At 51.7% G+C, this 56196-nt stretch carries 59 protein-coding genes, 4 pseudogenes and 1 CRISPR repeat array (2 of these 64 cut by a window edge); of the genes and pseudogenes, 50 read left to right on the forward strand and 13 right to left on the reverse strand.

Annotated features, from left to right (window positions below; all coding sequences use genetic code 11):
- The 7 genes in view from casA to cas2e are tightly spaced (at most 13 nt apart) and all read left to right on the forward strand, a layout consistent with a single transcriptional unit that may run on beyond the window.
- On the forward strand, window positions 1–634 hold the 3' portion of the coding sequence (gene casA / locus NA986_RS08775; RefSeq protein WP_023216096.1) for a type I-E CRISPR-associated protein Cse1/CasA. Its footprint begins 923 nt before the window's first position; only the last 634 of its 1557 coding nucleotides appear in the window; its start codon lies off the left edge, out of view; it ends in the stop codon at window positions 632–634.
- Window positions 631–1191, forward strand: a complete 561-nt coding sequence (gene casB, locus NA986_RS08780; RefSeq protein WP_000029568.1) for a type I-E CRISPR-associated protein Cse2/CasB — start codon at window positions 631–633, stop codon at window positions 1189–1191. The genes casA and casB overlap by 4 nt, the downstream gene beginning before the upstream one ends.
- A gap of 13 nt (window positions 1192–1204) precedes the next feature.
- Complete coding sequence (cas7e, locus tag NA986_RS08785; protein WP_023137836.1) at window positions 1205–2263, forward strand: type I-E CRISPR-associated protein Cas7/Cse4/CasC; 1059 nt, start codon at window positions 1205–1207, stop codon at window positions 2261–2263.
- 10 nt (window positions 2264–2273) lie between these two features.
- Entirely contained in the window at window positions 2274–3020 is a 747-nt protein-coding gene (gene cas5e / locus NA986_RS08790) for a type I-E CRISPR-associated protein Cas5/CasD (protein ID WP_023137837.1), read from the forward strand.
- Window positions 3002–3652: a type I-E CRISPR-associated protein Cas6/Cse3/CasE gene (gene cas6e / locus NA986_RS08795; protein ID WP_000281478.1), complete on the forward strand. Its 651-nt coding sequence runs from the start codon at window positions 3002–3004 to the stop codon at window positions 3650–3652. The genes cas5e and cas6e overlap by 19 nt, the downstream gene beginning before the upstream one ends.
- Complete coding sequence (gene cas1e / locus NA986_RS08800; RefSeq protein ID WP_023216097.1) at window positions 3649–4569, forward strand: type I-E CRISPR-associated endonuclease Cas1e; 921 nt, start codon at window positions 3649–3651, stop codon at window positions 4567–4569. The genes cas6e and cas1e overlap by 4 nt, the downstream gene beginning before the upstream one ends.
- Window positions 4569–4862 (forward strand): type I-E CRISPR-associated endoribonuclease Cas2e, encoded by a 294-nt coding sequence (cas2e, locus tag NA986_RS08805; protein ID WP_001518648.1) that lies wholly within the window; start codon window positions 4569–4571, stop codon window positions 4860–4862. The genes cas1e and cas2e overlap by 1 nt, the downstream gene beginning before the upstream one ends.
- Window positions 4863–4958: 96 nt before the next feature.
- A CRISPR array of direct repeats spans window positions 4959–6453; the repeat unit is 29 nt; unit sequence GTGTTCCCCGCGCCAGCGGGGATAAACCG.
- A gap of 14 nt (window positions 6454–6467) precedes the next feature.
- On the opposite strand, the gene NA986_RS08810 is transcribed toward cas2e, so the two are convergent.
- Window positions 6468–7514 (reverse strand): aminopeptidase, encoded by a 1047-nt coding sequence (locus NA986_RS08810; protein WP_000490481.1) that lies wholly within the window; start codon window positions 7512–7514, stop codon window positions 6468–6470.
- Window positions 7515–7764: 250 nt separating this feature from the next.
- On the opposite strand from NA986_RS08810, the gene cysD reads away from it, so the two are divergent.
- From cysD to NA986_RS08860, 10 genes are all read left to right on the forward strand, one after another.
- Window positions 7765–8673, forward strand: a complete 909-nt coding sequence (gene cysD / locus NA986_RS08815) for a sulfate adenylyltransferase subunit CysD (protein ID WP_000372384.1) — start codon at window positions 7765–7767, stop codon at window positions 8671–8673.
- Between the two features lie 9 nt (window positions 8674–8682).
- Window positions 8683–10122, forward strand: a complete 1440-nt coding sequence (gene cysN, locus NA986_RS08820; RefSeq protein ID WP_023216099.1) for a sulfate adenylyltransferase subunit CysN — start codon at window positions 8683–8685, stop codon at window positions 10120–10122.
- Window positions 10109–10714, forward strand: coding sequence for an adenylyl-sulfate kinase (cysC, locus tag NA986_RS08825; protein WP_001173663.1), 606 nt, complete (start codon window positions 10109–10111; stop codon window positions 10712–10714). The genes cysN and cysC overlap by 14 nt, the downstream gene beginning before the upstream one ends.
- 50 nt (window positions 10715–10764) lie before the next feature.
- Window positions 10765–11088 (forward strand): DUF3561 family protein, encoded by a 324-nt coding sequence (locus NA986_RS08830; protein ID WP_001537530.1) that lies wholly within the window; start codon window positions 10765–10767, stop codon window positions 11086–11088.
- Window positions 11089–11278: 190 nt separating this feature from the next.
- Window positions 11279–11590, forward strand: coding sequence for a cell division protein FtsB (gene ftsB, locus NA986_RS08835; protein ID WP_000517480.1), 312 nt, complete (start codon window positions 11279–11281; stop codon window positions 11588–11590).
- Window positions 11591–11608: 18 nt separating this feature from the next.
- Window positions 11609–12319 carry a 2-C-methyl-D-erythritol 4-phosphate cytidylyltransferase gene (gene ispD, locus NA986_RS08840; RefSeq protein ID WP_000741653.1) on the forward strand — a complete coding sequence of 237 codons (711 nt, stop codon included), beginning with the start codon at window positions 11609–11611 and terminating at the stop codon, window positions 12317–12319.
- A complete protein-coding gene (ispF, locus tag NA986_RS08845) occupies window positions 12319–12798 on the forward strand; it encodes a 2-C-methyl-D-erythritol 2,4-cyclodiphosphate synthase (protein ID WP_001219245.1) in 480 nt (159 codons plus the stop codon). Before ispD ends, ispF begins: the two co-directional genes overlap by 1 nt.
- The gene (gene truD, locus NA986_RS08850) at window positions 12795–13844 is read left to right on the forward strand and encodes a tRNA pseudouridine(13) synthase TruD (protein WP_020899156.1); all 1050 of its coding nucleotides are present in this window, start codon (window positions 12795–12797) and stop codon (window positions 13842–13844) included. The genes ispF and truD overlap by 4 nt, the downstream gene beginning before the upstream one ends.
- A complete protein-coding gene (gene surE, locus NA986_RS08855) occupies window positions 13825–14586 on the forward strand; it encodes a 5'/3'-nucleotidase SurE (protein ID WP_001221538.1) in 762 nt (253 codons plus the stop codon). Before truD ends, surE begins: the two co-directional genes overlap by 20 nt.
- The gene (locus NA986_RS08860; RefSeq protein WP_000253545.1) at window positions 14580–15206 is read left to right on the forward strand and encodes a protein-L-isoaspartate(D-aspartate) O-methyltransferase; all 627 of its coding nucleotides are present in this window, start codon (window positions 14580–14582) and stop codon (window positions 15204–15206) included. The genes surE and NA986_RS08860 overlap by 7 nt, the downstream gene beginning before the upstream one ends.
- Window positions 15207–15344: 138 nt before the next feature.
- On the opposite strand, the gene NA986_RS08865 is transcribed toward NA986_RS08860, so the two are convergent.
- Entirely contained in the window at window positions 15345–15503 is a 159-nt protein-coding gene (locus tag NA986_RS08865) for a peptidase (RefSeq protein WP_223148970.1), read from the reverse strand.
- On the opposite strand from NA986_RS08865, the gene nlpD reads away from it, so the two are divergent.
- Together nlpD and rpoS are read left to right on the forward strand one after the other, a co-directional pair.
- Window positions 15433–16515 carry a murein hydrolase activator NlpD gene (gene nlpD, locus NA986_RS08870; protein ID WP_226985738.1) on the forward strand — a complete coding sequence of 361 codons (1083 nt, stop codon included), beginning with the start codon at window positions 15433–15435 and terminating at the stop codon, window positions 16513–16515. The two genes, NA986_RS08865 and nlpD, sit on opposite strands and share 71 nt — an antisense overlap.
- A 62-nt stretch (window positions 16516–16577) precedes the next feature.
- A complete protein-coding gene (gene rpoS, locus NA986_RS08875; RefSeq protein ID WP_000081498.1) occupies window positions 16578–17570 on the forward strand; it encodes an RNA polymerase sigma factor RpoS in 993 nt (330 codons plus the stop codon).
- A gap of 45 nt (window positions 17571–17615) precedes the next feature.
- Here rpoS and NA986_RS08880 read toward each other — a convergent pair whose 3' ends face one another.
- The 3 genes from NA986_RS08880 to NA986_RS08890 are packed head-to-tail and all read right to left on the reverse strand — an operon-like array spanning window position 17616 to window position 19883.
- On the reverse strand, window positions 17616–17852 hold the full coding sequence (locus NA986_RS08880) for a non-oxidative hydroxyarylic acid decarboxylases subunit D (protein ID WP_000562964.1): 237 nt from the start codon (window positions 17850–17852) through the stop codon (window positions 17616–17618).
- Window positions 17853–17862: 10 nt separating this feature from the next.
- Window positions 17863–19290 carry a non-oxidative hydroxyarylic acid decarboxylases subunit C gene (locus NA986_RS08885; RefSeq protein WP_000863168.1) on the reverse strand — a complete coding sequence of 476 codons (1428 nt, stop codon included), beginning with the start codon at window positions 19288–19290 and terminating at the stop codon, window positions 17863–17865.
- Window positions 19290–19883: a non-oxidative hydroxyarylic acid decarboxylases subunit B gene (locus NA986_RS08890; RefSeq protein WP_001237180.1), complete on the reverse strand. Its 594-nt coding sequence runs from the start codon at window positions 19881–19883 to the stop codon at window positions 19290–19292. The genes NA986_RS08885 and NA986_RS08890 overlap by 1 nt, the downstream gene beginning before the upstream one ends.
- A gap of 170 nt (window positions 19884–20053) precedes the next feature.
- On the opposite strand from NA986_RS08890, the gene NA986_RS08895 reads away from it, so the two are divergent.
- Window positions 20054–20458: a MarR family winged helix-turn-helix transcriptional regulator gene (locus tag NA986_RS08895; RefSeq protein ID WP_000423343.1), complete on the forward strand. Its 405-nt coding sequence runs from the start codon at window positions 20054–20056 to the stop codon at window positions 20456–20458.
- A gap of 18 nt (window positions 20459–20476) precedes the next feature.
- Here NA986_RS08895 and ygbI read toward each other — a convergent pair whose 3' ends face one another.
- Window positions 20477–21241 carry a DNA-binding transcriptional repressor YgbI gene (gene ygbI / locus NA986_RS08900; protein WP_000613178.1) on the reverse strand — a complete coding sequence of 255 codons (765 nt, stop codon included), beginning with the start codon at window positions 21239–21241 and terminating at the stop codon, window positions 20477–20479.
- Between the two features lie 196 nt (window positions 21242–21437).
- Here ygbI and ltnD point away from each other — a divergent pair, with 196 nt between their 5' ends.
- Genes ltnD through NA986_RS08930 form a run of 6 tightly spaced genes read left to right on the forward strand, consistent with a single transcriptional unit; the run spans window position 21438 to window position 27516 of the window.
- Entirely contained in the window at window positions 21438–22361 is a 924-nt protein-coding gene (gene ltnD, locus NA986_RS08905; RefSeq protein ID WP_000206958.1) for an L-threonate dehydrogenase, read from the forward strand.
- Entirely contained in the window at window positions 22355–23617 is a 1263-nt protein-coding gene (gene otnK, locus NA986_RS08910; RefSeq protein WP_000912488.1) for a 3-oxo-tetronate kinase, read from the forward strand. The genes ltnD and otnK overlap by 7 nt, the downstream gene beginning before the upstream one ends.
- Window positions 23614–24252: a 3-oxo-tetronate 4-phosphate decarboxylase gene (gene otnC, locus NA986_RS08915; RefSeq protein ID WP_000153636.1), complete on the forward strand. Its 639-nt coding sequence runs from the start codon at window positions 23614–23616 to the stop codon at window positions 24250–24252. Before otnK ends, otnC begins: the two co-directional genes overlap by 4 nt.
- Before the next feature lie 4 nt (window positions 24253–24256).
- Window positions 24257–25033 carry an HPr family phosphocarrier protein gene (locus tag NA986_RS08920; protein ID WP_001136942.1) on the forward strand — a complete coding sequence of 259 codons (777 nt, stop codon included), beginning with the start codon at window positions 24257–24259 and terminating at the stop codon, window positions 25031–25033.
- A 39-nt stretch (window positions 25034–25072) separates the two neighbouring features.
- On the forward strand, window positions 25073–26023 hold the full coding sequence (denD, locus tag NA986_RS08925; protein ID WP_001165731.1) for a D-erythronate dehydrogenase: 951 nt from the start codon (window positions 25073–25075) through the stop codon (window positions 26021–26023).
- Window positions 26020–27516 (forward strand): GntP family permease, encoded by a 1497-nt coding sequence (locus tag NA986_RS08930; protein WP_000202725.1) that lies wholly within the window; start codon window positions 26020–26022, stop codon window positions 27514–27516. The genes denD and NA986_RS08930 overlap by 4 nt, the downstream gene beginning before the upstream one ends.
- 41 nt (window positions 27517–27557) lie before the next feature.
- On the opposite strand, the gene NA986_RS08935 is transcribed toward NA986_RS08930, so the two are convergent.
- Window positions 27558–28490: a LysR family transcriptional regulator gene (locus NA986_RS08935; protein ID WP_077957179.1), complete on the reverse strand. Its 933-nt coding sequence runs from the start codon at window positions 28488–28490 to the stop codon at window positions 27558–27560.
- Between the two features lie 87 nt (window positions 28491–28577).
- Between NA986_RS08935 and NA986_RS08940 the strand changes: the two genes are divergently transcribed.
- Both NA986_RS08940 and NA986_RS08945 read left to right on the forward strand, forming a co-directional pair.
- Window positions 28578–29786, forward strand: a complete 1209-nt coding sequence (locus tag NA986_RS08940) for an MFS transporter (RefSeq protein ID WP_023216101.1) — start codon at window positions 28578–28580, stop codon at window positions 29784–29786.
- Window positions 29783–30163 carry a DUF4440 domain-containing protein gene (locus tag NA986_RS08945; RefSeq protein ID WP_023216102.1) on the forward strand — a complete coding sequence of 127 codons (381 nt, stop codon included), beginning with the start codon at window positions 29783–29785 and terminating at the stop codon, window positions 30161–30163. The genes NA986_RS08940 and NA986_RS08945 overlap by 4 nt, the downstream gene beginning before the upstream one ends.
- Before the next feature lie 55 nt (window positions 30164–30218).
- Here NA986_RS08945 and mutS read toward each other — a convergent pair whose 3' ends face one another.
- Window positions 30219–32786 (reverse strand): DNA mismatch repair protein MutS, encoded by a 2568-nt coding sequence (gene mutS / locus NA986_RS08950; protein ID WP_001005807.1) that lies wholly within the window; start codon window positions 32784–32786, stop codon window positions 30219–30221.
- Window positions 32787–32944: 158 nt separating this feature from the next.
- Here mutS and NA986_RS08955 point away from each other — a divergent pair.
- From NA986_RS08955 to NA986_RS08970, 4 genes and pseudogenes are all read left to right on the forward strand, one after another.
- Window positions 32945–33343, forward strand: a pseudogene (locus tag NA986_RS08955) (cytoplasmic protein); the annotation flags it as partial.
- A 199-nt stretch (window positions 33344–33542) separates the two neighbouring features.
- Window positions 33543–33773 (forward strand): annotated as a pseudogene (locus NA986_RS08960) (hypothetical protein); the annotation flags it as partial.
- Between the two features lie 156 nt (window positions 33774–33929).
- Window positions 33930–34598, forward strand: a complete 669-nt coding sequence (locus NA986_RS08965; protein WP_023216104.1) for a hypothetical protein — start codon at window positions 33930–33932, stop codon at window positions 34596–34598.
- Between the two features lie 26 nt (window positions 34599–34624).
- On the forward strand, window positions 34625–35119 hold the full coding sequence (locus tag NA986_RS08970; protein ID WP_000424946.1) for a hypothetical protein: 495 nt from the start codon (window positions 34625–34627) through the stop codon (window positions 35117–35119).
- Between the two features lie 244 nt (window positions 35120–35363).
- On the opposite strand, the gene pphB is transcribed toward NA986_RS08970, so the two are convergent.
- Entirely contained in the window at window positions 35364–36020 is a 657-nt protein-coding gene (gene pphB, locus NA986_RS08975; protein WP_017441135.1) for a protein-serine/threonine phosphatase, read from the reverse strand.
- Between the two features lie 226 nt (window positions 36021–36246).
- On the opposite strand from pphB, the pseudogene NA986_RS08980 reads away from it, so the two are divergent.
- Window positions 36247–36671 (forward strand): annotated as a pseudogene (locus tag NA986_RS08980) (transposase); the annotation flags it as partial.
- Window positions 36672–36743: 72 nt separating this feature from the next.
- Here the strand turns inward: NA986_RS08980 and NA986_RS08985 are convergent.
- The 4 genes and pseudogenes from NA986_RS08985 to invH all read right to left on the reverse strand — a co-directional run bounded on the left by NA986_RS08985 (window position 36744) and on the right by invH (window position 38875).
- A complete protein-coding gene (locus NA986_RS08985) occupies window positions 36744–37271 on the reverse strand; it encodes a GNAT family N-acetyltransferase (protein WP_023216105.1) in 528 nt (175 codons plus the stop codon).
- Window positions 37268–37558, reverse strand: a complete 291-nt coding sequence (locus NA986_RS08990) for a DUF1778 domain-containing protein (protein ID WP_000855694.1) — start codon at window positions 37556–37558, stop codon at window positions 37268–37270. Before NA986_RS08990 ends, NA986_RS08985 begins: the two co-directional genes overlap by 4 nt.
- A 269-nt stretch (window positions 37559–37827) precedes the next feature.
- Window positions 37828–38028 (reverse strand): annotated as a pseudogene (locus tag NA986_RS08995) (transposase); the annotation flags it as partial.
- Between the two features lie 403 nt (window positions 38029–38431).
- Window positions 38432–38875 (reverse strand): SPI-1 type III secretion system invasion lipoprotein InvH, encoded by a 444-nt coding sequence (gene invH, locus NA986_RS09000; RefSeq protein ID WP_000715096.1) that lies wholly within the window; start codon window positions 38873–38875, stop codon window positions 38432–38434.
- 455 nt (window positions 38876–39330) lie between these two features.
- Between invH and invF the strand changes: the two genes are divergently transcribed.
- From invF to sipD, 17 genes are all read left to right on the forward strand, one after another.
- A complete protein-coding gene (invF, locus tag NA986_RS09005; RefSeq protein WP_023166786.1) occupies window positions 39331–39981 on the forward strand; it encodes a type III secretion system transcriptional activator InvF in 651 nt (216 codons plus the stop codon).
- Window positions 39978–41666 (forward strand): type III secretion system outer membrane ring protein InvG, encoded by a 1689-nt coding sequence (gene invG / locus NA986_RS09010; RefSeq protein ID WP_000848101.1) that lies wholly within the window; start codon window positions 39978–39980, stop codon window positions 41664–41666. The genes invF and invG overlap by 4 nt, the downstream gene beginning before the upstream one ends.
- On the forward strand, window positions 41663–42781 hold the full coding sequence (gene invE / locus NA986_RS09015) for a type III secretion system gatekeeper InvE (protein WP_000612171.1): 1119 nt from the start codon (window positions 41663–41665) through the stop codon (window positions 42779–42781). The genes invG and invE overlap by 4 nt, the downstream gene beginning before the upstream one ends.
- A 24-nt stretch (window positions 42782–42805) precedes the next feature.
- Window positions 42806–44863 (forward strand): type III secretion system export apparatus protein InvA, encoded by a 2058-nt coding sequence (invA, locus tag NA986_RS09020; RefSeq protein ID WP_000927219.1) that lies wholly within the window; start codon window positions 42806–42808, stop codon window positions 44861–44863.
- A 23-nt stretch (window positions 44864–44886) separates the two neighbouring features.
- Window positions 44887–45294 carry an SPI-1 type III secretion system chaperone SpaK gene (gene spaK / locus NA986_RS09025; RefSeq protein WP_001164066.1) on the forward strand — a complete coding sequence of 136 codons (408 nt, stop codon included), beginning with the start codon at window positions 44887–44889 and terminating at the stop codon, window positions 45292–45294.
- Window positions 45291–46586, forward strand: coding sequence for a SctN family type III secretion system ATPase InvC (invC, locus tag NA986_RS09030; RefSeq protein WP_000856766.1), 1296 nt, complete (start codon window positions 45291–45293; stop codon window positions 46584–46586). The genes spaK and invC overlap by 4 nt, the downstream gene beginning before the upstream one ends.
- Window positions 46564–47007: an SPI-1 type III secretion system protein SpaM gene (gene spaM, locus NA986_RS09035; protein WP_000555884.1), complete on the forward strand. Its 444-nt coding sequence runs from the start codon at window positions 46564–46566 to the stop codon at window positions 47005–47007. Before invC ends, spaM begins: the two co-directional genes overlap by 23 nt.
- Entirely contained in the window at window positions 47007–48017 is a 1011-nt protein-coding gene (spaN, locus tag NA986_RS09040; protein WP_023216106.1) for an SPI-1 type III secretion system protein SpaN, read from the forward strand. Before spaM ends, spaN begins: the two co-directional genes overlap by 1 nt.
- Window positions 48017–48928 carry an SPI-1 type III secretion system protein SpaO gene (spaO, locus tag NA986_RS09045; protein ID WP_000058734.1) on the forward strand — a complete coding sequence of 304 codons (912 nt, stop codon included), beginning with the start codon at window positions 48017–48019 and terminating at the stop codon, window positions 48926–48928. Before spaN ends, spaO begins: the two co-directional genes overlap by 1 nt.
- Window positions 48918–49592, forward strand: a complete 675-nt coding sequence (spaP, locus tag NA986_RS09050) for an SPI-1 type III secretion system export apparatus protein SpaP (RefSeq protein ID WP_000526016.1) — start codon at window positions 48918–48920, stop codon at window positions 49590–49592. Before spaO ends, spaP begins: the two co-directional genes overlap by 11 nt.
- A 25-nt stretch (window positions 49593–49617) precedes the next feature.
- On the forward strand, window positions 49618–49878 hold the full coding sequence (gene spaQ / locus NA986_RS09055) for an SPI-1 type III secretion system export apparatus protein SpaQ (RefSeq protein ID WP_000342503.1): 261 nt from the start codon (window positions 49618–49620) through the stop codon (window positions 49876–49878).
- Window positions 49879–49881: 3 nt separating this feature from the next.
- Window positions 49882–50673, forward strand: coding sequence for an SPI-1 type III secretion system export apparatus protein SpaR (spaR, locus tag NA986_RS09060; RefSeq protein ID WP_023216107.1), 792 nt, complete (start codon window positions 49882–49884; stop codon window positions 50671–50673).
- Window positions 50660–51730, forward strand: coding sequence for an SPI-1 type III secretion system export apparatus protein SpaS (gene spaS / locus NA986_RS09065; RefSeq protein WP_000097721.1), 1071 nt, complete (start codon window positions 50660–50662; stop codon window positions 51728–51730). The genes spaR and spaS overlap by 14 nt, the downstream gene beginning before the upstream one ends.
- Window positions 51731–51867: 137 nt before the next feature.
- Window positions 51868–52365, forward strand: coding sequence for a SycD/LcrH family type III secretion system chaperone SicA (sicA, locus tag NA986_RS09070; RefSeq protein ID WP_000386309.1), 498 nt, complete (start codon window positions 51868–51870; stop codon window positions 52363–52365).
- A gap of 2 nt (window positions 52366–52367) precedes the next feature.
- Window positions 52368–54149 carry an SPI-1 type III secretion system needle tip complex protein SipB gene (sipB, locus tag NA986_RS09075; protein ID WP_000245782.1) on the forward strand — a complete coding sequence of 594 codons (1782 nt, stop codon included), beginning with the start codon at window positions 52368–52370 and terminating at the stop codon, window positions 54147–54149.
- Window positions 54150–54176: 27 nt separating this feature from the next.
- On the forward strand, window positions 54177–55406 hold the full coding sequence (gene sipC / locus NA986_RS09080) for an SPI-1 type III secretion system needle tip complex protein SipC (RefSeq protein WP_000909028.1): 1230 nt from the start codon (window positions 54177–54179) through the stop codon (window positions 55404–55406).
- A 70-nt stretch (window positions 55407–55476) separates the two neighbouring features.
- Window positions 55477–56196: the 5' portion of an SPI-1 type III secretion system needle tip complex protein SipD gene (sipD, locus tag NA986_RS09085; protein WP_000932241.1), read on the forward strand. 312 nt of this gene lie beyond the right edge of the window; the window shows 720 of its 1032 coding nt (coding positions 1–720); its start codon is at window positions 55477–55479; its stop codon lies off the right edge, out of view.

Below are 56196 nucleotides of genomic sequence, written 5' to 3' on the forward strand. Positions count from 1 at the left end.
CGCCTTCTTTTCCGTTAAACCGCAGCCCGGCGGTCTTATCTGGCGCGACTGGCTGGGATTAAGTCAGAACAACCAGACGGAAGCGAATTACGAATCTCCCGCGCAGGTAGTCAAGGTGTTTAACGCCCGCTCGCTGACTGACGTTAAAGCGGGGATCTGGGGCTTTGGCGCGGATTTCGACAATATGAAAATTCGCTGCTGGTATGAGCATCACTTTCCGTTGCTGATGACGGAAGGTCTGATCCCTGATTTACGTAAGGCCGTGCAAACTGCGGCCCGCCTGTTGAGCCTGCTTCGCAGTGCGCTAAAAGAAGCGTGGTTCGCCAATGCGAAGGATGCCCGCGGTGATTTCAGTTTTATCGACATTGATTTCTGGAACCTGACGCAGGGGCGCTTTCTCAATCTGATCCACGATCTGGAAAACGGACACAAGCCGGACGAAAGGCTGAATAAATGGCAAAGAGAACTTTGGCTATTTACCCGGCGCTACTTCGACGACCGCGTCTTTACCAACCCCTACGAGAGCAGCGATCTGGAGCGCATCATGAAGGCGCGCAAAAAATATTTTACTTCATCGGCGGAAAAGCAAAGCGCGAAAGCCGCCAAAGCAAAGAAGCAGGAGGCTGCTGAATGAGTATTGTGACGAAAGATGATAAAGCCACTTTGCTTCAGTGGCATGAGGAACTACAAGAAAAACGTGGATTACGTGCCAGCTTACGACGTAGTAAAACGGTGAATGATGCCTGTTTGGCTGAGGGGCTTCATTCATTGTTAATGCAAACACATTCTTTATGGAAAAACAAAGCACCCTGGAATGTTACTGCATTGGCAATCACAGCGGCACTGGCTGCACATATCAAATTTATTGATGAGCAAAAGAGTTTTGCTGCGCAGCTTGGACAGAAGAAAGGTGGCGACACTCCGGTGATGTCAAAATTACGCTTCTCCCACCTATTAGCGGTAAAAACGCCGGATGAACTGCTGCGCCAGTTACGGCGTGCGGTGAAGCTGTTAGATGGTTCGGTCAACCTGTTTTCTCTTGCAGACGATATTTTCTGCTGGTGCCAGGAGCAGAATGACTTGCTGAACCACCATCGCCGCCAGCAGCGGCCAACCGAATTTCTTCGTATCCGCTGGGCGCTGGAATACTACCAGGCCGGCGATGGCGATACCGATAACGAACAAGATTAACAGGGATATCTTTATGACAACGTTTATTCAGCTCCATTTACTGACCGCTTACCCCGCCGCTAACCTGAACCGTGATGATACCGGTGCGCCAAAAACCGTGGTGCTTGGCGGAGCAACACGTCTGCGTATCTCCTCTCAGAGCCTGAAACGCGCCTGGCGTACATCTGAGTTATTTGAACAGGCATTAGCTGGCCATATTGGTATTCGTACTGGTCGCATTGCTCGTGAGGCGGCGCAAATCCTCGTTGATAGCGGCATTGACGCCAAAAAAGCGGTTGAGTACGTCAAGAACATCGCCAACTGCTTTGGCAAGGTAAAAGAGGATAAGAAACCCAAAGAAGATTTGACGAATGCTGAAACCGAGCAACTGGTGCATATCAGCCCTGCTGAGTTTGAGGCCGTGAAAGCGCTGGCGCGCCGTCTGGCAGAAGAAAAACGTCCGGCAACAGAAGAGGAAGCGGAACTGTTACGTCACGATCGCATGGCCGTCGATATTGCCATGTTTGGCCGGATGTTAGCGAAGAAAACTGATTTTAACGTGGAAGCCGCCTGCCAGGTCGCCCACGCCTTCGGCGTCAGCGAAACGATCATCGAAGACGATTTCTTTACCGCTGTGGATGACCTACGCCAGGCATCGGCAGAAGATGCAGGCGCAGGCCATCTCGGCGAAGCCGGCTTTGGCTCCGCGCTGTTTTACACCTATATCTGCATCGACAAAGATCTGCTGGTGAAAAACCTGAACGGCAATGAAGAACTGGCAAACAAAACGCTGCGCGCCTTTACTGAAGCGGCGCTGAAAGTGTCGCCGACCGGCAAACAGAACAGCTTTGCCAGCCGTGCCTATGCCTCGTGGGCGCTGGCCGAAAAAGGCACCGACCAACCACGTTCACTGGCGGCCGCGTTTTATGAACCGATCAACGGTACAGACCAATTGAACGTTGCGGTTAAGCGTATTACCGCGCTGCGTGAAAATATGAATGCGGTCTATGTACAGGAGACGGCGTTCAAAGACTTTAACGTTATGAATCAGCAGGGAAGCATGAAAGACGTGCTTGACTTCATCTGCGCGTAAGGGGCGGCTTATGAGCCAATATCTGGTTTTTCAGCTTCATGGGCCGATGGCCTCTTGGGGCGTGGATGCGCCAGGCGAAGTGCGCCACAGCCATGAACTTCCTTCGCGTTCTGCGCTGTTGGGGTTATTAGCTGCGGCGCTGGGTATTCGCCGCGATGAGGAGGAACGGCTAAACGCCTTCAATCGTCATTACCAATTTTTGCTGTGCGCCAGCGGCAACCCGCGCTGGGCGCGGGATTATCACACGGTGCAGATGCCGAAAGAGGTACGTAAGGCACGTTACTTCAGCCGCCGTGAAGAGTTGCAGGCTCCTGAGTTACTGAGCGCGCTGATTTCCCGACGCGACTACTACACCGACGCCTGGTGGATGATCGCTGTCAGCGCGACGCCGGACGCGCCTTACACGTTGGCGCAGCTTCAGGCGGCGTTACAACATCCTGTGTTCCCGCTGTATCTGGGGCGCAAAAGTCACCCTCTGGCGTTGCCGCTTGCGCCGCAACTGCTGGAAGGGAGTGCGGCGGATGTCCTGCGTGAAGCATATCGTTGGTATCAGGATAAATTCAATACGCTGAAACTGACTCTCCCCGGATTACAGAATGAATGCTGGTGGGAAGGTGAACACGATGGCTTAACGGCGAACAAAATTTTACGTCGTCGCGACATGCCGTTGAGCCGCCAGCAATGGCTGTTCGGTGAACGTAGCGTGAATCAGGGGCCGTGGCTCCGCAAGGAGGACGCGTGTATCTCTCAAGAATAACGCTGCACACCAGCGAGCTTTCGCCGGCACAGCTCTTGCATCTGGTGGAGCGCGGCGAGTACGTGATGCACCAGTGGTTATGGGATCTCTTTCCCGGCGGCAAGGAACGGCAGTTTCTTTATCGCCGCGAAGAGTTACAGGGCGCGTTTCGCTTTTTTGTTCTCTCACAGGAACAGCCTGCCGCCAGCGCGATTTTTGACGTGCAGACTCGCCCATTTGCGCCAATGCTGAGCGCGGGACAGACGCTGCGGTTTAACTTGCGCGCCAATCCGACGGTTTGCAAAAACGGCAAGCGTCACGATTTGCTGATGGAGGCGAAACGCCAGCGTAAAACGCAGGGTGATAGCCAGGATATTTGGTCTTATCAGCAGCAGGCGGCGCTGACGTGGTTGGCGCGCCAGGGGGAGCAAAATGGCTTCACCCTGCGCGAAACGAGCGTTGATGCTTATCGGCAGCAGCAGATACGTCGAGAGAAATCCCGGCAGATGATTCAGTTTAGCAGCGTGGACTATACCGGCGTGCTGGTGCTTAACGATCCCGTGCTTTTCCTGCAACGTCTGGCGCAGGGGTACGGTAAAAGCCGGGCGTTTGGCTGCGGAATGATGATGATCAAACCCGGAGACGACGCGTGACGTTCGTACCGCTCAACCCGATCCCGTTAAAAGATCGAACCTCGATGATCTTCCTCCAGTACGGTCAAATTGACGTGCTGGATGGGGCATTCGTGCTGATCGATAAAACGGGAGTCCGCACGCATATTCCCGTCGGTTCGGTCGCTTGTATCATGCTGGAACTGGGAACGCGGGTTTCCCATGCGGCAGTGCATTTGGCATCAACGGTCGGCACCCTGTTGGTATGGGTGGGCGAGGCGGGAGTGCGGGTCTATTCCTCCGGACAACCCGGAGGCGCACGAGCCGATAAGTTGCTTTATCAGGCAAAGCTGGCGTTAGATGATGACCTGCGGCTTAAAGTAGTCCGCAAAATGTATGAGCTGCGTTTTCGTGAGCCGCCTCCCGCCCGTCGTTCCGTTGAGCAACTGCGCGGTATTGAAGGATCCCGTGTGCGGGCGACCTATGCATTACTGGCGAAGCAGTATGGCGTGAAATGGCATGGTCGTAACTATGATCCGAAAGACTGGGAGAAGGGGGATGTCGTCAACCGATGTATTAGCGCGGCGACATCGTGCCTGTACGGGATTTCAGAAGCGGCTATCCTGGCGGCGGGATATGCGCCGGCTATCGGTTTTATCCATAGCGGTAAGCCGCTTTCTTTTGTTTATGACATTGCCGATATCATCAAATTTGAATCGGTGGTGCCCAAAGCATTTGAGATCGCCGCTCGTCACCCGGCGGAACCTGATAAAGAAGTGCGCCTGGCCTGCCGGGATATTTTTCGCAGTTCGAAGCTGACCGGAAAATTGATCCCGCTGATCGAAGAGGTGCTCGCTGCCGGTGAAATTAAACCACCTCAGCCTGCGCCGGATATGCTGCCGCCAGCAATACCGGAACCTGAATCATTGGGTGATAGCGGCCATCGGGGGCATGGTTGATGAGTATGGTGGTTGTAGTCACGGAAAACGTACCGCCGCGCCTGCGGGGTCGCCTTGCCGTCTGGTTACTGGAGGTTCGTGCAGGTGTTTATGTTGGCGATACCTCGAAGCGTATTCGGGAAATGATTTGGCAACAGATCACACAGCTTGGCGGAGTCGGAAACGTAGTAATGGCCTGGGCAACAAATACTGAGTCTGGTTTTGAGTTCCAGACCTGGGGTGAAAACAGACGTATTCCGGTAGATTTGGATGGACTTAGATTAGTTTCTTTTCTTCCTGTTGAAAATCAATAAGTTGAATGTTCTTTAATAATAAGGAATTGTTATCTTACCGTTGGTAGTTTGTTAGGTAGTAAAAAAGGGCTTTTAGAACAAATATATAGTTTTAGTGTGTTCCCCGCGCCAGCGGGGATAAACCGTTACTTGATGTTGCCATAGAAGAATCTGACCCGTGTTCCCCGCGCCAGCGGGGATAAACCGACGGGTATTCCAGATTAATTCCGGTCGGTGTTGTGTTCCCCGCGCCAGCGGGGATAAACCGTCATCCGTGTTGACAATAATACTGGTTATACCGTGTTCCCCGCGCCAGCGGGGATAAACCGTACCCGCCTTTTATTTCGCTATATCAAAGGGGGTGTTCCCCGCGCCAGCGGGGATAAACCGGCCGCGATTTGCTGCGCCTCCGGTACGGCAACGTGTTCCCCGCGCCAGCGGGGATAAACCGAAAATCACCAGATCCGGGCGCAAGGGCGCCGCGTGTTCCCCGCGCCAGCGGGGATAAACCGCCCCACAAATCACTGGTCGATTTCGTCGCACGGTGTTCCCCGCGCCAGCGGGGATAAACCGTTCTTTACAAAGAAGAGGGCTACCCGGTTGCGGTGTTCCCCGCGCCAGCGGGGATAAACCGTTGTGACTTTGATAGTGATTGAAAGCACCTGTGTGTTCCCCGCGCCAGCGGGGATAAACCGTGAGTTGCGCTTCATACGCTCTTTTTGCTCTGGTGTTCCCCGCGCCAGCGGGGATAAACCGATGCGTAGTCCAGCAGCTGCGCGGCGGCGTTTGTGTTCCCCGCGCCAGCGGGGATAAACCGCCCATCCCCAGAATTTACCGATATGCTCCACAGTGTTCCCCGCGCCAGCGGGGATAAACCGGGCCTAGGTGATCCGTTGGCGTGGAACGTTAGCGTGTTCCCCGCGCCAGCGGGGATAAACCGCAACTGCGACACATACCTCTCACACCATCACTGTGTTCCCCGCGCCAGCGGGGATAAACCGAAAAAAGGGAAAAAGGGGGGGCTGTTTCTCCTGTGTTCCCCGCGCCAGCGGGGATAAACCGCCATCCGAAAAAGCCGCGTTTACGCCGATGTTGTGTTCCCCGCGCCAGCGGGGATAAACCGGTTTATAAAAAACACTCGCAAACAAGATGATTGTGTTCCCCGCGCCAGCGGGGATAAACCGCTCTCAAATGCCTGCCACATCACGCGCGACGCGTGTTCCCCGCGCCAGCGGGGATAAACCGCTGGGAACCCACTTCATCGGAGCGGCTTCACCGTGTTCCCCGCGCCAGCGGGGATAAACCGCCGTATTGAGGCGCTATTCCGTGCTGTGCCGCCGTGTTCCCCGCGCCAGCGGGGATAAACCGGCTACTTACAGAGAACTACTGGCAAAAGAAACGTGTTCCCCGCGCCAGCGGGGATAAACCGAGTAATCAACTCAATGCGCTCACAACGCAATGGTGTTCCCCGCGCCAGCGGGGATAAACCGTCCACGTCGCCCGCCATCAGGTTCGCCAGCTCGTGTTCCCCGCGTCAGCCGGGAGAAACCGAACTGGTACACCCGCCTGACGTTTGTTCAGCTGTGTTCCCCGCGCCAGCGGGGATAAACACGTTTCACCAGCATATCAGGACGTTTTTTCCGCCTTCGCCAGCTCTTTTACCAACGGCAGCATTATCCGCACTACATCGCGGCTACGGCGCTCAATCCGCCCAGGCAGCGCCTTGTCTATATGCTGTTGATTATCAAGCCGTACGTCGTGCCAGCTATTGCCGTTCGGGAAGGATGCATTTTTCACGCGTTGCTGGTATCCGTCTTTTTTACCCAGATTCCAGTTCGTCGCCTCAACAGAAAGCACCGATATTCCCGCTTTATCGAAAACCTCCGCGTCATTACAGCAACCCGTTCCTTTGGGGTAGGATGGATTGCGTCCCGGATTGGTGTTGGCGGCGATACCATAACGGCGCGCAATCGCTAATGCCCGATCGCGGGTCAGTGTACGCACCGCTTCAGGCGTATTTTTCCCGCTATTAAAATAGAGCTTGTCGCCAACAATCAGGTTATCGAGATTAATGACCAGCAGCGTATTTTTCTTCTCAGCGTCACTCATTCGTTTGAGTAAATTTTCCGCGCCTAGCTTTCCCTCTTCTTCCCCGCTGGTGGCGATAAAACGAATCCCATAATGGGTCGGTATATCTTTCAGACGCGCCGCCAGTTCCAGCATAACGCCTAATCCCGCGGCATTATCATCCATTCCCTGTAACGTTAAACCGCCCAGATTGGCATCGACATCAGCGTCGCTCTGCGGAGCGTAGGTATCCAGATGCGCCATAATGATGATCTGCTGCGGCACGCGCCCTTCATGGGCGGCGATGACCGTACTGCCCGTCACGTTATGCCAGTTTTTGCGATTATCCTTCGTGGTATAAATAAATCGGCTATTAAACGTTCGAATATCGCTTTGGTATCCCATCTGGGTAAATTGTTGGCGTAAATAATCGGCAGATAACATCTCGGCGGGGGAGCCCGTCATTCTCCCGGGAAAAAAGGTGGCGATATGTCGTGCCTGAGTATTCGCTATTTCACCAGGCCCTGGTGATGCTGCTTGTGCAGGAAGGATAAAGCCTACGCCGAGCGCCAGAATGACGGCAAAGCGGCGCGTTGCGGAAAACATAATGAGTCCTTAAATACAGAACAAAATTTTACGTGGCTAGTATGAAACCGCGATCGTGTTAATACAATTTCATTTGCTCCTAAATGCTGGCAATCCGGTACGTTAAGCATTTTTTGATATTGGTTTTTGGGCCGCGTTATTCCTTTGAGGAACTACTCATTCCAATTCGTCATTTCATTCACTCTCCTGCGCTCCCTATAGTCGTGTAATCGAAATGTTTAGCAAAAAACGGTATTGCAAAGGAACGGTTATGGATCAAAAACGACTCACCCACCTGCGGCAACTGGAGGCGGAAAGTATCCACATTATCCGTGAAGTGGCAGCGGAATTCGCTAATCCGGTCATGCTGTACTCTATTGGTAAAGACTCCAGCGTCATGCTGCATCTGGCGCGTAAGGCGTTTTATCCGGGTACGTTACCGTTCCCGCTATTGCACGTTGATACCGGTTGGAAATTCCGTGAGATGTACGCCTTTCGCGATCGTACCGCCAACGCATACGGCTGCGAATTGCTGGTACATAAAAATCCGGAAGGCGTGGCGATGGGTATCAATCCGTTCGTTCACGGTAGCGCTAAACACACCGACATTATGAAAACCGAAGGGTTAAAGCAGGCGCTGAATAAGTACGGTTTTGATGCCGCGTTCGGCGGCGCACGGCGCGATGAGGAAAAATCCCGCGCGAAAGAACGTATTTACTCCTTTCGTGACCGTTTCCATCGCTGGGACCCGAAAAATCAGCGGCCAGAGTTGTGGCGTAACTATAACGGTCAGATTAATAAAGGCGAAAGTATACGCGTCTTCCCGCTCTCCAACTGGACAGAGCAGGATATCTGGCAATACATCTGGCTGGAAAACATCGACATCGTGCCGCTGTATTTGGCTGCTGAACGCCCGGTTCTGGAACGTGACGGCATGTTGATGATGGTGGATGACGATCGTATCGATCTCCAGCCTGGCGAAGTCATCAAAAAAAGGATGGTGCGCTTCCGTACACTTGGCTGTTGGCCGCTCACCGGGGCGGTGGAATCCCACGCGCAAACGCTGCCGGAAATTATCGAAGAGATGCTGGTTTCTACCACCAGCGAGCGCCAGGGGAGGATGATTGACCGCGATCAGGCGGGGTCGATGGAGCTTAAAAAACGTCAGGGGTATTTCTAAGGAGTCGCCATGAACACCATACTTGCACAACAAATCGCCAATGAAGGCGGCGTCGAAGCCTGGATGATTGCCCAACAACACAAAAGCCTGCTGCGTTTTTTAACCTGTGGCAGCGTTGATGACGGTAAAAGTACGCTGATAGGTCGTTTGCTGCACGATACCCTGCAAATTTACGAAGATCAGCTCTCTTCTCTGCATAATGACAGTAAACGTCATGGCACGCAGGGAGAAAAACTCGATCTGGCGCTGCTGGTAGATGGGCTGCAGGCCGAGCGTGAGCAGGGCATTACTATTGACGTCGCGTACCGCTATTTCTCCACGGAAAAACGAAAATTTATTATCGCCGACACGCCGGGCCATGAACAATATACTCGTAATATGGCGACCGGAGCGTCCACCTGCGATCTGGCGATCCTACTGATCGACGCGCGTAAAGGCGTGCTGGATCAGACGCGTCGTCATAGCTTTATCTCCACTCTGTTGGGGATCAAACACCTGGTGGTGGCAATCAACAAAATGGATCTCGTTGACTACCGCGAAGAGACCTTCGCCCGTATTCGTGAAGATTACCTGACCTTTGCTGAACAGTTGCCGGGCGATCTGGATATTCGCTTTGTCCCGCTTTCGGCGCTGGAAGGGGATAATGTCGCCGCGCAGAGCGCGAATATGCGCTGGTACAGCGGTCCGACGCTGCTGGAAGTCCTGGAAACGGTAGACATACAGCGTGCGATAGACCGTCAGCCGATGCGCTTTCCGGTACAATACGTCAATCGCCCGAATCTTGATTTTCGGGGGTATGCCGGCACTCTGGCGTCTGGTAGCGTCAAAGTCGGAGAGCGCATTAAAGTGCTGCCGTCTGGCGTGGAATCCAGCGTGGCGCGTATCGTCACTTTTGATGGCGATAAAGAAGAAGCCTGTGCGGGCGAAGCCATTACCCTGGTACTCAACGACGACATTGATATTAGCCGCGGCGATCTGCTGCTGACGGCAAACGAGACGCTGGCACCTGCGCGGCACGCCGCGATCGACGTGGTATGGATGGCGGAACAGCCGCTGGCGCCGGGCCAAAGCTACGACGTTAAACTCGCGGGTAAGAAAACCCGCGCGCGTATCGAGGCTATTCGCTATCAGATTGATATCAACAATCTGACCCAACGAGACGTCGAGAGCCTGCCGTTAAACGGTATTGGTCTGGTAGAGATGACATTCGATGAGCCGCTCGCGCTGGATATTTATCAGCAAAATCCGGTGACGGGCGGACTGATTTTTATCGACCGGCTTTCTAACGTTACCGTGGGCGCTGGCATGGTGCGGGAACTGGACGAACGCGGAGCGACGCCGCCCGTGGAATACAGTGCGTTTGAGCTGGAGCTGAATGCGCTGGTACGCCGTCATTTTCCGCACTGGGACGCCCGAGATTTGCTGGGAGATAAACATGGCGCTGCATGATGAGAACGTGGTCTGGCACTCTCATCCCGTTACTGTCGCCGCCCGTGAACAGCTCCACGGCCACCGTGGCGTGGTGCTGTGGTTTACCGGACTCTCCGGTTCGGGAAAATCAACGGTGGCCGGCGCGCTGGAAGAGGCGTTACATCAGCGTGGCGTCAGTACCTACCTGTTGGATGGCGATAATGTGCGCCACGGTTTGTGCCGTGATTTAGGCTTTAGCGATGCCGATCGCCAGGAGAATATCCGGCGGGTAGGCGAAGTGGCCAGCCTGATGGCGGACGCCGGCCTGATTGTTTTGACGGCATTTATTTCTCCGCACCGCGCCGAGCGGCAACTGGTAAAAGAGCGCGTCGGCCACGATCGTTTTATCGAGATTTATGTCAATACGCCGCTGGCTATCTGTGAACAGCGCGATCCTAAAGGGTTGTATAAAAAAGCGCGTGCGGGCGAGTTGCGTAACTTTACCGGCATCGACGCCATTTACGAAGCGCCTGACTCGCCACAGGTTCATCTTAATGGTGAACAATTAGTAACAAATTTGGTTTCCCAATTATTAGACCTGCTGAGACGGCGCGATATTATCAGATCCTGAGACACCACCGGGCTTGTATGCCCGGTATGGTCAAGGTTACAGGATTTAATATGCGTAATAGCCATAACATTACTTTCACAAGGTCAGACGCCTTCATGGTCGACGATGACGCCACCAGTGCATTTCCGGGGGCGGTGGTCGGCTTTGTGTCATGGCTGCTGGCGTTGGGGATCCCTTTTCTGCTTTATGGCCCTAACACGCTGTTTTTTTTCCTCTATACCTGGCCCTTTTTCCTCGCGTTAATGCCGGTATCGGTGATTATCGGCATTGCGTTGCATCTGTTGGTAAAGGGCAAAATACTTTTTAGCATCATGTTTACTCTACTGGCCGTAGGCGCGCTGTTCGGCGCGTTATTCATATGGCTATTAGGGTAGACGGGTTATCACTGCGCCTCCGGTCATAATTCAAACCGTAACCAACAATGAGATTATGTTCTCCTTACTCGGGTATACGTAACATCCGGCAAATGTGGTACATTTGCCGGCGTTGTCGCGGCAATCCCGTCCTGAATGTGGAGTCACAGAGGACGTTATGGGATGATGATGCCGTTTTTCAGGGGGCAGGATGGGTAAACTAACGCTGCTGTTGCTGGCTTTACTGGTCTGGCTACAGTACTCGCTGTGGTTCGGTAAGAACGGCATACATGACTATAGCCGCGTCAACGATGATGTGGTCGCGCAGCAGGCGACAAACGCCAAACTTAAAGCGCGTAACGATCAGCTTTTTGCCGAAATTGACGATCTCAATGGCGGCCAGGAAGCGATTGAGGAGCGCGCGCGCAACGAACTTAGCATGACCAAACCGGGCGAAACCTTCTATCGTCTGGTGCCTGACGCCTCAAAACGCGCGGCAACGGCGGGGCAAACTCATCGATAAACCATCCAGGGATTTAACATGGCAGCCACTTTATTGGACGTTTGCGCCGTGGTGCCGGCTGCCGGATTTGGCCGCCGAATGCAAACAGAATGTCCTAAGCAGTATCTCTCAATCGGTAATAAAACCATTCTGGAGCACTCAGTTCATGCGCTGCTGGCGCATCCTCGGGTGACACGCGTTGTTATTGCTATCAGCCCTGGCGATCATCGCTTTGCCCAACTTCCGCTGGCGAATCATCCGCAAATCACCGTTGTGGATGGCGGCAACGAACGCGCTGATTCCGTTTTGGCCGGGTTACAGGCCGTTGCAAAGGCGCAGTGGGTGCTGGTGCACGACGCGGCAAGACCCTGTTTGCATCAGGATGACCTTGCGCGGTTGCTGACCATCAGCGAAAACAGCCGGGTCGGCGGTATCCTCGCCAGTCCGGTGCGCGACACCATGAAACGCGGCGAACCGGGGAAGAACGCTATTGCCCATACCGTAGAGCGCGCCGATTTATGGCACGCGCTCACCCCGCAGTTTTTCCCCCGCGAACTCTTGCACGATTGTCTGACGCGTGCGCTGAATGAAGGCGCGACCATCACCGACGAAGCGTCAGCGCTGGAATATTGTGGTTTTCATCCGGCGCTGGTAGAAGGTCGCGCGGATAACATCAAGGTCACCCGTCCGGAAGATCTGGCGCTGGCGGAATTTTATCTGACCCGAACCATCCACCAGGAGAAAGCATAATGCGAATTGGACACGGTTTTGACGTACACGCGTTTGGCGGAGAAGGGCCGATTATTATTGGCGGCGTGCGTATCCCTTATGAAAAAGGGCTATTGGCGCATTCCGATGGCGATGTGGCGTTACATGCGCTGACCGATGCGCTGCTGGGTGCGGCGGCGCTTGGCGATATCGGCAAGCTCTTCCCGGATACCGATCCGGCATTTAAGGGAGCGGATAGCCGCGAACTACTGCGTGAAGCCTGGCGTCGTATTCAGGCGAAGGGGTACACCCTCGGCAACGTAGATGTCACCATTATTGCGCAGGCGCCGAAAATGCTGCCGCATATTCCGCAAATGCGCGTCTTTATCGCCGAAGATCTCGGCTGCCATATGGATGAGGTTAACGTGAAGGCGACGACGACGGAAAAGCTCGGATTTACCGGACGCGGAGAAGGCATTGCCTGCGAAGCGGTCGCGCTGCTGATGAAGGCGGCGAAATGACAGAGTTTGACAATCTCACCTGGCTGCACGGAAAACCACAAGGTAGCGGATTGCTGAAAGCGAATCCGGAAGATTTTGTGGTGGTTGAAGATTTAGGCTTTACGCCGGATGGTGAAGGCGAGCACATTCTGCTGCGTATTTTGAAAAACGGTTGCAATACCCGTTTTGTCGCTGACGCGCTGGCGAAATTCCTGAAAATTCACACTCGCGAAGTGAGCTTTGCCGGGCAAAAAGATAAACACGCCGTTACCGAGCAGTGGCTGTGCGCGCGCGTGCCGGGGAAAGAGATGCCCGATTTCAGCGCCTTTCAGCTGGAAGGTTGTAAAGTGCTGGAATACGCGCGTCACAAGCGTAAGCTGCGTTTAGGCGCGCTGAAAGGCAATGCCTTTACGCTGGTGTTGCGTGAAATAAGCGATCGCCGCGATGTCGAAACACGATTGCAGGCGATTCGCGATGGCGGCGTGCCGAACTATTTCGGCGCACAGCGATTCGGCATTGGCGGCAGCAACTTGCAGGGCGCGCTGCGCTGGGCGCAAAGTAACGCGCCGGTGCGCGATCGCAATAAACGCAGTTTTTGGTTGTCGGCGGCACGTAGCGCGTTGTTTAATCAAATTGTTCACCAGCGGCTGAAGAAACCAGACTTTAATCAAGTTGTTGACGGCGATGCGCTACAATTAGCGGGGCGTGGAAGCTGGTTCGTCGCGACATCTGAAGAACTGCCTGAATTGCAGCGCCGGGTAGACGAAAAAGAGCTGATGATTACAGCGTCGTTACCGGGCAGCGGAGAGTGGGGAACACAGCGTGCGGCGCTGGCGTTTGAGCAAGATGCCATTGCCCAGGAAACGGTGTTGCAATCGCTGTTGCTGCGCGAAAAAGTAGAAGCGTCGCGCAGAGCGATGCTGCTTTATCCGCAACAATTAAGCTGGAACTGGTGGGATGACGTTACCGTCGAGTTACGTTTCTGGCTGCCCGCAGGCAGTTTTGCCACCAGCGTAGTAAGGGAACTGATCAACACAATGGGTGATTATGCGCATATTGCTGAGTAACGATGACGGGGTTCACGCGCCCGGTATACAAACGCTGGCGAAAGCGCTGCGTGAGTTTGCTGATGTACAGGTCGTAGCCCCGGATCGTAACCGCAGCGGCGCGTCTAATTCCCTCACGCTGGAATCTTCGCTTCGTACTTTTACCTTTGATAATGGCGATATCGCCGTACAGATGGGGACGCCGACCGATTGCGTCTATCTGGGCGTTAATGCCTTAATGCGTCCGCGTCCGGATATTGTCGTTTCCGGTATTAACGCGGGTCCGAATCTGGGCGATGATGTGATCTATTCCGGTACTGTCGCCGCGGCGATGGAAGGTCGTCATCTCGGCTTTCCGGCATTAGCGGTCTCCCTTAACGGCTATCAGCATTATGATACGGCTGCAGCCGTGACTTGCGCGCTTTTGCGAGGGTTAAGCCGGGAGCCGTTGCGTACCGGGCGTATTCTCAACGTGAATGTCCCGGATCTACCGTTAGCGCAGGTTAAAGGCATCCGCGTGACTCGCTGTGGTAGCCGCCATCCAGCGGATAAAGTAATCCCGCAGGAAGATCCGCGCGGTAATACATTGTACTGGATTGGCCCGCCGGGCGATAAATACGATGCCGGGCCGGATACCGATTTCGCGGCGGTGGATGAAGGCTACGTCTCCGTCACGCCGTTGCATGTGGATTTAACCGCGCACAGCGCGCATGATGTGGTTTCAGACTGGTTAGACAGCGTGGGAGTTGGCACGCAATGGTAAGTGGACGTGTACAGGCTCTTCTTGAACAATTGCGCGCGCAGGGCATCAGAGATGAGCAGGTGCTTAATGCGCTTGCCGCAGTGCCGCGCGAGAAATTTATTGATGAAGCGTTTGAACATAAGGCCTGGGAAAATATCGCTTTGCCGATAGGCCAGGGTCAGACGATTTCGCAGCCCTATATGGTGGCGCGAATGACGGAACTGCTCGAACTGACGCCGCAATCCAGGGTGTTGGAAATTGGCACTGGTTCCGGCTATCAGACGGCGATTCTGGCGCATCTGGTACATCACGTTTGCTCCGTTGAGCGGATTAAGGGGCTGCAATGGCAGGCGCGCCGCCGCCTGAAGCAGCTCGATTTACATAATGTTTCTACCCGTCATGGCGATGGCTGGCAAGGCTGGCAGGCGCGTGCGCCGTTTGACGCTATCATTGTGACGGCCGCGCCGCCGGAAATTCCTACCGCGCTCATGGCACAGTTGGATGAAGGCGGCATTCTTGTTCTGCCTGTGGGCGATGAGCAGCAGTTTTTGAAACGCGTGCGTCGCCGGGGCGGCGAATTTATTATCGATACCGTGGAGGCCGTTCGCTTCGTCCCGTTAGTCAAGGGAGAGCTGGCCTAGTTTGCTCTGCAAACACCCACTCTTACGCCTGATGAAGCCGAAACGAATACCTGGAGTTTTCCTGGTTATTCCCGGTGGGTTAAGCGTATCGTGAACACATTTTCCCGTGTTCACTTAATGCGTTGCACGGTTCTTACGTCACTGGTTGTTAACCAAATTTTTTCCTGGGGGATAAATGAGCGCGGGAAGCCCAAAATTCACCGTTAGTCGCATTGCGGCACTATCACTGGTTTCACTATGGCTGGCAGGTTGTACCAGTTCGTCAAACCCTCCGGCGCCGGTCACGTCTGTGGACAGTGGTTCGTCATCAAATACCAATTCCGGGATGTTGATCACACCGCCGCCAAAAATGGGCGCGACGCCGCAACAAACGCCGCAACAAGCGCCGCAAATTCAACCCGTTCAGCGTCCTGTAACGCAGCCCATGCAAACTCAACCGGTCACGGAACAACCCGTGCAGATGGAAAATGGGCGAATCGTATACAATCGCCAGTATGGGAATATTCCGAAAGGTAGCTATACGGGTGGCAGTACTTACACCGTGAAAAAGGGTGATACGCTTTTTTACATCGCCTGGATTACCGGGAACGATTTCCGCGATCTGGCCCAGAGAAACAGTATTTCTGCCCCGTATAGCCTGAATGTAGGGCAAACTTTGCAAGTTGGTAACGCATCCGGCACGCCAATTACTGGCGGAAATGCGATCACCCAGGCGGATGCAGCACAGCAAGGAGTTGTGACCAGGTCTGCACAAAATTCCACCGTTGCAGTTGCGTCTCAACCAACAATTACGTATTCTGAGGGCTCAGGTGAACAAAGTGCTAACAAAATGTTGCCAAACAACAAGCCTGCTGGGACGGTTGTCACAGGGCCTGTAACGGCACCAACGGTAAGCACGACCGAACCAAATGCAAGCAGTACGTCAACCAGCGCGCCGATTTCCGCATGGCGCTGGCCGACGGATGGCAAAGTGATCGAAAACTTTGGCGCTTCCGAAGGGGGCAATAAAGGGATCGACATTGCAGGCAGTAAGGGACAGGCTATCGTCGCAACCGCTGATGGGCGCGTCGTATATGCCGGTAACGCACTGCGTGGTTACGGTAATCTTATTATCATCAAACATAACGATGATTACCTGAGTGCCTACGCCCATAATGATACGATGCTGGTCCGGGAACAACAGGAAGTTAAGGCGGGGCAAAAAATCGCTACTATGGGTAGCACCGGCACCAGCTCTACACGCTTGCATTTTGAAATTCGTTACAAGGGGAAATCCGTAAACCCGCTGCGTTATTTACCGCAGCGATAAAGCGGCGGAACCAGGCTTTGACTTGCTAGTTCCGTCAAGGGATCACGGGTAGGAGCCACCTTATGAGTCAGAATACGCTGAAAGTTCATGATTTAAATGAAGACGCGGAATTTGATGAGAACGGAGTAGAGGCTTTTGACGAAAAAGCCTTGAGTGAAGAGGAACCCAGTGATAACGACCTGGCTGAAGAAGAGCTGTTATCGCAAGGGGCCACACAGCGTGTGTTGGACGCGACTCAGCTTTACCTTGGTGAGATTGGGTATTCACCACTGTTAACAGCCGAAGAAGAAGTCTATTTTGCGCGTCGCGCACTGCGTGGAGATGTCGCTTCTCGCCGTCGCATGATTGAGAGTAACCTGCGTCTGGTGGTAAAAATTGCCCGCCGTTATGGCAATCGTGGACTGGCGTTGCTGGACCTGATTGAAGAGGGCAACCTGGGGCTTATCCGTGCAGTCGAGAAGTTTGACCCGGAACGCGGGTTCCGCTTCTCAACATACGCAACCTGGTGGATTCGCCAGACAATCGAACGGGCGATTATGAACCAAACCCGTACGATTCGCTTGCCGATTCACATTGTTAAAGAGCTGAACGTATACCTGCGCACCGCACGTGAGTTGTCGCATAAACTGGACCACGAACCGAGTGCGGAAGAAATTGCAGAGCAACTGGATAAACCGGTTGATGACGTCAGCCGTATGCTTCGTCTCAACGAGCGCATTACCTCGGTAGACACCCCGCTGGGCGGTGATTCCGAAAAAGCGTTGCTGGACATCCTGGCCGATGAAAAAGAGAACGGTCCGGAAGACACCACGCAAGATGACGATATGAAACAGAGCATCGTCAAATGGTTGTTCGAACTGAACGCCAAACAGCGTGAAGTGCTGGCGCGCCGTTTCGGTCTGCTGGGATATGAAGCTGCGACACTGGAAGATGTAGGCCGTGAAATCGGTCTTACGCGTGAACGTGTTCGTCAGATTCAGGTTGAAGGCCTGCGCCGTCTGCGCGAAATTCTGCAGACGCAGGGGCTGAATATCGAAGCGCTGTTCCGCGAGTAAGTACCCTTGTCAAAAAAAGGCCAGTCGACAGACTGGCCTTTTTTTTTACCGTTTGTCTTCTGCCAGCAGCGGCGGGATACTCGGCACCATTGGCGCGTCATCAATATCTTTTTGCGTCATGCGAAACGCTTGTGGATAGTGTTCGCGGCTGGTACGGCGTAACGGTTCGGTATCGCGCCAGGTATACAGACAATGCTGACACTGATATACCGTCCAGACTCCTTTTACCGGCGAAGTCGCCATGAGTTCAATATGTGCATCGGCACAGCGTGGACAAATCATCGGTTGCTCCTTATTTACGGTTGGCCAGCATGGCGGTCAGCTTTTCAGCCCAGGCTTTAGTTTCCGGTAAATCAACAACCGGCTGGCTATAGTGACCACGGTTATCTGGCGCAACCGGCGTGGTGGCGTCAATGATCAGCTTGTCGGTAATCCCCGCCGGGCTTGAGCCCGGATCCAGTTCCAGGACGGACATATTCGGTAGCTGTACCAGATCGCCTGCCGGATTCACTTTCGACGACAACGCCCACATCACCTGTGGCAGATTGAATGGATCGACATCTTCATCGACCATGATCACCATCTTCACATATCCCAGACCATGCGGCGTCGTCATCGCTCGCAGGCCCACCGCGCGGGCAAAGCCGCCGTAGCGTTTTTTGGTCGAGATGATGGCCAGCAGGCCGTGGGTGTACATGGCGTTTACCGCCTGCACTTCCGGAAATTCGGCTTTCAGCTGTTGATACAGTGGCACGCAGGTCGCCGGCCCCATCAGGTAGTCGATTTCCGTCCACGGCATCCCCAAATAGAGCGATTCAAAAATGGGTTTGCTGCGGTAAGAGACCTTATCGATACGCACCACGGTCATGTTGCGACCGCCGGAATAGTGGCCGGTAAATTCGCCGAACGGTCCTTCAATTTCACGTTTACGGCTTTCGATGACCCCTTCAAGAATGACTTCAGATCCCCACGGCACATCAAAACCGGTCAACGGCGCGGTGGCGATAGGATAGGGGCTTTCACGCAGCGCGCCTGCCATTTCATACTCTGACTGATCGTATTTCAGCGGCGTTGCGCCCATCAGGGTAATGATCGGATCGTTACCCAGCGTGATCGCAATCGGCAGATCTTCCCCACGCTCTTCGGCTTTGTGCAGGTGCAATGCGATATCATGCATCGGCACTGGTTGCAGACCCAGCTTACGCTTGCCTTTAACTTCCATACGGTAGATGCCGACATTCTGCTTGCCGAAGTTATCGGGATCGAGCGGATCGCGTGATACCACACAGGCTTTATCCAGATAGAATCCACCGTCGCCGTCGTTCAGACGAAACAGCGGCAGGATATCAAACAGGTTGATCGCGTCGCCGTCGACGGTATTTTCCGCCCAGCCCGGATTCGCCCGTCGTTCCGGCGCTACCGGAAAATTGTCCCAGCGGCGAATAAATTCATCGATCTGTTTTTTAACCGGCGTGTTAGGCGGCAAACCCAGTGAGATGGCATGGTTCTGCCAGGAACCGATGGTATTCATCGCCACGCGGGCGTCGGTAAAACCACGAATATTGTCAAACCACAGCGCGGGCGCGCCATCGCCGATGCGTCCCGTTGCGTTGGCAGCGGCGGCGAGATCCGGCTCCGCATTCACTTCCTCGCTGATTTTCAGCAGTTGTCCCTGCTGATCCAGCGCATGTAAAAAACTGCGCAAATCATCAAATGCCATTATCCATTCTCCTGTGAAAAATTTGCTGCCTGTCGCAGTCCTTGCCAGCGACGCGCGCGCGTATGCTCCAGACCAAACTGGTCGAGAACGCGCGCTACGATGTGCTGGATAATATCGTCAACGGTTTGCGGCAGGTTGTAGAACGCGGGCATGGGCGGCACTATCGCCACCCCCATACGAGAAAGCGCAAGCATGTTTTCCAGATGAATCGTGCTGAGCGGCATTTCCCGCGGTACAAGCACCAGCTTGCGACCCTCTTTCAACACGACATCGGCAGCGCGTCCCACCAGCCCCTCGGCATAGCCGGCGCGAACCCCCGCCAGTGTTTTCATACTGCAGGGGATAATAATCATGCCGTCGGTACGAAATGAGCCGGAGGAAATGGTCGCCGCCTGATCGGCCGGGCTATGACAATAATCTGCCAGGGCGGCTACCTCAGCGGGCGTGTAGGGCGTCTCCAGTTCAATAGTGGTTTTCGCCCACTTTGACATTACCAGATGCGTTTCAACATCAGGTATCGCCCGCAATGCCTGGAGTAGCTCGACGCCAAGCGGCGCGCCGGTCGCACCGGTCATCCCCACAATCAATCTCATTTCTTACCTCAAATATCGTTCGTATACGAACATTTTGATCAAAATACGCCCACACGGCCTTTGCGACAAGATCGCTCCCGACGCCTGCGCACGTTTAGCTAAAGCATTCGTCATTAAAAAACCGTGCATAAGTCGTTATGATAGAAAAAGTTAATTTATCCGGAGCGCTCATGGAGTTACGAAACACCGCGTTTCATCTGTTACGCCAACTTTTTCAGCAACATACCGCACGCTGGCAGCATGAACTACCGGAGCTCACCAAACCTCAATATGCGGTGATGCGCGTTATTGCTGAACATCCGGGTATTGAACAGGTCGATCTGACCGAAGCGGCGGTCAGCACTAAAGCGACGCTGGCGGAGATGTTAAGCCGGATGGAAAATCGTGGGCTGGTAAAGCGAGAAAACGATCCGCTGGATAAACGTCGGCGTTTTGTCTATCTCACCGTTCAGGGCCAAACGTTGCTCGCCGCCTCGATACCACTGGGGGATCGCGTTGACGATGAATTTTTGGGGCGACTGAGCGCTGAAGAACGCGAACAGTTTACGCAACTGGTACGCAAGATGATGACGTAAGCGGCTTGCGCCGCTCCGCTATTTTTTGGCCATCAGCAGTGAGATATCCACTTTGGCCAGCGCCCGAATTGCGCTTTCCGGCAGGCCGTCATCGGTGACGATTTGGTTGAATTCCGCCAGCGGTAACGCCAGCCACGTCGCGACCTGGCCGTATTTGGTCGCGTCGCACACCAGAATTTTTTGGCGGCTGGCGCTGGCGACGGCCCGTTTCACCGTGACTTTATCTTCTGCCGGCGTTGAAATACCGCGCACGCTCCAGGACGAGGCGGAAATAAAGGCCTGGTCAATCATCAGCCCGCGCAAAAGCGTCGCCGCGGCTTCACCGACGCACGACCGGTTTTCCCGGCATACCGCCCCGCCAGTGTGAATAATTGTGCAATCGCTGTTGTCCATCAGGTAATCGGCGATAACGAAATCATTCGTCACCACCGTAAGTTTATTCATCGTAACCAGCTGCCTGGCGATCGCCAGCGTGGTCGTACCTGCATCAAGGTAGATACAGCTTTCTGGCTGTACCAGGCTGGCGGCCAGTTTGCCAATCGCCGCTTTCTGCGGCGTCGCCAGTTCGGTTTTGATCTGATGCGAGGGTTCGTGCGCCACGCGAGTCGATGATTGCACGCCGCCAGAGACCTGGATTACCGCGCCTTGCTGCTCCAGTTTTTGTAAATCACGGCGGATAGTCATGTGGGATACATGCATGCGCTCGGTCAGTTCAGCGATACTGACGATGCCTTTCTCCGCCACCATATCAAGAATGATTTGTCGACGCTCAGTAGGTATCAACGTCTGCTCCTTTCTTTAGTCCTGTCGCGATTTTACGCGATTTCTCGTCACAGCGTGTGAAGTTCTATGAGGATTGCCTTCACAAAAAATAACACATTTTGTTATTTTTTGTGAAACAACTCACCGCAATTGTTTACAAAAACGCCTATATTCACATAACAAAACATAATATCACGTAAATTAACATGGAGTGATAATGACAACAGGAACCGATTTTCATGTCGGCATTGTGGGGCTTGGCTCAATGGGAATGGGCGCTGCGCGTTCATGCCTGCGCGCCGGGCTTTCCACATGGGGGGCCGATCTTAACCCGCAAGCGTGCGCGAATCTTCTTGCTGAAGGGGCTTGTGGGGCTGCCGCCAGCGCCAGGGAGTTCGCCGGCGTCGTGGATGCGTTAGTCATTCTGGTCGTCAATGCCGCCCAGGTCAGACAGGTGTTATTCGGTGAGGATGGCGTCGCCCATCTGATGAAACCCGGAAGCGCGGTGATGGTTTCGTCCACGATCTCAAGCGCCGACGCCCAAGAGATCGCCGCGGCGTTGACGGCATTGAATCTTAACATGCTGGATGCGCCGGTTTCCGGCGGCGCGGTAAAAGCGGCGCAGGGCGAAATGACGGTGATGGCCTCCGGGAGCGAGGCGGCGTTTACCCGCCTGAAGCCTGTGCTGGACGCCGTTGCCAGCAACGTTTATCGCATCAGCGATACGCCGGGCGCAGGCTCAACCGTCAAAATCATTCATCAACTGCTGGCTGGCGTGCATATTGCAGCGGCGGCCGAAGCGATGGCGCTGGCCGCGCGGGCCGGTATTCCTCTGGACGTGATGTATGACGTCGTGACCCATGCCGCCGGAAACTCCTGGATGTTCGAAAACCGTATGCAGCATGTCGTTGACGGCGACTATACCCCGCGTTCGGCCGTCGACATTTTTGTCAAAGATTTGGGGCTCGTTGCCGACACGGCGAAAGCGCTGCGCTTCCCCTTACCGCTGGCCTCTACGGCGTTAAATATGTTCACCAGCGCCAGTAACGCCGGTTATGGCAAAGAGGATGACAGCGCTGTGATCAAAATTTTCTCGGGGATTACTCTGCCTGGCGTCACGCCTGAGGAGCCGTCATGTTAAAAATTGGCGTCATTGCCGACGATTTTACCGGCGCGACTGACATCGCCAGTTTTCTGGTCGAAAACGGGATGCCGACAGTGCAGATCAATGATGTCCCAACCGGGACGCAACCGGAAGGGTGCGACGCGGTGGTTATCAGCCTGAAAACCCGCTCATGCCCGGCGCAAGAGGCGATAAAACAATCGCTGGCGGCGCTGGTATGGCTGAAAAAACAGGGCTGCCAGCAAGTCTATTTCAAATATTGCTCGACTTTCGATAGTACCGCCGAAGGCAATATCGGCCCGGTCACCGATGCGCTGATGGTGGCGCTGGATACCTCATTTACCGTGATTTCTCCCGCGCTGCCGGTTAACGGACGCACGGTTTATCAGGGCTATCTGTTTGTCATGAACCATTTGCTGGCGGAGTCCGGTATGCGCCACCACCCTATCAATCCGATGACCGACAGCTACCTGCCGCGTCTGATGGAAGCGCAGGCGCAAGGACGCTGCGGCGTTATTCCGGCTCAGACGCTTGATGAAGGCGTTGCCGCGACCCGTGCGGCGCTGTCGCGTTTACAGCAGGAAGGATATCGCTACGCGGTACTTGACGCGCTCAATGAGCGGCACCTGGAAATCCAGGGCGAGGTTTTGCGTGATGCCCCGCTGGTGACTGGCGGTTCCGGGTTGGCAATGGGGCTGGCGCGTCAGTGGGCGAAGCACGGCGTTTCTCAGGCCCGTTCCGCAGGCTATCCACTGAGCGGTCGCGCGGTGGTGCTTTCCGGTTCCTGTTCGCAAATGACGAATCAGCAGGTGGCTTTCTATCGACAACATGCTCCCACACGCGACGTTGACGTGGCGCGCTGCCTGTCATCCGAGACGCGCGAGGCCTACGCTGAAGCGCTGGCGCAGTGGGTGCTCAGTCAGGACAGCGAACTGGCGCCAATGATTAGCGCCACCGCCTCCACGCAGGCGCTGGCCGCCATCCAGCAGCAATATGGCGCTACCGAAGCCAGCCATGCGGTAGAGGCGCTCTTTTCCCTGCTGGCTGCTCGCTTAGCGGAAGGCGGTATCACCCGGTTTATTGTGGCGGGCGGCGAAACCTCGGGCGTGGTGACGCAAAGCCTCGGTATTACCGGTTTTCACATCGGACCGTGCATTTCACCCGGCGTGCCGTGGGTCAACGCGCTCCATGCGCCAGTCTCGCTGGCGCTAAAGTCAGGTAATTTTGGCGATGAATCCTTTTTCATCCGCGCTCAAAGGGAGTTTCAGGTATGACGATACTGGCAAAAGAAGAGCACGCTTTGCGAGAAGAGATGGTCAGGATAGCCGCCTCGTTTTTCCAGCGCGGCTATGCCACCGGCTCGGCAGGCAACCTCTCGCTGTTACTGCCGGACGGCAATATTCTGGCGACGCCCACCGGTTCGTGTCTGGGTAATCTCGACCCGCAGCGGCTATCCAAAGTGGACCCGCAGGGCGAATGGCTCAGCGGCGATAAACCGTCTAAAGAGGTGCGTTTTCATCTGGCGTTGTATCGCAATAACCCTTGCTGCAAGGCCGTGGTACATCTGCACAGCACCTGGTCAACGGCGCTTTCCTGTCTCGAAGGGCTGGACCCGCAAAATGTGATTCGCCCGTTTACCCCCTATGTGGTGATGCGGATGGGGGACATTCCGCTGGTTCCCTACTATCGCCCGGGGGATGACCGAATTGCCCGCGATTTGGCAGCGCTGGCGGCCCGGCATCAGGCCTTTTTACTGGCTAATCATGGGCCGGTCGTGTGCGGGGAGAATTTGCAGGAAGCCGCTAATAATACCGAGGAGCTGGAAGAGACGGCAAAGCTGATTTTTATCCTTGGCGAACGCCCGATTCGTTATTTAACCACCGAAGAAATTGCGCAGTTAAGGAGATAACCCGATGCCGCGTTTTGCCGCCAATTTGTCGATGATGTTTACCGAAGTGCCGTTTACCGAGCGTTTTGCCGCCGCTGCCGAAGCCGGTTTTCAGGCCGTTGAGTTTCTGTTCCCCTACGGCTTTGCCGCCAGCGAGATTAAAGCCAAGCTATCGCGTCATGATCTGACGCTGGCGCTGTTTAATACTTCGGCGGGCGATACCGCGGCGGGCGAGTGGGGACGTGCCGCGCTACCGGGGCGCGAACACGACGCGCGCGCCGATATCGATCTGGCTCTGGAATACGCTCTGGCGCTGGAATGCGAGCAGGTTCACATCATGGCGGGCGTCGTGCCGGATGGCGCTGATGGCGCACGTTATCGCGCCACGTTTATCGATAATTTGCGTTATGCCGCCGACCGGTTTGCCGCCCACGATAAACGTATTTTGATCGAAGCGCTGAGTCCCGGCGTTAAACCCGGCTACCTCTTTTCCAGCCAATATCAGGCGCTGGGCATCGCAGAAGAGGTTGACCGCCCGAATGTGTTCATCCAGCTCGACACTTTCCACGCACAAAAAGTGGATGGCAATTTGAGTCACCTGATTCGTGAGTACGCGGGCCGCTATGCCCATGTACAAATCGCCTCGCTACCGGACAGACATGAACCGGATGATGGCGAGATCAACTACCCATGGCTGTTCCGGCTGTTCGATGACGTAGGTTATCGCGGCTGGATAGGCTGCGAATACCAACCACGGAATACCACGCAGGACGGGCTTGGCTGGTTTAACGCCTGGCGCTAACCCTGAACTACCCTACACAACAATAAAGAGGACATCCGGATGCAGATTATCATTACCGGCGGGGGCGGCTTTTTAGGCCAGAAACTCGCAAGCGCCTTATTAAACTCATCGCTGGCGTTTAACGAACTGCTTCTTGTTGATTTAAAAATGCCTGCACGGTTATCAGATTCCCCTCGTTTACGCTGTCTGGAGGCTGACTTAACCCAGCCGGGCGTGCTGGAGAATGTGATTACCGCTAATACCTCTGTTGTTTATCATCTCGCTGCGATTGTCAGCAGTCATGCGGAAGACGATTTCGATCTGGGATGGAAAGTTAACCTGGATCTTACCCGCCAGTTACTTGAGGCGTGTCGTCGACAACCGCAGAAAATTCGTTTTGTCTTCTCCAGCTCGCTTGCCGTTTATGGCGGTACGCTGCCGGAATGCGTCACCGATACCACCGCGCTCACGCCGCGCTCGTCTTATGGCGCGCAGAAGGCCGCCTGTGAACTGTTGGTCAACGACTATACCCGCAAAGGCTATGTGGATGGGCTGGCGCTGCGTTTGCCGACGATCTGTGTTCGCCCGGGTAAACCAAACCGCGCCGCTTCTTCTTTTGTCAGCGCGATTATTCGTGAACCGTTGCAGGGCGAGACGACCGTCTGCCCGGTGTCGGAAAGTTTGCGGCTGTGGATTTCCAGCCCGGCGACGGTGATCCATAACCTGTCACTGGCCGCAACGTTACCCGCGCCTGGCGAGGCGAGCAGCATCAACTTACCCGGGATCAGCGTAACCGTGGGCGAGATGCTGGAAACGTTGCGTCAGGCGGGCGGCCAGGCGGCGCGCGATCGGGTTACGCATCAGCGCGATGAAGGCGTCGAGAAAATTGTCGCCTCCTGGCCGGGACGTATCGATAACCAGCGTGCGCTGGCGTTAGGTTTTGTCGCCGATAAACGCTTCGATGACATTATTGAACGCTTTCGACAAGATGATATGGAGGGGAGGTCATGACAAGTTTACCGACCCCAATTATCGGCCTGATCGTTGCCGTTTTCGTTCTGGTATGGCTGGTGTTACGCACCCGTGTTCATGCGCTGATCGCGATGCTGGCGGCGGCCTGCATCGCCGGTCTGTTGGGGGGAATGGGCATTGATAAAACGCTCTCTGTCATCACCAGCGGATTCGGTACGACGCTGGGCAGCATTGGCCTGGTGATTGGTCTCGGCGTAATGATGGGGCGCTTGCTGGAGGTTTCCGGCGCGGCGGAGCGTATCGCCTGGAGCTTTATCAAATGGCTGGGGAAACGCCGTGAAGAGTGGGCGCTGGCGATCACGGGTTATATTGTCAGCATCCCCATTTTCGTCGATTCCGCTTTTGTCATTCTTTATCCGGTGGCGAAAGCGCTGGCGAAAAGCGGTAAACGTTCGCTACTGACGCTGGGCGTCGCGCTGGCGGGCGGGCTGGTGGTCACTCACCATACGGTACCTCCGACGCCCGGTCCGCTGGGGGTAGCCGGGATTTTTAACGTCGACATCGGCGCAATGTTATTGACCGGGATGGCGCTGGCGGTGCCCTGTGTGATCGGCATTGTGTTCTATGCGCAGTGGCTGGATAAACGCTACCCTGATTTCGTGCCGCGCACGCTGAACGCCGATGAAGTCAATGCCGCGCTGGAGCAGTACAATAAAGAGAAAGAGCAAAAGGATCTGCCGAGCCTGACGCTCTCTCTGCTGCCTATTGTGGTGCCGATCGTGCTGATCTTCCTGAAGGCTATCTGTTCCACCCTCGCCACTGTAGAAGGATGGTCCGGCCTGGCGACGCATCCGGTGGTACAGGCAATCAACTTTGTGGGAAGTCCAGTGATCGCGTTGGCCATCAGCGTTCTGCTGGCGGTGTATACGCTGGTGCCGCGCATGGATAAACATACCACTGCAGAGCGTCTGGAAGAGGGCTTGCAAAGCGCCGGGATTATCTTACTGGTCACGGGCGCTGGCGGCGCGTTGGGCGCGATCCTGCGCGACAGCGGCGCGGGGCAACAGCTGGCGGAGCAGGTTGCCAACCTGCCGATCTCGCCGATCCTGATCCCGTTTATCGTGGCGACGTTGGTACGCCTGATTCAGGGATCGGGGACGGTGGCGATGATCACTGCCGCCTCGATTTCCGCGCCGATACTGGCGCAGATCCCCGGCATCAATATGTTGCTTGCCGCTCAGGCCGCAACGATGGGGTCGCTGTTCTTCGGCTACTTCAACGATAGCCTGTTCTGGGTGGTTAACCGCATGATGGGCGTCTCTGATGTCAAACAGCAGATGGTGGTTTGGTCTGTTCCGACGACCATTGCCTGGGCGATTGGCGGCACCGGCGTGGCGCTGATTAACCTGCTGTTCGGTTCCGGCGGCAGTTGGCTCGATCCGTTACTGCCGATTGTCGTTCTGGCGGCAATTATGCTGTGGGTGCGTTGGCAGGCGCAGGGGATCAAAGACAAGCTGGTAGTTAAGGATTAAGACGGTATTATCCGTCCGGGAGCGTAATGCTCCCGGACTGGCTACAATGATAGGACGTGCTCCCCGCAATCCCATTGCGAACGTAAAAAATCAATAAATGCGCGTACTTTTGTCGATACATGGCGGGCGTCCGGATAAACGGCATAAATGCCCTGACGGGGAAAATGATAGTCGGGTAACACGTGTATTAACGTTCCATCCTCCAGTGCGGTGTTGACTAACCATTGCGGCAGTAATGCGACGCCGCTTCCCGCGAGAGCGAAGGCCATCAGCGAGCGCGCGCTGTCGACAGAAATTTTGCCGGCTTTGCTTATCTCCAGGCGTGAGTGTTGGCCATGATTATTCGTTACTGTCCACCGTAGCGGCGTAGGTAATCGCTCATGAATAATCCATTCCGCCTGGGCCAACGACTCCAGCGACGACACGGGGTGGCGGGCGAGCCACTGCGGCGCGGCGACCGGCAGAATGGTAAAGCGGGATATCAGCGCGGCGCGATAGCGGGAGTCCGCCAGCGAGCCAAGCCGAATCGCCACATCAAAGCGCTCGGCAATTAAATCGGCATGATGTGATGAGGACATATGCCGAATACGGAGATCGGGATGGCGCTGACTAAACTGCGCCAGTACCGGAATGACCACCTGTTCGCCAAACTCGGGCGTAGTGGTAATACGTAACTCGCCGCCCAGCCCACTATGGCTGGCACGCACTTCATCCTGCAAATTTTTCGCTGCGTTGAGTAAATTCACGCCTTTTTGGTAAAAGAGGACGCCGGCGTCTGTGAGCGTCAGTCGTCGGGTGGAACGTAGCAGTAACGTTACGCCAAGCTCTTTTTCAAGCTGCCGAATATTAAAACTCACTACCGCTTTTGTTTGGCCCGATGCGGCGGCGGCGGCCGTGAAGCTGCCGCTATCTACCACGGCGATAAACAGCGACATACGCTGCAAATTGAGCATGGCGAGCTCCTTTACTGTCAAAATTATTTTGACAGTATATCGTTGAAGCGCGGACTTATCTGGCTTTCTCCGGACGGCTACATTAGCGCCTCTGACGGAGGATGCATAATGACGTATCGCAGTAAAGTGGCAGTGGTTTACCTGCTCGGCTTCTTTCTTGATCTGATTAATCTGTTTATTGCCAGCGTGGCTTTTCCTGCGATGTCCGTGGATCTGCATACGTCCATATCGGCGCTGGCATGGGTGAGTAATGGTTATATCGCAGGATTAACGCTGATCGTTCCGTTTAGCGCGTTTCTTTCGCGTTATCTCGGCGCACGACGGCTGATCATATTTTCGCTCATTCTGTTTAGCGTTGCCGCCGCTGCCGCAGGTTTTGCCGATTCCTTACACAGCCTTGTTTTCTGGCGTATTGTGCAGGGGGCGGGCGGTGGCTTATTGATCCCGGTTGGTCAGGCGTTAACCTGGCAACAGTTTAAACCGCATGAACGCGCTGGCCTGTCATCGGTTGTCATGATGGTGGCGCTACTGGCGCCGGCATGTTCGCCTGCGATTGGCGGGCTGCTGGTGGAAACGTGCGGCTGGCGCTGGATATTCTTTGCCACGCTGCCGGTGGCCGTTCTCACTTTATTGCTCGCTTATTGTTGGCTGAACGCCGCGTCGACGACAATGGCGTCAGCAAGATTGCTCCATCTGCCGCTGTTGACGGACAGGCTGCTGCGTTTTGCCATGATCGTCTATCTGTGTGTGCCGGGTATGTTCATTGGTATCAGCGTGGTCGGGATGTTTTATCTACAGAACGTCGCGCAGCTATCGCCTGCGGCGGCGGGGTCGCTGATGATCCCCTGGTCGATCGCTTCATTTGTCGCCATTATGCTTACCGGACGTTACTTCAATCGGCTTGGGCCGCGTCCGCTGATTATCGTCGGCTGTCTTCTTCAGGCCGCAGGGATACTGCTTTTAACTAACGTTACGCCTGCGACATCGCACCGTGTACTGATGATGATATTCGCCTTAATGGGCGCTGGCGGCAGTTTGTGCAGCAGTACCGCGCAGAGTGGCGCTTTCCTGACTATTGCTCGCCGGGACATGCCTGACGCCAGCGCGCTATGGAATCTTAATCGTCAGATCAGCTTTTTCCTTGGCGCGACGCTGTTGACGCTGCTGTTAAATGCGCTCCAGCGCGTTATGTCGCTTGAGGTTGCTTATCGCTGGACCTTTATTGCCGCCGCCGGTATCACCCTGCTGCCCCTTATTTACGCTGTCTGTCTGAACAATAGAAACGCACTTCTGTGCCTGAAAAAGGAAAGACCATGAATCCATATAAAGAAGAAATTACTCACGCCCATGCGGCGATTGAGAACTGGCTTAGCAAGGGGATGGGTAATCTAGAGGCGTTGATAGCGCGTTTCGCTGTTGATTTTACGATGATAACGCCAGGCGGTGTTTGTCTGGATTATCCGGCGCTGGGCGCTTTTTTCCAGGCGCAGCGCGCGTGTCACCCGGGTCTGGTTATCGTGGTTGAGCACATTGACCTTGTGGCGGAGTGGCCGGAAGGCGCCGCGCTGCGTTATCGCGAGCGACAGCAACTGCCGGGCCAGGCCGAGACGGTACGCTGGTCGACGGTCATTTTAAAAAGGGAAAGAGAACGGATAGTCTGGCGTCATTTACACGAAACGACAGTCACAGCCTGAAAAGCCTGTTCCGGCGCGTGGGCCCGATAACGCGGCGCTATCGGGCCAGACACGTTTACACCAGACTTTTCAGCCGATAGATCCACTCCAGCGCCTGGCGTGGCGTCAGGGAGTCCGGATCGAGATTCTCCAGCGCTTCAACGGCGGGCGATGTCTCCTCCGGGGCGGCAAGCAACGACATTTGCGTGCCGTCCACCTGCGTTGCCGCCGCATTGGGCGAGATGCTTTCCAGCTCGCGGAGTTTTTGGCGCGCGCGTTTGATGACTTCTTTAGGGACGCCCGCAAGCGCCGCGACCGCCAGGCCATAGCTCTTACTTGCCGCGCCGTCCTGCACGCTGTGCATAAACGCGATAGTATCGCCGTGTTCCAGCGCATCCAGGTGGACGTTCGCCACGCCTTCCATTTTCTCCGGTAATTGGGTCAGCTCGAAGTAGTGGGTAGCGAACAGCGTTAACGCTTTAATCTTATTCGCGAGATTCTCCGCGCAGGCCCAGGCCAACGACAGCCCGTCATACGTGGAGGTACCGCGCCCGATTTCATCCATCAATACCAGACTGTTTTCCGTGGCATTATGCAGAATGTTCGCGGTTTCGGTCATCTCCACCATAAAGGTCGAACGCCCGGAAGCCAGGTCGTCCGCTGCGCCGACGCGGGTAAAAATACGGTCGATGGGGCCGATTTCCACGTTTTGCGCCGGAACGTAACTGCCAATATAGGCCAGCAGGGCGATCAATGCCGTTTGTCGCATATAGGTACTTTTACCGCCCATATTGGGGCCGGTAATGATCAACATCCGGCGCTGCGGCGACAGATTGAGCGGGTTAGCGATAAACGGCTCATTCAGTACCTGTTCAACCACCGGGTGGCGACCTTCGGTAATACGGATACCGGGTTTATCGGTAAATGTCGGGCAGGTGTAATTCAGCGTCCAGGCGCGTTCGGCCAGGTTAACCAGCACATCCAGTTCCGCCAGCGCGTTGGCGCTCTGCTGTAAATCGGCCAGATGCGGCAACAGCAGATCAAACAATTCGTCATATAGCTGTTTTTCCAGCGCCAGCGCTTTGCCTTTCGAGGTCAGAACTTTATCTTCGTACTCTTTTAGCTCAGGAATAATGTAGCGTTCGGCATTTTTCAGCGTCTGGCGACGCACATAATTGATGGGCGCCAGATGGCTTTGACCACGGCTAATCTGAATGTAATAACCATGTACCGCGTTATAGCCGACTTTCAGCGTATCCAGCCCGGTACGCTCGCGTTCGCGAATTTCCAGACGATCGAGATAATCGGTGGCGCCATCCGCCAGCGCGCGCCATTCGTCCAGCTCTTCATGGTAGCCGGGCGCAATAACGCCGCCGTCGCGGACCAGTACCGGCGGCGCGTCAATAATGGCGCGTTCCAGGAGGTCGCGCAGTTCGGCGAAATCGCCCATTTTTTTACGCAACGCCTGTACCGGCGCGCTGTCAACGGTTTCAAGCTGAGCGTGCAATTCCGGCAGTTGCTGGAAGGCGTGACGCATTCGGGCGAGATCGCGCGGACGCGCGGTGCGCAGCGCCAGACGCGCAAGGATACGCTCCAAATCGCCGACCTGACGCAGCACCGGTTGCAGTTCGCTGACGGTGTCCTGCAAGGCGCCGATGGTCTGCTGGCGTTCACGCAATATGTCGGTATTTCGTACCGGCATATGCAGCCAGCGTTTAAGCATTCGGCTACCCATTGGCGTCACGGTACAGTCAAGCACCGCGGCGAGGGTATTTTCGACACCACCGGCCAGGTTTTGGGTAATTTCCAGATTGCGGCGGGTCGCGGCATCCATAATGATGCTGTCCTGCTGGCGTTCCATCGTAATGGAACGAATATGCGGCAGGGAGGTGCGCTGGGTATCTTTTACGTACTGTAACAGGCAGCCTGCCGCACATAATCCACGCGAGGCATTTTCGACGCCGAAACCGACCAGATCCCGCGTACCGAACTGCAGATTTAACTGCTGGCGGGCGGTATCAATCTCAAACTCCCACAACGGGCGACGGCGCAGACCCCGGCGTCCCTCTATTAACGCCATTTCAGCAAAATCTTCGGCATACAACAGTTCGGCGGGATTGGTGCGCTGCAGCTCTGCGGCCATCGTTTCACGGTCGGCGGGTTCGCTCAGACGAAAGCGCCCGGAGCTGATATCCAGCGTGGCGTAACCGTAGCCTTTACCATCCTGCCAGATAGCCGCCAGCAGGTTATCCTGACGCTCCTGTAACAGGGCTTCATCGCTGATGGTGCCAGGCGTAACGATACGCACGACCTTACGTTCAACGGGACCTTTGCTGGTGGCCGGATCGCCAATCTGTTCGCAAATAGCGACGGATTCGCCCTGATTGACCAGTTTCGCGAGGTAGTTTTCTACGGCGTGGTGCGGGATACCCGCCATAGGGATAGGTTCGCCAGCCGATGCGCCGCGTTTGGTCAGCGAAATATCGAGCAACTGCGACGCACGCTTTGCGTCGTCATAAAACAGCTCGTAAAAGTCTCCCATACGATAAAAGAGCAGGATCTCCGGATGCTGGGCTTTCAGCTTGAGATACTGCTGCATCATCGGGGTGTGGTTGGAGAAGTCCTTATCAAATGACTCATTCATATTGATTTTACTCGTTTTTTTATTCTTTCAAGTGCTCATGTGGCCCCGGGTAAAACCCTTATAAACTCACATAAACCCATAAATTTGTAGCTCACCTGTAGCCTAAAATGTGACAGGTTACATTCTCATCATTCCTGGACTACAACAGGGGTGATACTTTGAAAACAACTCTCAGCCAGCCTTTCATTATCAACAAGTTAAGTATCAATGTTAAGCCTGCACTCAGTCGCTCTGGAAAAATCGTTTTCGAAGCTAACCCAGCTCAAAAACTCTACATTGTTTTCGATGACCACAGAGAAGCTCCTGCTGGTTTCGGGGTAAAAGCCAGTTTGACGAAAAAAACCTACGTAATCCAGCGAAGAGTAGCCTCGTCAGATCGTAATGTCAGTGAGGGTAGGAAGCCAAGTTCTGTCTTGAAAGTAAAAGTTGGAAATGTGTTCGATTTTCCAAATATTGATGAAACAAGGCAAGTAGCCAGGCAATTAGTTCAGACCATGCTCGCAACAAAGAGAAATCCCAACAAAATTAAGAGGGAAACGGATGCTTCCGAACTCAAAATGAGACTGTAATTAAAATTGTGTAATTGCCTGATTTTGATATGTTCGATTCAACATCAAAAGCTGGTTGCTTTATGGACGAAAAACAGTTGCAGGCTCTGGCTAATGCACTGGCCAAAATCTCAAAATACCTGAAGATCTCAGCCCGTTCGATCGTCTGCTGAAGAAAAACCAGACCCGCATTTCCGGCATAGATAATCAACATGCTATTAAAAAGCGTACGGTGTTTCCGACGGACGAGTCAGTGAAAAAGGTCGTGTGACTGGCAATTCAGGCCGACATCCGAAAATGGACAATGTCGCTAAGGGACTGGCTCATGACAACGAGTCGCTTTATTATCACGCTCGGGTTCGGTAGCCGCCTGGACGTTCACTTCCGAGAAAGGCATTTACACCGAATGGTGTATAGGCTCGTGGTTGGTCTTCGGTGAGAGGCAGGATGTCTCTCATTAATCTCCGGGAGCGTACAATAGTTGCTCCGGCAGCCTGAAGGATGAAGTGTATATAACCTAAAACATAACGGATATAGCTTCCTTACTCAACCTGACGTAATACGCCGACAGTAAAATCAGGGATACCATACCATCATGGAAAGTCGTCAATACACCCGGCATCTTTCGCTTTCGGAGCTGAAATGGTTTGCTATCGGGATCGGTTTTTTTATTCTCAGCATAGCAACAGCCACCGTGAATTATCGGCTTTCCGGTATATCGCTACTGGTGGGCCTGTTGTTTATCATCTGGAAATTCAGCGTCACAGTTCTGTTTCTGTTTACGCCACGCAGGATGACGTTAACCGAAACCGCGTTGCAGGCCGGGCATCGTGCTATCCATTACGATGCGCTTGAATCAATGCGTCTGCTCCACCAATCCGACAAACTCATCTTGCGCCACAGTGGCGGCAAGAAGTACGTCATCTACCTTGATTTCTGGAACGATGGCAACGGAATTTACGACCGACTGGCTGCTGAACTTGTCCGGCGACACGGTTCTGCGCTGGGGGCGCGCCTCGCCGCCGATGGACGTCTTAAATTCGGCAAAGTGACCGCGCTGGCGGATCGGCTTGAACACAAAAACCGGGCGGTACCGTATGCGCAGATCGCCAGTATTCGCACCCAGCGCGAGGAGGGTGCTGGCAGTTCAATGAGCTATCTGATGATTAGCACCGCTACGGGCCGGATCTGCAAAATCGACCGCTCCACTATCGTCAATGAGCCGCTGCTGCTCAACTTTCTTTCCCAGCGTTTACCCGCCTGACGACATTTTTATACAAGGATGAATCAATGGAACTGTACGTATCAAAAACCAGCCAGCAAAACATGCCTGTGGAGTTCAATATCTATTATTCCAGATCTAAAACGTTGGTTGGTATTGTGTTCTGGATTTGTATGATGGGAGTTTTTATTGCGCTGGCGGTGAGTATGGCCACCGATCCCGAGGAGCCCAAAACTGGCGGTGCTGTCTTTATGGGACTTATTTGTTGCGGCAGTCTGTTATTTATTGTGCGCCTGGCTCGCTCATTTTTAAGCGCGGCAAAGCCGGCAGTTACCATCAGTCGTGAAGGTATTCGCTTCTGTAATGGCAAATTCGCGGCCTGGACAAATATCGCCGAAAACACCTGGCATTCACAGAGCATTAACTTCATCCCGGCCGCCGCCGGTATTAAGATTGTGTTGCATGAAGGCAAGCCGATCCATTTCGCCACCACGGTTATTGCGCTTTCTTCCGATAGGTATCTGGAGCTGTGCGATCTTTACTCGTCTCAGGCGATCGAGTAACTACCTGCGTCGGATTACGGCTTCGTTTTTTTGGCCTGCGATCTTAATGCTGAAATGGGCAGAAAAACGCGAAATTTAGACGCTATTACGAATGGGCAATGGTACTTATTGAAGGCTATATCATTGCCCATAATGCAGGAAGGGTTAATATTCTATGATAGAATTCTATGTTTGAATATATATCCTCAGAATACAAAATAAAGTAACGCTATCGTTGCGTATATTATATAATTCTATTTCCAGATTACTTTATTTTAAAAAAAGACAGATTGCCTGAACAGAAAGAACCTGTGTCAATGTAGATTTGATTGGCGAATGTTGTTGTGTAGTCAACAATCATATGGCCGAAGATAAAAGTATCCGCACCGCGTATTGGATGGATATTCCCCTGTAACGAACCAAGCAGACGATCGCGTGACCATAGAACGCCATCAATATCAACTTGCTTTCCATAATCGTAGCTGTCATCTGGATAATCGGCATGGGCAATCACGTACTTCTTTGAGGACGTTTCAACCTCTATGATGTGAGGACGCTGCTTAAAAGTTAGTAATAGGTCAGTGGCTTCTTGCCTGTCTTTTTCGGTGACCGAGTCGTACCAGTAACCACCGTTTACATACCAGAAATTGCCATCCTGTGTTTCAAAAGCGTCAAGCGCCATAGCTTCATGATTACCCACTACAGAAATAAACCATGGGGTATTTAACAGTCTCAGTGTTTCAAGGTTTTCTTTTCCTCGATCAATGTTATCTCCAGTGGAGATCAAGAGATCGGTATCAGGAGAGAAATGTAATTGAGCCAGTCTGGTTAACAATAAGGAGTAACATCCATGAATATCACCAACGACCCAAATGTGGCGATAGAGATCGCTGTTGATGTCAGCATAACGGATTAATTCCATGATGTTCCTATAGCACAATTTTGGAGGCTGGTATTATAACAAAGAAGTAGGGTAATATTAATTTTTATTGTTTAAAATACACCGTTATTAAAATAGCCTACAAGCTAGAAATGAACAGAGAATATATATTTTATGAATCGGTTAATTAAAGTAGACGATGTGCTTGAAAGATGCACGATTTCTCGCGCAACACTTTCCTGATTAATTGCAAAGGCATACTTTCCCGCTCAGCGGCACGACGGATACGCAGGCACTGCCGGGGCTGATTAGCCAGACTCACCGTAAAATCAGGGAAGCCTCGGCTGACTGCGCTTATGACACGCGCTATTGCCATGATGTGTTATTGCGGAAAAAATCAGGCCGCTAATCCCGCCACGAAGCGGTGCGCAATACTGGCCGGACAAGTACCATGAGCGTAACCATGCGGTGGCGAATCAACATCTGAGCGGCAGCAATGAGGTCTGGAAAAAGAAAGTGGGCTATCACCGTCGTTCAGTAGCGGAAACGGTCATGTTCCGTATCAAAACCTTGCTGGGCGGCCATTTGAGCCTGCGGAACTATGACGCGCAGGTGGGTGAAGTGATGGCGATGGTCAAAGCGCTGAACCGGATGACGTTGTTGGCAATGCCGACCAGCGTCAGGCTCGTATAACGAGTGCTCCGGTGGGAGTCCTGTATCCTTATCGTTGGCCGATTCTGAATTATTCAACAAAGCCTCATGTTGTCATAACCTACCAGATGCAGATAAAGCAGCATAAAGCGTTTTAAACGACAGCAATAAGGAAAGGGGTTGATCGTTTAATGGTACTGCGCCAAATCCTTTGTACCAGTCGCAAACCTGTTTATTTTTGGCATCAATAAGCAGGGCTACGCCACCGACCTGCAAAGCCGCCTGTATGCAACGCTTTCCGGCAGATAACAAAAGTTGTGCTCCCAGCCCTTGCCCCTGCATAGATTTGTCTACGGCTAAACGACCCAGACGAAACACTGGCACATCGTATCTCCCTAATCCTTTGCTGATTGCGCCGGGAACCTGTGCATATATCAGTGATGCAGGACTGACTGAGTAAAAGCCGTGGATACGTGTAACATCCGAATTATCAAGCGCAACATAGGTTTTCGTTGTCCCTATCTCATGATTTTGTCGTGCATGGCGTTGCAGGAATTGGTTCAGATCGGCATCCCCACAATCAAAATTCATTCGATTGTGGATTTTCCCTATCGCGGCCTCATGCCAGTCTGTAAACATCATTTCTTCATGTCCGGCAGGGCGAAAGCAGCAGCAAGAAGCTTTTCATTCGGCGCTGGCGGGTTATCTAAAATTTCCATGATCATTTGAGTATCACGCTCCGTCAGATATACCCGTTCGGCGGCATCAACAATCTTCTGTGCGACAGGTAGTACGTTACTGACCACAAAATCCGTCAGGTTGGTTTGCTGGATTGCCGCAGCGCGGACTATCAACTTTTTGGCATCCGTCGATACACGTAACGACAGCCTTTCGTTAGATTCTATAGCTATCTGAGGCATGGTTTTCATCCTCCTGTTTATGAACAATATGTACAATTATAATACATATCTGTACGCTTTCAAGGCGTACAGATGAGGTTGGTATAATCCAGACATGGCAAGAAGGTCGTTCACTGTCTTTAAACAGGGGATTAACTTCGGTTTATCGCGATTGCATTATTTTAATCTCACTGATTACGTATCATCAGGGAGTTTGCTAAATATATTCATGATTCTCTTTTTTACCGTAACTGGTTGATTGATCCTACCCGCGTAGTATGGACACAACCCTAAGCGGCGGACATCTCCTGCTCACGTTCAGAAGAAGAGAGCTGAGTTTGCTGTTTGCTTCGCCAGCTGTAGAGCTGTGATTTATACAGGTTAAGCTCACGGGCGGCAGCGGGCACCCCAATGCGTTCCGCCAGTTTCAGGGCTTCCTGACGAAATTCAGGCGTGTGCTACTTGCGTAGCTTTTTGGTGGTTGATGCTGGTTTTGTCATGTGAGTCACCTCTTGCTTGAGCGTTTACTCACTTAGTTGCGTGTCCACTATTGCTGGGTAAGTTCAAAAGAACGTTATCCGCGAAAAGTGGATGGGGTATCGTAAGAATGCCAACATGTGGGGCAAGAGGGGGATGTCAGTTTATCGCGATATACGAGACGATAGTTTGTCAGTATAAGTTTCGGCTATTTTCCCGAGTCTGGGAGGCAGTTCTTTATCGCAAATAAAAAAAGCAGCAGCGAGGTGCTGCTGTATCAAAAAGCAGATTGATAAATGCAACGTAAGAGACAAATGGCCAACCGTAAAAGTGACCATAGCTATAATAATTATATTGATATTAAGTGGCAATGCAAAATATGGTCTTAATTATATCATGATGAGTTCAGCCAGCGGTGATATGGCCTTATAAGGCTTGCAGTCTTTCATGGGCAGCAAGTAACGTCTGATATATGCTTAAATTCTTACTTCCGGGTTCAAGTAAAACTTTTTTAAATTCGGTCATGAGCTGCTCTTCATCTTCTTTCGAACGCATGTATTGTGGATGTTCCTGGAAGAAGGTGAGCGCCTGCTCTTTGGTTTGTTTATATTTTTCGCAAAAAATGCTTGAGCTGATTGCGCTATTTTTTGATGCGGAATTATCAGCGTTCTGGTTTGATAATGATTTATTCTTCGCAAGGTCTGACGGCACATACGGAAGAGACTGACACTCATCAATACTATTTGCGTTGGCCAGTTGCTCTTTCTGAGCGCCAGGTTGCTGTACCGGTTTGCTCACGGAGGAAGGGAGGGGCACCTGGGCACAGCCGATCAGTAAAAAGACAGGAAGACAGCTATAAAATTTTTTCATATTAACTCCAACTACAGAAGAATGAGGCGCAATGTTTTTACACAACCGTCAGAATGTTATCTGACAATAGTGATAAGGGGCGAATGCGTTTCAGGAATGCTAGCAAAAAAAACTCCTGATATAAATAATTAATTCTCCATCCAGATGACAATATCTGAATTTTTGCTGCTGCAGAACAATAAGCCAGAATTTATATACTATGAGCTGATTTTCTATTTTAAATCAGCGGGTGCTGTGCAAGTTGGCTAATTTAATTAGCGGGTGGCATCAGTTTCATAATGATTGCATCAGGATTTTGCCACCCGCTCCCGGTATTGTTTACATATTAAAATGATTTTTAACTGGTGCTGACAACTATGCTAAATACGCAGGAAGTACTTAAAGAAGGAGAGAAGCGGAAAATCCGCAGCCCGGAAGCATGGTTTATACAGACGTGTTCCGCGCAAAAGCTGCATATGTCATTTTCTGAAAGCCGACACAATGAAAACTGCCTGATTCAGGAAGGCGCGCTGCTTTTTTGCGAGCAGGCCGTTGTCGCACCAGTATCAGGAGACGTGGTTTTTCGACCGTTAAAAATTGAAGTACTCAGCAAATTACTGGCATTTATCGATGGCGCAGGATTAGTGGACACGACATATGCTGAATCCGATAAATGGGTTTTGCTGAGTCCTGAGTTTCGCGCTATTTGGCAAGATCGTAAACGCTGCGAGTACTGGTTTTTGCAGCAAATTATTACGCCTTCTCCGGCCTTCAATAAGGTACTGGCGCTGTTACGAAAAAGCGAGAGTTACTGGTTGGTTGGCTATTTACTCGCTCAGTCAACCAGCGGCAACACGATGAGAATGCTGGGAGAAGACTATGGCGTTTCTTATACCCATTTTCGTCGTTTGTGCAGCAGAGCGTTGGGCGGAAAAGCGAAGAGTGAATTACGAAACTGGCGTATGGCGCAATCGCTGCTGAATAGTGTAGAAGGCCACGAGAACATCACCCAATTAGCCGTTAATCATGGTTACTCATCGCCTTCACATTTTTCTAGTGAGATCAAAGAGCTGATCGGCGTTTCGCCGCGGAAATTATCAAATATTATTCAATTGGCAGACAAATGAAGACACATATTCTTTTGGCCAGAGTGCTGGCATGTGCCGCGCTTGTTCTGGTTGCACCTGGTTATTCTAGTGAAAAAATACCTGTAACGGGAAGTGGGTTTGTTGCGAAAGACGATAGCCTGCGGACATTTTTCGATGCCATGGCGCTACAGCTAAAGGAGCCTGTCATTGTTAGCAAAATGGCGGCACGAAAAAAAATTACGGGCAACTTTGAGTTTCACGATCCTAACGCATTACTGGAGAAGCTTTCCCTACAACTGGGGCTGATTTGGTATTTCGATGGGCAGGCTATCTATATTTATGACGCCAGTGAAATGCGCAATGCCGTGGTTTCTTTACGCAACGTCTCACTCAATGAGTTCAACAATTTTCTAAAACGCTCAGGTTTATATAACAAAAATTACCCGCTACGTGGCGATAACCGTAAAGGAACATTCTATGTTTCAGGGCCACCCGTCTATGTTGATATGGTGGTCAACGCCGCCACCATGATGGACAAGCAAAACGATGGTATTGAGCTGGGACGCCAGAAAATAGGGGTGATGCGTCTGAACAATACCTTCGTGGGCGATCGTACCTACAATCTGCGCGATCAGAAAATGGTTATTCCCGGTATTGCTACGGCCATTGAAAGGTTATTGCAGGGAGAAGAGCAACCCTTAGGTAATATTGTCAGTAGCGAACCCCCGGCGATGCCAGCATTTTCAGCGAATGGAGAAAAAGGTAAAGCAGCAAATTATGCCGGTGGCATGAGTCTGCAGGAAGCTTTAAAGCAAAATGCCGCGGCGGGCAATATTAAAATCGTGGCCTATCCGGATACCAACAGTTTGTTAGTAAAGGGAACGGCTGAGCAGGTGCATTTTATCGAAATGCTGGTTAAAGCGCTGGATGTCGCCAAACGTCACGTAGAATTATCCCTGTGGATTGTCGATCTTAATAAAAGCGATCTGGAGCGTTTGGGCACTTCATGGAGCGGCAGCATAACTATTGGGGACAAACTTGGCGTGTCATTAAACCAGTCTTCAATAAGTACCCTCGATGGCAGTCGATTCATCGCCGCGGTCAATGCGTTAGAAGAGAAGAAACAGGCGACGGTGGTTTCGCGCCCGGTATTACTGACTCAGGAAAATGTTCCCGCTATTTTTGATAACAACAGAACGTTTTACACCAAGCTGATTGGGGAACGTAATGTGGCGCTTGAGCATGTAACATACGGAACAATGATCCGAGTGCTGCCCCGTTTTTCCGCAGATGGTCAGATAGAAATGTCGCTGGACATTGAAGATGGCAACGATAAGACGCCGCAATCCGATACTACCACCTCCGTAGATGCGTTACCCGAAGTCGGGCGAACGTTAATTAGCACTATTGCGAGAGTGCCGCACGGAAAAAGTTTGCTGGTCGGTGGTTATACACGGGATGCAAATACCGATACTGTCCAAAGTATTCCGTTTTTAGGCAAATTACCGCTTATTGGTAGCCTGTTCCGTTATTCCAGTAAGAATAAAAGTAATGTTGTTCGTGTGTTCATGATTGAACCAAAAGAAATTGTCGACCCGTTAACGCCGGATGCCAGCGAATCGGTAAACAATATTCTGAAACAAAGCGGTGCCTGGAGTGGGGACGATAAGTTACAGAAATGGGTTCGTGTTTATCTGGATAGAGGTCAGGAGGCAATTAAATGATTCCTGGCTCAACCTCCGGTATTTCATTTTCCAGAATATTGTCCCGGCAGACATCTCATCAGGATGCGACCCAGCATACTGATGCGCAACAGGCGGAAATACAACAGGCCGCGGAGGATTCGTCTCCAGGGGCGGAAGTACAAAAATTTGTCCAGTCGACGGACGAAATGTCAGCGGCGCTGGCGCAATTTCGTAACCGTCGCGATTATGAAAAAAAATCCAGTAATTTATCTAACAGTTTTGAACGCGTGCTGGAGGATGAGGCTTTACCGAAGGCGAAGCAAATATTAAAGCTAATTAGCGTACATGGCGGCGCGTTAGAAGATTTTTTACGTCAGGCGCGTAGCTTATTTCCTGACCCCAGTGATTTAGTCCTTGTGTTACGTGAATTGCTTCGTCGTAAAGATCTGGAAGAGATCGTGCGGAAAAAGCTGGAGTCGTTACTTAAGCACGTTGAAGAGCAAACCGATCCGAAGACCCTCAAGGCAGGGATTAATTGTGCGTTGAAGGCCCGGCTTTTTGGGAAAACATTATCGTTAAAACCAGGCTTATTGCGCGCCAGCTATCGGCAATTTATCCAGAGTGAATCACATGAAGTGGAGATTTACTCTGACTGGATAGCCAGTTATGGCTATCAACGTCGACTGGTGGTACTGGATTTTATCGAGGGTTCGCTATTAACCGATATTGACGCGAATGACGCCAGCTGTTCGCGTCTGGAGTTTGGCCAGCTTTTACGACGCCTGACGCAACTCAAAATGTTGCGCTCCGCTGACCTACTGTTTGTGAGTACATTGTTGTCGTATTCGTTTACCAAAGCGTTTAATGCGGAGGAGTCGTCGTGGCTACTACTGATGCTTTCGCTATTGCAACAGCCACATGAAGTGGATTCGCTGTTAGCCGATATTATAGGTTTGAATGCGTTATTGCTTAGTCATAAGGAACATGCATCCTTTTTGCAGATATTTTATCAAGTATGTAAAGCCATACCCTCTTCACTCTTTTATGAAGAATATTGGCAGGAAGAATTGTTAATGGCGTTACGTAGTATGACCGATATTGCCTACAAGCATGAAATGGCAGAACAGCGTCGTACTATTGAAAAGCTGTCTTAATTTAATATTAACAGGATACCTATAGTGCTGCTTTCTCTACTTAACAGTGCTCGTTTACGACCTGAATTACTGATTCTGGTGCTAATGGTGATGATCATTTCTATGTTCGTCATTCCATTACCTACCTATCTGGTTGATTTCCTGATCGCACTGAATATCGTACTGGCGATATTGGTGTTTATGGGGTCGTTCTACATTGACAGAATCCTCAGTTTTTCAACGTTTCCTGCGGTACTGTTAATTACCACGCTCTTTCGTCTGGCATTATCAATCAGTACCAGCCGTCTTATCTTGATTGAAGCCGATGCCGGTGAAATTATCGCCACGTTCGGGCAATTCGTTATTGGCGATAGCCTGGCGGTGGGTTTTGTTGTCTTCTCTATTGTCACCGTGGTCCAGTTTATCGTTATTACCAAAGGTTCAGAACGCGTCGCGGAAGTCGCGGCCCGATTTTCTCTGGATGGTATGCCCGGTAAACAGATGAGTATTGATGCCGATTTGAAGGCCGGTATTATTGATGCGGATGCCGCGCGCGAACGGCGAAGCGTACTGGAAAGGGAAAGCCAGCTTTACGGTTCCTTTGACGGTGCGATGAAGTTTATCAAAGGTGACGCTATTGCCGGCATCATTATCATCTTTGTGAACTTTATTGGCGGTATTTCGGTGGGGATGACCCGCCATGGTATGGATTTGTCCTCCGCTCTGTCTACTTATACCATGCTGACCATTGGTGATGGTCTTGTCGCCCAGATCCCCGCATTGTTGATTGCGATTAGTGCCGGTTTTATCGTGACTCGCGTAAATGGCGATAGCGATAATATGGGGCGGAATATCATGACGCAGCTGTTGAACAACCCATTTGTATTGGTTGTTACGGCTATTTTGACCATTTCAATGGGAACTCTGCCGGGATTCCCGCTGCCGGTTTTTGTTATTTTATCGGTGGTTTTAAGCGTACTCTTCTATTTTAAATTCCGTGAAGCAAAACGTAGCGCCGCCAAACCTAAAACCAGCAAAGGCGAGCAGCCGCTCAGTATTGAGGAAAAAGAAGGGTCGTCGTTAGGACTGATTGGCGATCTCGATAAAGTCTCTACAGAGACTGTACCGTTGATATTACTTGTGCCGAAGAGCCGGCGTGAAGATCTGGAAAAAGCTCAACTTGCGGAGCGTCTACGTAGTCAGTTCTTTATTGATTATGGCGTGCGCCTGCCGGAAGTATTGTTACGCGATGGCGAGGGCCTGGACGATAACAGCATCGTATTGTTGATTAATGAGATCCGTGTTGAACAATTTACGGTCTATTTTGATTTGATGCGAGTGGTAAATTATTCCGATGAAGTCGTGTCCTTTGGTATTAATCCAACAATCCATCAGCAAGGTAGCAGTCAGTATTTCTGGGTAACGCATGAAGAGGGGGAGAAACTCCGGGAGCTTGGCTATGTGTTGCGGAACGCGCTTGATGAGCTTTACCACTGTCTGGCGGTGACGCTGGCGCGCAACGTCAATGAATATTTCGGTATTCAGGAAACAAAACATATGCTCGACCAACTGGAAGCGAAATTTCCTGATTTACTTAAAGAAGTGCTCAGACATGCCACGGTACAACGTATATCTGAAGTTTTGCAGCGTTTGTTAAGCGAACGTGTTTCCGTGCGTAATATGAAATTAATTATGGAAGCGCTCGCATTGTGGGCGCCAAGAGAAAAAGATGTCATTAACCTTGTGGAGCATATTCGTGGAGCAATGGCGCGTTATATTTGTCATAAATTCGCCAATGGCGGCGAATTACGAGCAGTAATGGTATCTGCTGAAGTTGAGGATGTTATTCGCAAAGGGATCCGTCAGACCTCTGGCAGTACCTTCCTCAGCCTTGACCCGGAAGCCTCCGCTAATTTGATGGATCTCATTACACTTAAGTTGGATGATTTATTGATTGCACATAAAGATCTTGTCCTCCTTACGTCTGTCGATGTCCGTCGATTTATTAAGAAAATGATTGAAGGTCGTTTTCCGGATCTGGAGGTTTTATCTTTCGGTGAGATAGCAGATAGCAAGTCAGTGAATGTTATAAAAACAATATAAGGGCTTAATTAAGGAAAAGATCTATGCAACATTTGGATATCGCTGAATTAGTTCGTTCCGCACTGGAAGTAAGTGGTTGCGATCCTTCACTCATCGGAGGAATAGATAGCCATTCAACAATTGTTCTGGATTTATTTGCATTGCCAAGTATCTGTATCAGCGTCAAGGACGATGATGTATGGATCTGGGCGCAATTGGGTGCTGACAGCATGGTGGTATTACAACAGCGGGCTTATGAAATCTTAATGACCATAATGGAAGGATGCCATTTTGCCCGCGGCGGGCAATTACTTCTGGGGGAGCAGAATGGGGAGCTAACGCTTAAAGCCTTAGTGCATCCGGATTTTTTATCTGACGGTGAAAAGTTCTCTACTGCCTTGAATGGGTTTTATAACTATCTGGAAGTTTTTAGTCGGTCGCTAATGAGATGAAAACACCTCGTTTACTGCAATATCTGGCCTACCCACAAAAAATAACCGGCCCAATTATTGAGGCGGAATTGCGCGATGTGGCCATTGGCGAACTGTGTGAAATACGCCGTGGCTGGCACCAAAAACAGGTTGTTGCACGTGCGCAGGTGGTTGGCTTACAGCGGGAACGCACCGTGCTGAGCCTTATCGGCAATGCCCAGGGGCTGAGCCGCGATGTCGTGCTTTATCCCACTGGACGTGCGTTATCGGCGTGGGTGGGATACTCGGTATTAGGCGCGGTGTTGGATCCGACGGGGAAAATCGTTGAGCGTTTTACCCCTGAAGTGGCGCCGATTAGCGAAGAACGCGTTATTGATGTCGCACCGCCGTCTTACGCTTCGCGCGTTGGCGTCCGTGAACCGCTGATTACCGGTGTGCGCGCGATTGACGGGTTATTGACCTGTGGCGTAGGCCAGCGAATGGGCATTTTTGCCTCCGCAGGATGCGGTAAGACCATGCTGATGCATATGCTGATCGAGCAAACGGAGGCGGATGTCTTTGTTATCGGTCTTATCGGTGAACGAGGCCGTGAGGTCACTGAATTCGTGGATATGTTGCGCGCTTCGCATAAGAAAGAAAAATGCGTGCTGGTTTTTGCCACTTCCGATTTCCCCTCGGTCGATCGCTGCAATGCGGCGCAACTGGCGACAACCGTAGCGGAATATTTTCGCGACCAGGGAAAACGGGTCGTGCTTTTTATCGATTCCATGACCCGTTATGCGCGTGCTTTGCGAGACGTGGCACTGGCGTCGGGAGAGCGTCCGGCTCGTCGAGGTTATCCCGCCTCCGTATTCGATAATTTGCCCCGCTTGCTGGAACGCCCTGGGGCGACCAGCGAGGGAAGCATTACTGCCTTTTATACGGTACTGCTGGAAAGCGAGGAAGAGGCGGACCCGATGGCGGATGAAATTCGCTCTATCCTTGACGGTCACCTGTATCTGAGCAGAAAGCTGGCCGGGCAGGGACATTACCCGGCAATCGATGTACTGAAAAGCGTAAGCCGCGTTTTTGGACAAGTCACGACGCCGACACATGCTGAACAGGCATCTGCCGTGCGTAAATTAATGACGCGTCTGGAAGAGCTCCAGCTTTTCATTGACTTGGGAGAATATCGTCCTGGCGAAAATATCGATAACGATCGGGCGATGCAGATGCGGGATAGCCTGAAAGCCTGGTTATGCCAGCCGGTAGCGCAATATTCATCCTTTGATGACACGTTGAGCGGTATGAATGCATTCGCTGACCAGAATTAAAGTATTGCAGCGGCGCTGTACGGTATTTCATTCACAGTGTGAGTCGATATTACTTCGCTATCAGGATGAGGACCGCGGGCTGCAGGCCGAGGAGGAGGCGATCCTTGAACAAATAGCGGGTCTGAAATTGTTATTAGATACGCTGCGTGCAGAAAACAGACAGCTCAGTCGTGAGGAAATTTATACGTTATTACGTAAGCAGTCTATTGTTCGCCGGCAGATAAAAGATTTAGAACTCCAGATTATACAAATTCAGGAAAAACGGAGCGAGCTGGAAAAGAAAAGGGAAGAGTTTCAGAAAAAAAGTAAATATTGGTTGCGCAAAGAAGGGAACTATCAACGCTGGATAATCCGTCAGAAAAGACACTATATCCAGCGAGAGATACAGCAGGAAGAGGCCGAGTCAGAGGAGATAATTTAATGGGCGATGTGTCAGCTGTCAGTTCATCTGGGAACATTTTACTGCCGCAGCAGGATGAGGTCGGCGGTTTATCAGAAGCATTAAAAAAAGCGGTGGAAAAACATAAGACAGAATATTCCGGTGATAAAAAAGATCGCGACTATGGCGATGCTTTCGTAATGCATAAAGAAACGGCTTTACCGGTATTACTGGCGGCATGGCGACATGGCGCGCCAGCGAAATCAGAACATCACAATGGCAACGTTTCTGGTCTGCATCATAACGGAAAAGGCGAACTCAGGATTGCTGAAAAACTGTTGAAAGTCACTGCTGAAAAATCTGTCGGTTTGATCTCTGCGGAGGCCAAAGTAGATAAATCCGCAGCGTTGCTATCGCCTAAAAATAGGCCGTTAGAAAGCGTAAGCGGTAAAAAATTATCTGCTGATTTAAAAGCTGTGGAATCCGTTAGTGAAGTAACCGATAACGCCACGGGAATCTCTGACGATAATATCAAGGCATTGCCTGGGGATAATAAAGCCATCGCGGGCGAAGGCGTTCGTAAAGAGGGCGCGCCGCTGGCGCGGGATGTCGCACCTGCCCGAATGGCCGCAGCCAATACCGGTAAGCCTGACGATAAAGATCATAAAAAGGTTAAAGATGTTTCTCAGCTTCCGCTGCAACCAACCACTATCGCCGATCTTAGCCAATTAACCGGCGGCGATGAAAAAATGCCTTCAGCGGCGCAATCAAAGCCGATGATGACTATTTTTCCCACTGCCGATGGCGTGAAAGGAGAGGATAGCTCGCTGACTTACCGTTTTCAGCGCTGGGGAAATGACTATTCCGTCAATATTCAGGCGCGGCAAGCAGGGGAGTTTTCGTTAATACCGTCAAATACGCAGGTTGAACATCGTTTGCATGATCAATGGCAAAACGGTAATCCCCAGCGCTGGCACCTGACGCGAGACGATCAACAAAATCCGCAGCAGCAACAGCACAGACAGCAATCTGGCGAGGAGGATGACGCCTGATGTCATTGCGTGTGAGACAGATTGATCGTCGCGAATGGCTATTGGCGCAAACCGCGACAGAATGCCAGCGCCATGGCCGGGAAGCGACGCTGGAATATCCGACGCGACAGGGAATGTGGGTTCGGTTGAGCGATGCAGAAAAACGGTGGTCGGCCTGGATTAAACCTGGGGACTGGCTTGAGCATGTCTCTCCCGCTCTGGCGGGGGCGGCGGTTTCTGCTGGCGCTGAGCACCTGGTCGTTCCCTGGCTTGCTGCAACAGAGCGACCGTTTGAGTTGCCCGTGCCGCATTTGTCCTGTCGGCGTTTATGCGTAGAGAACCCCGTGCCGGGAAGCGCGCTGCCGGAAGGGAAATTGTTGCACATTATGAGCGATCGGGGCGGCCTGTGGTTTGAGCATCTTCCTGAACTGCCTGCAGTCGGGGGTGGCAGGCCGAAAATGCTGCGTTGGCCGTTGCGCTTTGTAATCGGTAGCAGTGATACGCAGCGTTCGTTGCTGGGCCGAATCGGGATCGGAGATGTACTCCTGATTCGTACTTCCCGTGCGGAAGTTTATTGCTACGCGAAAAAGTTAGGTCATTTCAACCGTGTTGAAGGGGGAATTATTGTGGAAACGTTAGATATTCAACATATCGAAGAAGAAAATAATACAACTGAAACTGCAGAAACTCTGCCTGGCTTGAACCAATTGCCCGTCAAACTGGAATTTGTTTTGTATCGTAAGAACGTTACCCTCGCCGAACTCGAAGCCATGGGGCAGCAACAGCTATTATCACTGCCGACCAATGCTGAACTTAACGTTGAAATTATGGCGAATGGTGTTTTGCTGGGTAATGGCGAACTGGTACAGATGAATGACACCTTAGGCGTTGAGATTCATGAATGGCTGAGCGAGTCTGGTAATGGGGAATGATATCTCATTAATTGCCTTACTGGCATTTTCCACCCTGTTGCCATTTATTATTGCGTCAGGAACCTGTTTCGTTAAATTTTCTATTGTATTTGTCATGGTGCGTAACGCCCTGGGATTGCAGCAGATACCTTCAAATATGACGCTTAACGGCGTCGCATTGCTGCTTTCTATGTTTGTTATGTGGCCCATAATGCATGATGCCTACGTCTATTTTGAGGACGAAGATGTCACCTTTAATGATATTTCATCATTAAGTAAACACGTTGATGAAGGTCTGGATGGTTATCGCGATTATCTGATCAAATATTCAGATCGCGAGTTAGTTCAGTTTTTTGAAAACGCGCAACTGAAGCGTCAGTATGGAGAAGAGACCGAGACGGTAAAGCGTGACAAAGATGAAATTGAAAAACCATCAATATTTGCGTTATTACCTGCTTATGCGCTGAGCGAAATAAAAAGCGCGTTTAAAATTGGTTTTTATCTCTATTTGCCCTTTGTCGTCGTCGACCTGGTGGTATCCAGCGTGCTACTGGCGCTGGGGATGATGATGATGAGTCCGGTGACGATATCTACACCTATTAAGCTGGTGCTTTTTGTCGCGCTTGATGGCTGGACCTTACTGTCTAAGGGATTGATATTACAGTATATGGACATTGCAACATGACATCATTACGAGACGGGATGGTTAAATGGATGATTTAGTGTTTGCAGGTAATAAGGCGCTCTATCTTGTTTTGATCCTGTCAGGGTGGCCGACGATTGTCGCAACGATTATCGGCCTCCTGGTAGGGTTATTCCAGACGGTAACGCAATTACAGGAACAGACGCTGCCTTTTGGCATTAAATTACTTGGCGTGTGTTTGTGCTTGTTTTTACTGTCTGGCTGGTATGGCGAAGTTTTACTCTCTTACGGGCGTCAGGTGATATTCCTTGCGTTGGCTAAGGGGTAAAAAATGTTTTACGCGTTGTACTTTGAAATTCATCACCTGGTTGCGTCTGCGGCGCTAGGGTTTGCTCGCGTGGCGCCGATTTTTTTCTTCCTGCCGTTTTTGAATAGCGGGGTATTAAGCGGCGCGCCGAGAAACGCCATTATCATCCTGGTGGCATTGGGAGTATGGCCGCATGCATTGAACGAGGCGCCGCCGTTTTTATCGGTGGCGATGATCCCGTTAGTTCTGCAAGAAGCGGTAGTAGGCGTCATGCTGGGCTGTCTGCTGTCATGGCCTTTTTGGGTTATGCATGCGCTGGGTTGTATTATCGATAACCAGCGAGGGGCAACGCTAAGTAGCAGTATCGATCCGGCAAACGGTATTGATACCTCGGAAATGGCTAATTTCCTGAATATGTTTGCCGCTGTCGTTTATTTACAAAACGGCGGCCTGGTCACGATGGTTGACGTGTTAAATAAAAGCTATCAGCTATGCGATCCGATGAACGAGTGCACGCCTTCATTACCGCCGCTATTAACGTTTATTAATCAGGTGGCTCAAAACGCCTTGGTTCTGGCCAGTCCGGTGGTATTAGTGCTGTTGCTGTCAGAAGTATTCCTGGGTTTATTGTCGCGCTTTGCTCCGCAAATGAACGCCTTTGCGATTTCACTGACGGTAAAAAGCGGCATTGCCGTTTTAATTATGCTGCTTTATTTCTCTCCGGTACTACCGGACAATGTACTGCGACTCTCTTTCCAGGCCACAGGATTAAGCAGTTGGTTTTACGAGCGAGGGGCGACGCATGTCCTCGAATAAAACAGAAAAACCGACTAAAAAACGGCTGGAAGACTCCGCTAAAAAAGGCCAGTCATTTAAAAGTAAAGATCTCATTATCGCCTGCCTGACGCTGGGAGGAATTGCCTATCTGGTGTCGTATGGCTCATTTAATGAGTTTATGGGGATAATTAAGATCATTATTGCGGATAATTTTGATCAGAGCATGGCTGATTACAGTTTGGCCGTTTTTGGGATAGGGTTAAAATATCTGATTCCATTTATGCTGCTCTGTTTAGTGTGTTCCGCATTACCGGCGTTATTACAGGCCGGTTTTGTGCTGGCGACAGAAGCATTAAAACCTAATTTATCGGCGTTAAACCCGGTAGAAGGGGCGAAAAAACTTTTTAGTATGCGCACGGTTAAAGATACTGTCAAAACCCTACTGTATCTCTCATCCTTTGTGGTGGCCGCCATCATTTGCTGGAAGAAATATAAGGTTGAAATCTTTTCTCAGTTAAATGGCAATGTTGTGGATATTGCCGTCATTTGGCGTGAACTTCTCCTCGCGCTGGTATTAACTTGCCTTGCTTGCGCATTGATTGTCTTATTATTGGATGCTATTGCGGAATATTTCCTGACCATGAAAGATATGAAAATGGATAAGGAAGAAGTGAAGCGTGAAATGAAGGAGCAGGAAGGGAACCCAGAGGTTAAATCTAAAAGACGTGAAGTTCATATGGAAATTCTGTCTGAACAGGTGAAATCCGATATTGAAAACTCACGCCTGATTGTTGCCAACCCCACGCATATTACGATCGGGATTTATTTTAAACCCGAATTGATGCCGATTCCGATGATCTCGGTGTATGAAACGAATCAGCGCGCACTGGCCGTCCGCGCCTATGCGGAGAAGGTTGGCGTACCTGTGATCGTCGATATCAAACTGGCGCGCAGTCTTTTCAAAACCCATCGCCGTTATGATCTGGTGAGTCTGGAAGAAATTGATGAAGTTTTACGTCTTCTGGTTTGGCTGGAAGAGGTAGAAAACGCGGGCAAAGACGTTATTCAGCCACAAGAAAACGAGGTACGGCATTGAGCCGCGTAAAGCAGTAGCGATGTATTCATTGGGCGTTTTTTGAATGTTCACTAACCACCGTCGGGGTTTAATAACTGCATCAGATAAACGCAGTAGTTAAGTTCTACAAAGTCGGTGACAGATAACAGGAGTAAGTAATGGATTATCAAAATAATGTCAGCGAAGAACGTGTTGCGGAAATGATTTGGGATGCCGTTAGTGAAGGCGCCACGCTAAAAGACGTTCACGGGATCCCTCAAGATATGATGGACGGTTTATATGCTCATGCTTATGAGTTTTATAACCAGGGACGACTGGATGAAGCTGAGACATTCTTTCGTTTCTTATGCATTTATGATTTTTACAATCCCGATTACACCATGGGACTGGCGGCGGTATGCCAACTGAAAAAACAATTTCAGAAAGCATGTGACCTTTATGCAGTAGCGTTTACGTTACTTAAAAATGATTATCGCCCCGTTTTTTTTACCGGGCAGTGTCAATTATTAATGCGTAAGGCGGCAAAAGCCAGACAGTGTTTTGAACTTGTCAATGAACGTACTGAAGATGAGTCTCTGCGGGCAAAAGCGTTGGTCTATCTGGAGGCGCTAAAAACGGCGGAGACAGAGCAGCACAGTGAACAAGAAAAGGAATAATTATGGTAAATGACGCAAGTAGCATTAGCCGTAGCGGATATACCCAAAATCCGCGCCTCGCTGAGGCGGCTTTTGAAGGCGTTCGTAAGAACACGGACTTTTTAAAAGCGGCGGATAAAGCTTTTAAAGATGTGGTGGCAACGAAAGCGGGCGACCTTAAAGCCGGAACAAAGTCCGGCGAGAGCGCTATTAATACGGTGGGTCTAAAGCCGCCTACGGACGCCGCCCGGGAAAAACTCTCCAGCGAAGGGCAATTGACATTACTGCTTGGCAAGTTAATGACCCTACTGGGCGATGTTTCGCTGTCTCAACTGGAGTCTCGTCTGGCGGTATGGCAGGCGATGATTGAGTCACAAAAAGAGATGGGGATTCAGGTATCGAAAGAATTCCAGACGGCTCTGGGAGAGGCTCAGGAGGCGACGGATCTCTATGAAGCCAGCATCAAAAAGACGGATACCGCCAAGAGTGTTTATGACGCTGCGGCCAAAAAACTGACGCAGGCGCAAAATAAATTGCAATCGCTGGACCCGGCTGACCCCGGCTATGCACAAGCTGAAGCCGCGGTAGAACAGGCCGGAAAAGAAGCGACAGAGGCGAAAGAGGCCTTAGATAAGGCCACGGATGCGACGGTTAAAGCAGGCACAGACGCCAAAGCGAAAGCCGAGAAAGCGGATAACATTCTGACCAAATTCCAGGGAACGGCTAATGCCGCCTCTCAGAATCAGGTTTCCCAGGGTGAGCAGGATAATCTGTCAAATGTCGCCCGCCTCACTATGCTCATGGCCATGTTTATTGAGATTGTGGGCAAAAATACGGAAGAAAGCCTGCAAAACGATCTTGCGCTTTTCAACGCCTTGCAGGAAGGGCGTCAGGCGGAGATGGAAAAGAAATCGGCTGAATTCCAGGAAGAGACGCGCAAAGCCGAGGAAACGAACCGCATTATGGGATGTATCGGGAAAGTCCTCGGCGCGCTGCTAACCATTGTCAGCGTTGTGGCCGCTGTTTTTACCGGTGGGGCGAGTCTGGCGCTGGCTGCGGTGGGACTTGCGGTAATGGTGGCCGATGAAATTGTGAAGGCGGCGACGGGGGTGTCGTTTATTCAGCAGGCGCTAAACCCGATTATGGAGCATGTGCTGAAGCCGTTAATGGAGCTGATTGGCAAGGCGATTACCAAAGCGCTGGAAGGATTAGGCGTCGATAAGAAAACGGCAGAGATGGCAGGCAGCATTGTTGGTGCGATTGTTGCCGCTATTGCGATGGTAGCGGTCATTGTGGTGGTCGCAGTTGTCGGGAAAGGCGCGGCGGCGAAACTGGGTAACGCGCTGAGCAAAATGATGGGCGAAACGATTAAGAAGTTGGTGCCTAACGTGCTGAAACAGTTGGCACAAAACGGCAGCAAACTCTTTACCCAGGGGATGCAACGTATTACTAGCGGCCTGGGTAATGTGGGTAGCAAGATGGGCCTGCAAACGAATGCCTTAAGTAAAGAGCTGGTAGGTAATACCCTAAATAAAGTGGCGTTGGGCATGGAAGTCACGAATACCGCAGCCCAGTCAGCCGGTGGGGTTGCCGAGGGGGTATTTATTAAAAATGCCAGCGAGGCGCTTGCTGATTTTATGCTCGCCCGTTTTGCCATGGATCAGATTCAGCAGTGGCTTAAACAATCCGTAGAAATATTTGGTGAAAACCAGAAGGTAACGGCGGAACTGCAAAAAGCCATGTCTTCTGCGGTACAGCAAAATGCGGATGCTTCGCGTTTTATTCTGCGCCAGAGTCGCGCATAAAAACTGCCAAAATAAAGGGAGAAAAATATGTTAATTAGTAATGTGGGAGTAAATCCCGCCGCTTATTTAAATAATCATTCTGTTGAGAATAGTTCACAGACAGCTTCGCAATCCGTTAGCGCTAAAGATATTCTGAATAGTATTGGTATTAGCAGCAGTAAAGTCAGTGACCTGGGGTTGAGTCCTACACTGAGCGCGCCTGCGCCAGGGGTATTAACGCAAACCCCCGGAACGATCACGTCCTTTTTAAAAGCCAGTATTCAAAATACCGACATGAATCAGGATTTGAATGCTCTGGCAAATAATGTCACGACTAAAGCGAATGAGGTTGTGCAAACCCAGTTACGCGAGCAGCAGGCAGAAGTCGGAAAGTTTTTTGATATTAGCGGAATGTCTTCCAGTGCCGTTGCGCTGTTGGCTGCCGCGAATACGTTAATGCTGACGTTGAACCAGGCTGATAGCAAACTGTCTGGTAAGTTGTCATTAGTCAGCTTTGATGCAGCTAAAACGACGGCAAGCTCCATGATGCGCGAAGGGATGAATGCGTTGTCCGGTAGTATTTCCCAGAGCGCGCTTCAGTTGGGGATCACTGGCGTGGGCGCCAAACTGGAATATAAGGGGCTGCAGAATGAAAGAGGCGCGCTTAAACATAATGCCGCGAAGATCGATAAACTGACCACTGAAAGCCACAGTATTAAAAACGTGCTGAACGGGCAGAATAGCGTCAAACTCGGTGCTGAAGGCGTCGATTCTCTGAAATCGTTAAATATGAAGAAAACCGGTACCGATGCGACGAAAAATCTTAATGATGCGACGCTTAAATCTAATGCCGGAACCAGCGCCACGGAAAGTCTGGGTATTAAAGACAGTAATAAACAAATCTCCCCTGAACATCAGGCTATTCTGTCGAAACGTCTTGAGTCTGTCGAATCCGATATTCGTCTTGAGCAGAATACCATGGATATGACCCGAATCGATGCGCGCAAGATGCAGATGACGGGCGATCTGATTATGAAAAACTCAGTTACGGTCGGTGGTATTGCAGGGGCGTCCGGGCAGTACGCCGCTACTCAGGAACGTTCCGAGCAGCAAATTAGCCAGGTGAATAACCGGGTTGCCAGCACCGCATCGGACGAAGCCCGTGAAAGTTCACGTAAATCGACCAGCCTGATTCAGGAAATGCTGAAAACAATGGAGAGCATTAACCAGTCGAAAGCATCCGCACTCGCTGCTATCGCAGGCAATATTCGCGCTTAATCTGAAAGGTCATCTATACGCCATCAGGGGTGTGATTTAATCGCGCTCCTGATGGCGAACTGGGGATATTATGCTTAATATTCAAAATTATTCCGCTTCTCCTCATCCGGGGATCGTTGCCGAACGGCCGCAGACTCCTTCGGCGAGCGAGCACGCCGAGATTGCCGTGGTACCGTCTACCACAGAACATCGCGGTACAGATATCATTTCATTATCGCAGGCGGCTACTAAAATCCAGCAGGCACAGCAGACGCTGCAGTCAACGCCACCGATCTCTGAAGAGAATAATGACGAGCGCACGCTGGCGCGCCAGCAGTTGACCAGCAGCCTGAATGCGCTGGCGAAGTCTGGCGTGTCATTATCCGCAGAACAAAATGAGAACCTGCGGAGCGCGTTTTCTGCGCCGACGTCGGCCTTATTTAGCGCTTCGCCTATGGCGCAGCCGAGAACAACCATTTCTGATGCTGAGATTTGGGATATGGTTTCCCAAAATATATCGGCGATAGGTGACAGCTATCTGGGCGTTTATGAAAACGTTGTCGCAGTCTATACCGATTTTTATCAGGCCTTCAGTGACATTCTGTCCAAAATGGGAGGCTGGTTATTACCAGGTAAGGACGGTAATACCGTTAAGCTAGATGTTACCTCACTCAAAAATGATTTAAACAGTTTAGTCAATAAATATAATCAAATAAACAGTAATACCGTTTTATTCCCAGCGCAGTCAGGCAGCGGCGTTAAAGTAGCTACTGAAGCGGAAGCGAGACAGTGGCTCAGTGAATTGAATTTG

Source organism: Salmonella sp. NW177 (assembly GCF_051811585.1).
In the GTDB taxonomy this organism is placed as follows: domain Bacteria; phylum Pseudomonadota; class Gammaproteobacteria; order Enterobacterales; family Enterobacteriaceae; genus Salmonella; species Salmonella enterica.

Excerpts from the sequence above, each read along its gene's own strand:
- NA986_RS08810 (WP_000490481.1), bottom strand. The coding sequence starts at position 7,514 with ATGTTTTCCGCAACGCGCCGCTTTGCCGTCATTCTGGCGCTCGGCGTA.
- invE (WP_000612171.1), top strand. The coding sequence starts at position 41,663 with ATGATTCCTGGCTCAACCTCCGGTATTTCATTTTCCAGAATATTGTCC.
- invC (WP_000856766.1), top strand. The coding sequence starts at position 45,291 with ATGAAAACACCTCGTTTACTGCAATATCTGGCCTACCCACAAAAAATA.
- NA986_RS08970 (WP_000424946.1), top strand. The coding sequence starts at position 34,625 with ATGGAACTGTACGTATCAAAAACCAGCCAGCAAAACATGCCTGTGGAG.
- otnC (WP_000153636.1), top strand. The coding sequence starts at position 23,614 with ATGACGATACTGGCAAAAGAAGAGCACGCTTTGCGAGAAGAGATGGTC.
- NA986_RS08880 (WP_000562964.1), bottom strand. The coding sequence starts at position 17,852 with ATGATTTGTCCACGCTGTGCCGATGCACATATTGAACTCATGGCGACT.
- cysN (WP_023216099.1), top strand. The coding sequence starts at position 8,683 with ATGAACACCATACTTGCACAACAAATCGCCAATGAAGGCGGCGTCGAA.
- NA986_RS08885 (WP_000863168.1), bottom strand. The coding sequence starts at position 19,290 with ATGGCATTTGATGATTTGCGCAGTTTTTTACATGCGCTGGATCAGCAG.
- NA986_RS08830 (WP_001537530.1), top strand. The coding sequence starts at position 10,765 with ATGCGTAATAGCCATAACATTACTTTCACAAGGTCAGACGCCTTCATG.
- mutS (WP_001005807.1), bottom strand. The coding sequence starts at position 32,786 with ATGAATGAGTCATTTGATAAGGACTTCTCCAACCACACCCCGATGATG.
- sipC (WP_000909028.1), top strand. The coding sequence starts at position 54,177 with ATGTTAATTAGTAATGTGGGAGTAAATCCCGCCGCTTATTTAAATAAT.
- rpoS (WP_000081498.1), top strand. The coding sequence starts at position 16,578 with ATGAGTCAGAATACGCTGAAAGTTCATGATTTAAATGAAGACGCGGAA.
- NA986_RS08965 (WP_023216104.1), top strand. The coding sequence starts at position 33,930 with ATGGAAAGTCGTCAATACACCCGGCATCTTTCGCTTTCGGAGCTGAAA.
- NA986_RS08860 (WP_000253545.1), top strand. The coding sequence starts at position 14,580 with ATGGTAAGTGGACGTGTACAGGCTCTTCTTGAACAATTGCGCGCGCAG.
- NA986_RS08990 (WP_000855694.1), bottom strand. The coding sequence starts at position 37,558 with ATGAAAACCATGCCTCAGATAGCTATAGAATCTAACGAAAGGCTGTCG.
- NA986_RS08985 (WP_023216105.1), bottom strand. The coding sequence starts at position 37,271 with ATGATGTTTACAGACTGGCATGAGGCCGCGATAGGGAAAATCCACAAT.
- invH (WP_000715096.1), bottom strand. The coding sequence starts at position 38,875 with ATGAAAAAATTTTATAGCTGTCTTCCTGTCTTTTTACTGATCGGCTGT.
- invG (WP_000848101.1), top strand. The coding sequence starts at position 39,978 with ATGAAGACACATATTCTTTTGGCCAGAGTGCTGGCATGTGCCGCGCTT.
- spaO (WP_000058734.1), top strand. The coding sequence starts at position 48,017 with ATGTCATTGCGTGTGAGACAGATTGATCGTCGCGAATGGCTATTGGCG.
- NA986_RS08920 (WP_001136942.1), top strand. The coding sequence starts at position 24,257 with ATGCCGCGTTTTGCCGCCAATTTGTCGATGATGTTTACCGAAGTGCCG.
- ltnD (WP_000206958.1), top strand. The coding sequence starts at position 21,438 with ATGACAACAGGAACCGATTTTCATGTCGGCATTGTGGGGCTTGGCTCA.
- otnK (WP_000912488.1), top strand. The coding sequence starts at position 22,355 with ATGTTAAAAATTGGCGTCATTGCCGACGATTTTACCGGCGCGACTGAC.
- ftsB (WP_000517480.1), top strand. The coding sequence starts at position 11,279 with ATGGGTAAACTAACGCTGCTGTTGCTGGCTTTACTGGTCTGGCTACAG.
- sipB (WP_000245782.1), top strand. The coding sequence starts at position 52,368 with ATGGTAAATGACGCAAGTAGCATTAGCCGTAGCGGATATACCCAAAAT.
- surE (WP_001221538.1), top strand. The coding sequence starts at position 13,825 with ATGCGCATATTGCTGAGTAACGATGACGGGGTTCACGCGCCCGGTATA.
- spaS (WP_000097721.1), top strand. The coding sequence starts at position 50,660 with ATGTCCTCGAATAAAACAGAAAAACCGACTAAAAAACGGCTGGAAGAC.
- casB (WP_000029568.1), top strand. The coding sequence starts at position 631 with ATGAGTATTGTGACGAAAGATGATAAAGCCACTTTGCTTCAGTGGCAT.
- spaK (WP_001164066.1), top strand. The coding sequence starts at position 44,887 with ATGCAACATTTGGATATCGCTGAATTAGTTCGTTCCGCACTGGAAGTA.
- NA986_RS08930 (WP_000202725.1), top strand. The coding sequence starts at position 26,020 with ATGACAAGTTTACCGACCCCAATTATCGGCCTGATCGTTGCCGTTTTC.
- invF (WP_023166786.1), top strand. The coding sequence starts at position 39,331 with ATGTCATTTTCTGAAAGCCGACACAATGAAAACTGCCTGATTCAGGAA.
- spaR (WP_023216107.1), top strand. The coding sequence starts at position 49,882 with ATGTTTTACGCGTTGTACTTTGAAATTCATCACCTGGTTGCGTCTGCG.
- pphB (WP_017441135.1), bottom strand. The coding sequence starts at position 36,020 with ATGGAATTAATCCGTTATGCTGACATCAACAGCGATCTCTATCGCCAC.
- spaM (WP_000555884.1), top strand. The coding sequence starts at position 46,564 with ATGCATTCGCTGACCAGAATTAAAGTATTGCAGCGGCGCTGTACGGTA.
- ispD (WP_000741653.1), top strand. The coding sequence starts at position 11,609 with ATGGCAGCCACTTTATTGGACGTTTGCGCCGTGGTGCCGGCTGCCGGA.
- NA986_RS08945 (WP_023216102.1), top strand. The coding sequence starts at position 29,783 with ATGAATCCATATAAAGAAGAAATTACTCACGCCCATGCGGCGATTGAG.
- cas7e (WP_023137836.1), top strand. The coding sequence starts at position 1,205 with ATGACAACGTTTATTCAGCTCCATTTACTGACCGCTTACCCCGCCGCT.
- truD (WP_020899156.1), top strand. The coding sequence starts at position 12,795 with ATGACAGAGTTTGACAATCTCACCTGGCTGCACGGAAAACCACAAGGT.
- denD (WP_001165731.1), top strand. The coding sequence starts at position 25,073 with ATGCAGATTATCATTACCGGCGGGGGCGGCTTTTTAGGCCAGAAACTC.
- sicA (WP_000386309.1), top strand. The coding sequence starts at position 51,868 with ATGGATTATCAAAATAATGTCAGCGAAGAACGTGTTGCGGAAATGATT.
- cysD (WP_000372384.1), top strand. The coding sequence starts at position 7,765 with ATGGATCAAAAACGACTCACCCACCTGCGGCAACTGGAGGCGGAAAGT.
- NA986_RS08895 (WP_000423343.1), top strand. The coding sequence starts at position 20,054 with ATGGAGTTACGAAACACCGCGTTTCATCTGTTACGCCAACTTTTTCAG.
- NA986_RS08890 (WP_001237180.1), bottom strand. The coding sequence starts at position 19,883 with ATGAGATTGATTGTGGGGATGACCGGTGCGACCGGCGCGCCGCTTGGC.
- cas5e (WP_023137837.1), top strand. The coding sequence starts at position 2,274 with ATGAGCCAATATCTGGTTTTTCAGCTTCATGGGCCGATGGCCTCTTGG.
- cysC (WP_001173663.1), top strand. The coding sequence starts at position 10,109 with ATGGCGCTGCATGATGAGAACGTGGTCTGGCACTCTCATCCCGTTACT.
- NA986_RS08940 (WP_023216101.1), top strand. The coding sequence starts at position 28,578 with ATGACGTATCGCAGTAAAGTGGCAGTGGTTTACCTGCTCGGCTTCTTT.
- cas2e (WP_001518648.1), top strand. The coding sequence starts at position 4,569 with ATGAGTATGGTGGTTGTAGTCACGGAAAACGTACCGCCGCGCCTGCGG.
- spaQ (WP_000342503.1), top strand. The coding sequence starts at position 49,618 with ATGGATGATTTAGTGTTTGCAGGTAATAAGGCGCTCTATCTTGTTTTG.
- ispF (WP_001219245.1), top strand. The coding sequence starts at position 12,319 with ATGCGAATTGGACACGGTTTTGACGTACACGCGTTTGGCGGAGAAGGG.
- spaN (WP_023216106.1), top strand. The coding sequence starts at position 47,007 with ATGGGCGATGTGTCAGCTGTCAGTTCATCTGGGAACATTTTACTGCCG.
- spaP (WP_000526016.1), top strand. The coding sequence starts at position 48,918 with ATGGGGAATGATATCTCATTAATTGCCTTACTGGCATTTTCCACCCTG.